Below are 54367 nucleotides of genomic sequence, written 5' to 3' on the forward strand. Positions count from 1 at the left end.
CGCGGACGTACGGGCCGCCCTCGGGGCCATCTGCCGGATCAGTCTGTGGCGGCCGCCCGCCGAGATGTTCGGCAGGCCGCTCGACTACGCGTCCCGGATCTCCCGCTACCACGAGCTGGGTCTGCTCACCGACCGGGATCTGGGGGATCTGCAGAAGCTGCTGCACGGTCTCGCGCAGACGGGCGGGAAGCAGGCGATGAGCCAGTTCTGCCACGGTGACGCGCTGCTCTCCAACATCCTCCTCTCCCCCGCCGGGCCGGTGCTGGTGGACTGGGAGCACGCGGGCTGGTACCTGCCGGGCTACGACCTGGCGACTCTGTGGGCCGTACTGGGCGACGCCCCGGTGGCGCGGCGCCAGATCAGCCAGCTGGCCCAGGCCGCCGGCCCGGCCGCAAGGGACGCGTTCCTGGTCAACCTGATGCTCGTACTGACCAAGGAGATCCGTACGTACGAGACGGCCGTGCAGCGCTCCCTGCGTGACACGGCCCCGGCGGCACCGGCTCCGGCGGGCCCCGTCGGTGTTCCGCCGTCGGGCGAGGAGCAGCGGCTGCTGCTGCGGCGGCTGCACGACGACTGCGCGCTGGCGCGCCGGGCCCTGCGTGCGGCGGTCGGCACGCGCTGACGGGAAAAGAGACGGCGGTCCGTGCGGTGCCCGAGGTTCGGGCGCCACACGGACCGCCGTCTCTTTTGCGGTGGGGTCAGCTGCGGTGGGGTCAGCCCTGCTGGAAGAGCTCGGCCGGCAGCGGCTTCAGCAGTGCGTACAGGTCGTCGGTGATCGGCCGGTCCCAGCTGGCGATGGTGACGAGCACGTTGTCGCTCCGGTCGAACTGCACACACGAGATACGGCTCTCGGAGAGCTTGACGCGCCGCACGATCAGGAGGTTGTCGCCCTGCATCACCGGCATGTCCTCGGTGCCGACGACCTCGATGTCCTCGTCGTTCTCCAGGGCGACCAGCAGCTGGGCCACCTCGAACGGCACCTGCTTGTCGGCGAGCTCGCGCGCCGGGGAGCCCTCGGGCAGGTTTCCGATGATCATCGCGGGGCCGCGGCCGCCGAACAGGTCGTAACGCAGGAAGACACCCTGGCAGCTTCCGTCGGGAGCGGGCAGCAGACCGGCTCCGAGGTTGCCCGGCCAGTCGCCCGGGTCCATGGCCAGGACGTCGAAATCCGGGCCCGCGGGTGAGGCGGCGCTGCGGCGGCGGAGGAAGGACATGCCGCCATGGTACGTGCCCGCGGCCGCCTGCCGGATCCGGGGGCGGGCCATCCGGATGGCCCGTGATCAGCCCTTCCCGTCCGGGTTCGGGGGCCCGTCGGGGGCCCCGGACCGCGCCGCCAGCGCCTCCAGCAGGCTCACCGCCTCGGCCGCTCGCTCGTACGGCACGAAGAGGTGATCGTGGTGGTAGCCGGCGACGACGTTGCAGCTCAGTCCGGCGTCGGCGAGTTCGCGGGCGACGGCGGCGGTGAGGCCGACTGCGTCGAGCGCGGAGTGCACGCGCAGCGTGATCCATCCGGCGACATAGTCATACGCCAGGCCCTCCGCGTCGGCCTGCTCCTGGCGCAAGACGAGAGTGAGCCCCTCGTCCTCGGTGACAGTGACGACGGGGGTGATCCCGCGCGCCATGGCACCGTCGGCCGAGGTGGCGGTCGTGGTGGCGGTCGTGGTGGTGAACACGTACCGGCCGGGGTTCAGCCGGGGCCGCATGCCGCTCAGCAGTTCTCGCAGATCACTCTCGCCGCTCATGCCCTCCACTCTAGGGCCGCACTACCTTGCGGTGCATGGCAATGGTCGACTACCTTGCACCACATGACAAAGGAGCTGCCGGCCGCCGCTGACCAACGGCGCAGTCAGCTGCTGCGCGGGGTGCTCGACCTGTGCCTGCTCGCCAAGATCGCCGAACGGCCGCGCTACGGCTACGAGTTCGTGGAAGCCCTGGCCGCCGACGGACTCGAGCTGGTCAGCGAGGGCAGCATCTATCCGCTGCTGGCCCGGATGGAGCGGGCGGGCCTGGTCGACACCTTCCGCGCCCCGTCGGCGAGCGGCGGGGCACCGCGCAAGTACTACCGGCTGACCGACGCGGGACGTGCCGAACTGACGGGCGGCCGCGTCGCCTGGCGGCACTTCACCGCTGCCGTCGGCCGGACTCTGGACACCGAACCGACGGGGGGAACCACATGATGACGGACGAGCGCATCCTTGCGGTCTGCAAGAGCAACTGGGAGTACCGGGGCATCGACGACGCCTCGATACGCGAGATGCTCGACGAGCTCGCCGCTCACCTTCAGGACGCCGCGGCCGACGGACGTGACGCCGAGACGGTGGTCGGCACGGACGTGAAGGCGTTCGCCGCCGCCTGGGCCCGGGCCCGTACACCGCTGCCCGCCCGGCTGCTGCGCGTGGCCGCCACGCTCGTCTTCATCACGGGCTGCATCCTTCTCGCCGGGCACCTCTTCCGCTGGACCACGGAACTGCCCGTCTCCACGGGCCGGATCGCCTTCTTCGCCGTACTCGCGATGGTCAGCGTCCCCTGGAACATGCGCCGCGGAAGCTCCGGACTCGGCAAGCGCTGGCTGGTCGCCCAACTCGCCGCCCTGGCTGCCGCCCTGCTGACCGTGTGGCTGGCCGACGACGCGGTGCTCTTCCGCATGCCGCTGTGGGGCTCTGTGCTGCTCCTGGTCCCGGGCCTGCCGTACGCCGTCGCCGACGCCCGCGCGCGGCGGCAGCGACAGCGCGGCAAGGACCGGGACGCGGCGGCCCCCGCGGTCAGGTGAGGTCGAACTCCCCGTCGCGCGCGCCCAGGACGAACGCACGCCACTCCGCCGGGGAGAAGATCAGCGACGGATTCTCGGGCTTGCCGCCATTGCGCATCGCGATGAACCCCTCGACGAACGCGATCTGGACATCACCCGCTCCCTGGCTGCTCGACCGCCAGTCCGCCCGGCTGAGATCGAGCTCCGGCTTGTCCCAACCTGCAAGGGGCTGCTGCGTCATGCTCTCGGTCACGTGCGTGCTCCTCCCGGTTCGTCGTCCGGGGCCCAGACTAGCCATCACCACCGGTGGCGCACAGGCCGCGGAACGTGCTCGCGGCCCGGCGCACGGCCGGCGGATCAGGAGGCAGGCGGATCAGGAGGCAGGCGGTTCGGAGCCGACCAGCCACATGGCGAAGAACTGCGCCCCGCCGCCGTAGGCGTGGCCGAGCGCCTTGCGGGCGCCGTCCACCTGGTGTTCGCCCGCCCGGCCGCGCACCTGAAGCGCCGCCTCGGCGAAGCGGATCATCCCGGAGGCCCCGATGGGGTTGGTGGAGAGCACCCCGCCCGACGGATTGACGGGCAGGTCGCCGTCGAGCTCGGTGACTCCCGACTCGGTGAGCTTCCAGCCCTCCCCCTCGGCGGCGAAGCCCAGGTTCTCCAGCCACATCGGTTCGTACCAGGAGAACGGCACGTACATCTCGACGGCGTCGATCTCCCGGCGCGGATCGGCGACACCGGCCTGGCGGTAGATGTCGGCGGCGCAGTCCTTGCCGGCCTGCGGGGAGACGAAGTCCTTGCCGGCGAAGAGGGTCGGCTCGCTGCGCATCGCGCCGCCGTGCACCCAGGCGGGCGGGTACGGCGAACGAGCCGCGCCCGCCCGGTCGGTGAGGACCATGGCGCAGGCACCGTCTGAGGACGGACAGGTCTCCGAGTAGCGGATCGGGTCCCACAGCATGGGGGACGCCTGGACCTTCTCCAGGGTGATGTCCTTCTCGTGCAGGTGCGCGTACGGGTTCTTCAGCGCGTTGCGCCGGTCCTTGTACGCGACGAGCGAGCCGACCGTGCCGGGCGCCCCGGTGCGCCGCATGTACGCCCGTATGTGCGGGGCGAAGAAGCCGCCGGCGCCGGCCAGCAGCGGCTGCTGGAACGGGACGGGCAGGGACAGGCCCCACATCGCGTTGGACTCGGACTGCTTCTCGAACGCCAGGGTCAGTACGGTCCGGTGGACGCGCGCGGCGACCAGGTTGGCGGCGACCAGCGCGGTGGAGCCGCCGACCGAGCCCGCCGTGTGCACCCGGAGCATCGGCTTGCCGACCGCGCCGAGCGCGTCGGCGAGGTAGAGCTCCGGCATCATCACGCCCTCGAAGAAGTCGGGGGCCTTGCCGATGACGACGGCGTCGACGTCCGCCCAGTCCAGTCCCGCGTCGTCCAGGGCCCGCCGGGCGGCCTCCCGGACCAGCCCGGCGAGGGAGACGTCGCGCCGGGCGGCGACATGCTTGGTCTGGCCGATGCCGACGACGGCCACGGGCTCCTTGCTCATGACTGCTCCCCCTCCAGGACGGCGACCAGGTTCTGCTGCAGGCACGGGCCCGACGTGGCGTGGGCGAGCGCGCGGTCGGACTCGCCCCGGTGGATACGGGCCGCCGCCTCCCCGAGCCGGATGAGGCCCGCCGCCATCATCGGGTTGGCGGCGAGCGCGCCGCCCGACGGGTTGACGTTCACCTCGGGGCCGAGCCGCAGCGCCTTGCGCAGTACGACCTCCTGGGAGGTGAAGGGGGCGTGCAGTTCGGCGGTGTCGACGGGCCGGTCGAAGGCGCCGGCCCGCTCGGCGGCCAGCCGGGTGGACGGTGAGTCGGTGAGGTCGCGGACGCCGAGGCTGTGCGCCTCGATCCGGTGGTCGATGCCGCGGATCCACGCGGGGCGCGGGCAGAGCCGGCGTGCCGTGTCGCCGGCGGCGAGGATCACGGCGGCGGCGCCGTCACCGAGGGGTGCGCAGTCCCCCGCGCGCAGCGGCTGGACGAGGTAGGGGGAGCCCGGCCTGGTCGGCTGGACACCCCCGCCGTCGCCGGCGGGCACCGGACCGCGCGGCTGGGCGTGGGGGTTGGCCTCGGCGGACGTACGGCTGCGGGCCGCGACGGCGGCGAACTCCCGCTCGTCCGCGTCACCCGCGTCGATGACCGCCCGGGCCTGGAGCGCGGCGAGTGCGACGGAGTCGGGCCACAGCGGTGCCAGGTAGTACGGGTCGAGCTGGCGGGTCAGTACGTCGCGCAGCTCGCCCGGAGAGGACTTGCCGTAGGAGTAGACGAGGGCGGTGTCGGCCTCGCCCGTCCGGATCTTGACCCAGGCCTCGTAGAGCGCCCAGGCGCCGTCCATCTCGACGTGCGATTCGGAGATCGGCGGCCAGGCGCCCACGCCGTCGAGGGTCATGGTGAAGGAGAAGGGGCGGCCGGCCAGGTAGTCGCTGGAGCCAGAGCAGGTGAAGCCGATGTCGCTCGCCTGGAGGCCGGTCTGCGCGAGGACGTCGTGGAGGACCGGCATGACCATCTCGACCTCCGACAGCTCGTCGGTGCGCCGCCGGTGGTCGCTCTGCCCGAAGGCGACGATCGCCACGTCCCTCATCAGAGCAGCTCCTTGTACGCGTCGTAGTCGGCGTCGGGTTCACCGGTGGGCCGGTAGTGGTCGGGGAAGCGGCCGCCGTCGGTCCACACCGGCTCGACCCTCAGGCCCATCCGCACCTGGTCGTAGGGGATGCCGCCGATCCGGCCGTGCAGGGCGAGGTCCGCGCCGTCGAGGGCAATGTGCGCGTAGACGTAGGGCACATCGATGTCGAGGTTCCTCGCTTTGATGTTGACGATGCAGTACGTGGTGACGGTGCCGCGCGGGCCGACCTCGACCTGCTCCTCGGTGGCCACCCCGCAGGTGGGGCAGGCGCCGCGGGGCGGGACGTACACCTTGCGGCAGGAGGGGCAGCGCTCGCCCACGGTCCTGCGGTCGGCGAGGGCGCGCAGGTACGCGGTCTGGGCCCGGCCGGGCGCGTACGTGTAGTCGAGCCGGGCGGGGGTGACGATGCCGGTGACCGGGTTCGCGAACGTGCCGCTGTGCGGGGCGCCGCGGCGGGAGCCGTCGTACGCGCCGTCGTGGGAGCCGTCGTGCGGCTCGAAGCAGGCGATGTCGGTGATGGCGCCGGAGCGTTCCCCGGCCCAGCGGATCCGCACGCGCATGCCGGTGCGTACGGCGTCCGGGCCCGGCACGTCGAGGACGTGCAGCAGCGCGGTGTCCGCGCCGTCGAGCCGGACGAGCACCCAGGCGAAGGGCGTCGGGAGCGGCTGCTGCGGGCGGGGGCGGGGGTTCCAGGCCCAGGTGGTGACGGTGCCGAGCTGGGCGACCTCGACGAGTTCGCCCAGCTCGGCGGCGGTGACCGGGTCGTACTCGACGGGTGGGACGAGTACCCGGTCGTCGCTCGTCCGCACGCCGAGGACGGTGCGTTCGCGCAGACCGGTGAGGAAGGCGCTCTGGACGGGACCGAGCGAGCGGGTGAACGGGAACTCGACGACCAGCGGCGCGCGGAGCACCTCCGGTGGCGGAGCGGCTGTCATGGGCGGGGCTCCTTCTTCTACGGCCTGGCGGGAAGCTCAAGCCCCGCCGGCGTTTGAGGCGCGGGGTCCGGGGCGGAGCCCCGGTTCGGGAAGGGGCGGGGCGGGGAGGGACAGGTTCACGCTCGGCGGTACACCGGCGGACGCTTCTCGGCGAAGGCCCGCGCACCCTCCTTGGCGTCGGCGGTGTCGAAGACAGGCCAGCCGCGGGCCAGTTCGGCCTTGAGACCGTCCGACTCGGTCATCTCGGCCGTCTCGTAGACGGACGCCTTGACCGCCTCGACGGCGAGCGGTCCGCACGCGTTGACCTGTTCGGCGAGGGCGAGCGCCGTCTCCAGGGCTGTGCCGTCCGGCACCACGCGGCCGACGAGTCCGATCCGAGCGGCCTCCTCCGCGCTGTACGGGCGGCCGGTGAGCAGCATTTCGAGTGCGTGCGTACGCGGGATCTGGCGCGGGAGGCGTACGGTCGAGCCGCCGATCGGGAAGAGGCCGCGCTTCACCTCGAACAGGCCGAAGGTGGCACTCGCCCCGGCCACCCGGATGTCGGTGCCCTGCAAGATCTCCGTACCCCCGGCGACGCAGTAGCCCTCGACGGCGGCGATGACGGGCTTGCGGGGGCGGTGGTGGCGGAGCATCGCCTTCCAGTGCAGGTCGGGATCGGCCTTCAGCCGGTCCCGGTACCGCTCGCCCTCCATGCCCTTGCCCGCCAGGGCCTTGAGGTCCATCCCGGCGCAGAAGTCGCCGCCCGCGCCGGTGAGTACCACGGAGCGGATCGCGTCGTCCGCGTCGGCCTCCAGCCAGCCGTCGTACAGCCCGACGAGCAGGGGCAGCGAGAGCGCGTTCTTCGCCTCGGGCCTGTTCAGGGTGAGGACCAGCGTGGCGCCTTCGCGTTGCACGGTGAGGTGTTCCGTACCAGCCATTGCCGTTCTCCCGTCTCAAGACTAGAACAGGTTGCAGGAGGTGGGGAGTCAGTTCAATAGTTTTCTGACAGTCAGTCAGGTTTCTTTGGCGGCTCCTCTTCCCACTTGGGGGGCGCGGCGCTCTAATGACCGCCGGGCCAGTTGGCTGCCGGCGTCAGGAGGAGCGGTGGAGTACAACCTTGCCGACCTGTTCGAGTCGGTCGTCGACGTGGTCCCGGACCGCGAGGCGCTCGTGTACGTCGACCATCCCGGCACGGGGGCGGAGCGGCGGCTCACCTACGCCCAGCTGGACGCGGCGGCCAACCGCGTCGCGCACCACTTGCTGGACAGCGGCATCGCACCGGGTGAACACCTCGGTCTGCATCTCTACAACGGCATCGAGTACCTGCAGACGGTGCTGGCCTGCCTCAAGGCGCGGATCGTCCCCGTCAACGTCAACTACCGCTATGTGGAGGAGGAGCTGGTCTACCTCTACCGGGACGCGGACCTGGCGGCGCTGGTCTTCGACGCCGAGTTCACCGAGCGGGTGGCGGCCGCCCTGCCGCAGACGGAGAAGCTGCGGCACCTGGTGCGGGTGGGGACCCCGCCGGAGGGCGCCCCCGCGTTGCGTACGACCGCCTTCGCCGACGCCGAGGCATCCGGATCACCCCACCGGGGGTTCGCACCACGCTCACCGGACGACCTGTTCATCATCTACACCGGCGGCACCACCGGTATGCCCAAGGGTGTGATGTGGCGGCAGGAGGACCTGTTCTTCTCCGGCCTCGGCGGCGGCGCGCCGACCGGCGAGCCGGTCAAGGCGCCTCAGGAGCTGGCCGAGCGGGTGGCGGCGGGCGGTGACGGCATCACCTTCTTCCCCACTCCCCCGCTGATGCACGGCACCTCCACCCTGACCGCGTTCATCGGCTTCAACTTCGGTCAGCGGATCGTCGTCCACCGCAAGTTCGTGCCCGAGGAGGTGCTCCGGACCATCGAGAAGGAGAAGGTCACCAGCGTGTCGCTGGTCGGCGACGCGATGCTGCGGCCACTCATCGACGCACTGAATGGGCCGCTCGGCGGAACGGACTGCTCCGCCCTGTTCAGCGTCTCCAGCTCCGGAGCGATCATGTCGGAGACGGTGCGCGCCCAGTTCCAGGAGCTGGTGCCGCACGTGATGCTGCTGAACAACTTCGGCTCCTCCGAGTCCGGCTTCAACGGCACGGCGACGGACGACTCGGGGCCCGAGAAGGGATTCCGGCTGCGGGTCAACGCCCGTACGGCAGTGGTCGACCCGGCCACCTACGAGCCGGTCGCGGCCGGCGAACCGGGCCGCATCGCGCAGCGCGGCCATGTCCCGCTCGGCTACTACAACGACCCGGCGAAGACGGCGGAGACCTTCTTCCGGCGGGGCGACGAGCGGTGGGTGCTGCTCGGCGACATGGCGACCGTCGACGAGGAGGGCATCGTCACCGTGCTGGGCCGCGGCTCGCAGTGCATCAACACCGGCGGTGAGAAGGTCTATCCCGAAGAGGTCGAGCAGGCCCTGAAGTCCCATCCGGACGTGTACGACGCACTGGTCGCGGGGGTACCGGACCCGAGGTGGGGCAGCCATGTGGCGGCGGTGGTGCAGGTACGCCGGGGCGCGCCGGAGCCGTCGCTCGAGGACATCAGGTCGCACTGCCGGTCCCGCCTCGCCGGGTACAAGATCCCGAGACAGCTGGTGATCACCCCGGAGATCCGCCGCTCCCCGAGCGGCAAGGCGGACTACCGCTGGGCCCGGAACATAGCCACCACACACGACACTCCGCAGACGTAACCCGTTCGGGCACGGGATGTATCCATCCGCTTACCCCGTGTGGCGAGCGGTGGTGATCGACCATAGCTTCGGCTCATGACGAAACGACAGATCAAGAGCCTCGTATGCGCCGCAGTCGTCGCGGCCGCCGGACTGGGCATGGCCGCCCCCTCCGCCGCCGACGACCGACACGTGGTGCGTGCGGGCGAATCGATCCAGGAAGCGGTGAACGCCGCGCAGCCGGGAGACACCATCGTGATCTCGCCGGGCATCTACCGTGAGAGCGTCCTGATCACGAAACGGGACCTGACCCTGCGGGGTGCCGGTCCCAGTACCGTGATCATGCCCGGCGCGGCCGAGCGGGCCGCGAACGCCTGTGCCCAGGCCGGCAACGGAATCTGCGTCATGGGCGAGGCGGGCCGGACCGTCGACAACGTACACATCCGCGCGCTGACCCTCTCGGGCTTCAAGAAGAACGGCATCTGGGCCACCCGCACCGACCGACTGACCGTCCGGCAGGTGACCGCCGAGAAGAACGGCGTCTGGGGCATCGCCCAGGAGCGGTCCACGCGGGGGATGTTCCGGAACAACGTCGTGCGGGACAACGGCGACGCCGGCATCTTCATCGCCAACACCATCGACGCCGAGGGCGGCGCCATCGACACACGTGGGACGGTGGTCCGTGGCAACGTCGTGACGGGGAACCGGATCGGCACCACGATCAGGCGGGTCAGAAACCTGTCCGTCCGGGACAACGCCCTCACCGGGAACTGCGGCGGGCTGTTCGTCGTGGGCGACGAGTCCAAGCCGTGGGCCGGGGCGATGACCATCCGCGGCAACGTGATCTCCAAGAACAACAAGTTCTGCCCCGCCACCAGTCGGCTCCCGGTCGTCCAGGGCACCGGCATCGTCCTCACCGGCGCCGAGGACACCGTCGTGCGCGCGAACGTGATCAGGGACAACGTGGGCTCCTCCCCGCTGTCCGGCGGCATCGTGCTGTTCAAGAGCTTCGTGGGCGCCGTCAACCAGAACAACGTGATCAGCGACAACGTGGTGCTCGGCAACAAGTCGGCCGACCTGGCCAACCGGGACACCGGAACGGGCAACATGTTCGCCCGCAACACCTGCCGGGCCTCCGAACCCGTGGGGATGTGCTGACCGGTGTTCCCCTTCACCTGGAGAATCGAGGCGGTATGACGATCGTCAGTCCGACCCCCACGACCACCACTGCCACGACGCCCCCCATCGCCACCCCCGCCCCCCAGTCCGCCATGCGGCTGAGGGAACTCGTCTTCGGGGCGGCGTGCGCGGCGGCCGTACGGGCGGGAGCCCGGCTGGGCGTGGCCGACGCACTGGGCGAGACGGCCACGGCCGCGGAGGACCTCGCGCCCGCCCTGAACTGCGAGGCGCGATCCCTGCGCCGGCTGATGCGCACGCTGTCCTGCTACGGGATCTTCGCGGAGACCGAGGACGGGAAGTTCGTCCACACCGACATGTCCCGGATGCTGCGCGAGGACGCCCCGAACAGCCTGCGCTACATCGCCCTGTGGTGCACGGAGCCCTGGACCTGGGACGTCTGGCCGCGGCTCGACGACGCGGTCCGTTCCGGCACGAGCGTCTTCCACGACGTGTTCGGCAAGGGCTTCTTCGAGCACCTGCACCAGGACGCGCACGAGTCGGCGCACGTCTTCAACCGGGCCATGACCACGTCCAGCATGCAGTCGGCGCTGGACGTCGCGGAACTCCTCGACCTCACCGGCGTTTCGGCGGTCGCGGACATCGGTGGCGGCCAGGGCCACGTGCTGGCGAGCCTGCTGGAGCGGCATCCGGCGATCCGCGGCACCCTGCTCGACCTCCCCGACGTCGTGGCCAAGGCCGATCCCCGGCTGCGCGACGGCGGCCCGCTCGCGGAGCGAGTGCACATCGTCCCCGGGGACTGCCGGCAGAGCATCCCGGTCAAGGCCGATCTCTACATCATCAAGAACATCCTGGAATGGGACGACGACAGCACCCGCAGGACGCTGCACAACGTCGTCGCGGCGGCCCGCCCGGGAGCGCGGGTCGTGGTCATCGAGAACCTCGTCGACGACACGCCCTCCATGAAGTTCACCACCGCCATGGACCTGCTTCTGCTGCTGAACGTCGGCGGCGCGAAGCACACCAAGGAGTCCCTGGTCACCCGGATCAGCGACGCCGGTCTGCGCATCGGCGAGATCCGGCCGGTCAACGCGTATCTGCACGCGTTCGAGTGCACCGTCCCCGGCTGAGCCGGCCGACTCCGTAAAACGCCCCGAGCCCGGCGCGATGCCGGGCTCGGGGCGAACTCATGGGCTCGCGAACTCGTGGGCTCACGCCGTACGGTCGCGCTCCCAGCGGTAGAACTGGTGGGCCATGGCGTCCTTCGGGCTCTTCCACGTCTTCGGGTCGTACGGGCTGACGAAGGCGGCCAGCTTGTCGCTGATGTCACGGAACGCGGGATGTTCCGTCACCTTCGCGATCTCGGGACCGGGCGGCCGCTCGGATTCGATGAGGTGCAGATACACGTCGCCGAACTGGAACAGGCTGCGCCGGCTGACTCCGACGAGGTGGGGCAGTTCGCCGCTGTCGGAGGCCGCGAACACTTCGGCGATGTCCGGAGCCGATTCCGGCGCCATCCGGGCGACGATCAGAGCGTGGTGCATCGGGCAGATCCCTTCGTGTGCCGCCGGAGGCCCGGCGGCACGTAGGCGGGGCGGGGCGTCAGTTCGGCGCGACCGGGGCGGGGGTGCGCCGGTCGCGGTCGTGCTGCTCAATCTTGTCCCGGATGAGTTCCATCTGGATCCGGGAGTTGCGGTTGATGTTGTCGGTCATCCACGCGTCGTCGACCGGAGCCTCGGGCTTCATCGCGAAGTCCTGCGTCCACTGCATCCGGATGCCGTCGGGGACCTCCTCGTACTCCCAGCGGATGTCCATGTGCTGGAACGGACCGGGCTCGACCCGGCGGGCACGGACGATGAGCCCCGCGCGGTCGGTCACCCGTTCCGAGACCCAGCTCCAGACTTTGCCGTTCTCGTCGGGGTGCATGGTCAGCCGGAAGGTCGTCTTGTCGCCCTCGCGGGCCAGGATCTCGACCGACGCGTACTCGCTGAACAGCCGCGGCCAGTTCTCGATGTCGTTGGTCACGTCCCAGACGAGGTCCAGGGGCGCGGCGATGGTGATGTCGTTCTCGGTGTGTCCGGGCACGTCAGGCTCCAGTCATCAGGGTGTGGTTGACGAGGTCGAGGAACTCGCGCGGGGTCTTGCACCGGTCCGCGTCGGGGGGCAGCGGCCGGCCGTGCCGGTTCTCCAGCTCGCCCACGATGCCCAGGAGGCCCAGTGAGTCGAGCCCGAACTCGTCGAACTTGGAGTCGGGCCGGCGCGCCATCTCGTTCGGATCGACGGTGAGCCCGGCGCCCTTCTTCATCAGCGCGGACAGTTCTTCCATGGTCAGTTGAGCGGACATGAGGGAGTCCTCCTTGTTACGAGGTGGTGTCGGTGGCGCGCCGCAGCACGAGGGCCGCGTTCGACCCCATGAGTCCACGGCTCAGCACGAGCGCCGTCCGCAGTTCGGCGGGACGGGCCCGGCCGGTGACCACATTGAGGTCGTGGCACACGTCGAAGACGTTGGGCGTGGGCGGTATGAGGCCGTGTTCCATGGCGAGGACCGCGGCGGCCGTGTCCAGGACGGGCGCTCCGCAGTAGGCCCTGCCGATGCCCGTCTTGGGAGCGGTGACCGGTACCCGCCGGCCGTGCACGCCCAGCACGTCGGCGATCGCCAGCGCCTCGGCGCGGTCCGCCGCCGGGACGCCGAGGGCGTCCGCGAAGACGACGTCGACCTCCTCCGGCGCGCAGCGGGCTTCCCGCAGCGCCCCGCGTATCGCCTGGGCCAGGCCCTCCCGTGACCGCTCCCAGCGGGCCGCCCCGCTGAAGGTCGCGGCGTGCCCGGCCAGTTCGGCCCGGACCCGGGCCCCGCGGCGGCGGGCGGACCGCTCCTCCTCGACGACGAGCATGGCGCCGCCCTCGGCGGGGACGAAGCCGCAGGCGTCGGCGGTGAAGGGACGGTAGGCGCGAGCCGGATCGTCGCAGGTGCTGAGGTCCTCGTAGCCGAGCTGGCAGACGACCGAGTACGGAGCCAGCGGGGCTTCGGCCGCACCGACGACGACCGCGTCGGTGCCCCGGCCGATCGCTCCGGCGGCGTGCGCGAGCGCGTCGAGGCCGCCGGCCTCGTCGCTGGCCACGACACCGCACGGTCCCTTGAAACCGCCACGGATGGATATCTGGCCGGTGCTGGCGGCGTAGAACCAGGCGATGGACTGGTACGGCCCGACATAGCGGGAGCCCTGTCCCCACAGCCGCTGGAGTTCACGCTGTCCGAACTCGCCACCGCCCGATCCGGCGGCGGTCACCACGCCGACGGCGAACGGCGCGCCGTCGTAGTCGGCGCGGCCGAGCCGGGCGTCGTCCAGGGCGAGGTCGGCCGCGGCCATCGCGAAGTGCGTGAACCGGTCGGTCTGGACGAGATAGCGCTCCTCGACGAGCGCCAGCGGGTCGAAGCCCCGTACCTCGCCGGCCACGCGCAGCGGCAGCTGCTCGCATCCCTCCCGGGTGACCCGGTCGAGCACGCTGATGCCTTCCTGCGTCGTCTTCCAGAAGACCTCGGTGGTCGCCCCGTTCGGGGCGACGACTCCGATGCCGGTGACGACCGAGCGCCGATCCTGCCGGAAGCTCATCGTGTCCTCCCATTTGGTCGGGTCATGACCACCGCGGACTGGAAGCCGCCGAACCCGCTGCCGACCGACAGCACGCTGCGCAGTTTCCGGGGGCGCGCGGTGCGTGGCACGTAGTCGAGGTCGCACTCCGGGTCGGGGGTCTCGTAGTTCGCCGTCGGGGGCACCACCTGGTTGGCCAGGGCCAGCACGCACGCCACTATCTCGATCGCCCCGATGGCGCCCAGCGAGTGGCCCACCATCGACTTGATCGAGCTCATGGGCACGTCGTAGGCGTGCGCGCCCAGCGAGCGCTTCACCGCGGCCGTCTCGTGCCGGTCGTTCTGCTGGGTGCCGGAGCCGTGCGCGTTGACGTAGTCGATCTGCGACCGGTCGAGCCGGGCGTGGTCGAGAGCGGTGTTGATGGCCTCGGCCATCTCCAGCCCCTCCGGGGTCAGCCCGGTCATGTGGTAGGCGTTGCCGAACGTGGCGTAGCCCTGTATCTCGCAGTAGACGGTCGCGCCACGGGCCCGCGCGTGTTCCAGCTCCTCCAGTACGAGCACGGCCCCGCCCTCGCCCATGACGAAGCCGTCGCGGTTGGCGTCGAACGGCCGGGAGGCGTGCTCCGGGTCGTCGTTGTTCGCCGAGGTGGCCTTGATCGCGTCGAAGCACGCGACCGTGATGGGGGAGATCGGTGAGTCCGACGCGCCCGCGATGCACACGTCGACCCGGCCCTCCTCGATGGAGTGGAAGGCGTACCCGATCGCATCCAGGCCCGAGGTGCAGCCCGTCGAGACGGTCTGTACGGGCCCGTGGGCGCCCACCTGTTCGGCCACCGCCGAGGCGAGGGAGCTCGGCGAGAACGCCCGGTGCAGATGGCGGCCCGCCGGCCGGTGGTCCACGTCCCAGCGGCTGCCGCTACTGCTGACGGCCACGTAGTCGTGTTCCAGGCGGGTGGTGCCGCCGACCGCGGTGCCCAGGGACACCCCGATGCGCCAGGGATCCTCCTTCTCCGGGTCGAGACCGGCGTCCCGTACGGCCTCGCCGGCGGCCACCATCGCGAACTGGATGTACCGGTCCGAGCGGGCGACCTGCTCGGTGTCGAGCCCGTGCGCCGCCGGGTCGAAATCACACTCGGCGGCGATGCGGGAGCGGAAGCCCTCCGGGTTGAAGAGGGTGATCCCCCTCGTCGCCGTACGGCCGTTCGAGAGCAGGTCCCAGAACGCCGGGGCGCCGACGCCGCCCGGGGCGACGACGCCGATCCCGGTGACCGCCACTCGCCGGGTCACGAAACCACCTCCTTGCGTTCTGGCGGCCAGCCCTGCTCGGCGCTGTCCGTGTGCTCGGTGTCGACATGTCCCAGCTCCGGGCGGGGGGCGAGCGGGCCCAGATGGAAGACCATGCGGGCCTCGACATCACCCACGTTGCGGAAGCGGTGGCGTACGTGAGGGGGGATCAGGAGGCCCTGGTCGGGCCGGATCGGGTGCGGTTCACCGTCCAGGTCCACCTCGAGCAGTCCGCTCACGACGTACACGAACTCCTCCGAGTACGGGTGATAGTGCTCGCCGATGCGGTCACCGGGCTGAACGATGGCCAGGCCCATGAAGCCGCTCGTGGCGCCCACCGCCGTCGGCGTGAGCATGGCGCGCAGGTCTCCTCCGCGCCTGCGGTTGGGCTGGGTCTCGCTGAGGTCCACGATGCGTGGGCGGTGCATGGTCATGGGTGCTTCCTCCAGGTGCGTTGTGCCGGCGGCGTTGAGCGGGTGCCCCTGTGGGCCTGGTGGCGGGTCAGGAGTCCTGGGCCCGGCGGTCGGTGATCAGCTGCATGTCGGAGCGCGCGAGGAACCGCGAGATCTCCTGGTCGGTCCTCGGCACGTCGTTCGCCCGGCCGTCGAGCAGCCGCGCCAGTACGGCCGCCTTGCGCGGTCCGGCGACACCGAACGCCAGGGCGGGCCTGGCCTCCATCGGACCGCTGATGTCGATGAGCCGGACGACGATCTCGTCACGCTGGAAGATCGTGCTGCCGCAGATGGGGCTCTTGCTGTCGTCGGCCGCCGCCACGTCCTGACCGGCGAGGAACCGGGCCAGCGCCATCCCGCAGCCCGGCTTGGCCTGGTACAGCAGCGCGTGCCGGTCGACCTCCGACGGATCGTGCTCACGCGCCGCCACATGGTGGACCGCCGGCAGCGCGGCCCGGGTGAAGAACACCCGGGCGGAGTCGGGATCGCTGAGGTCGCGGTCCTGCTCCAGGTAGGGGTTGATGGCCTCCTCGACCGCCCGGACCTCGGGCTGCCGGGCCACGTGCCGCAGGGCCGCGAGCAGGTCTCCCTGCACCTCGACCGCCCGCACGACGCGGTTGCCGTGCATGAAGAGCGAGGTGCGGCACAGCCGGGTCGTCTCGTCGACCACCGACTTCGGCGGGGTGTAGTCGGCCAGGATCTTGGCGACGATGTCCTCGCTGCCCGGCTTGACGGTGAAGGTCAGCGCGTGGCGGACCATGCCGTCCCCGAGGCGGGGCGAGGCCTGGAGGCGACGCTTGGCCGGCTCGGCCGCGCTCGTGAAGGCGTTCCCGGTCTCCCGCAGCACACTGAAGCGGAGCGACCTGGTATCACGTACGCAGCTGTGCAGCGGCTGCACCGTCTGGACGTGCTCCTCGCTGTTCACCCAGTCCAGGAAGGGCGGTGCGCTCTCCCATTCGCTGGTGATGAGCCACTGCGAGGGGTTCTCGATCGACTGGCACAACTGGTCACTGATGTGCCCGGGTACGGACGCGACCTGGTTGCGCAGGTGCTCGTACGCCTCGAGGAACTGCTTCTGGGCACCCTCGTGGAGGTCCAGCAGCAGAACGACCCGAAGCCTTGAGCCGTCGAAGGCCGACTGCGATATCCGTTCCGACAAGGTTGTCATCTTTCCACTCCTTCAATGGCGGATGCGGACGGTCCGCCCCCCAAGTCGCGGGCGGCTCTCCCGAGTCGATCGTGGGCCGCTGGTACGGGCGGCGCGAGATGTGTGAACCAAGCGGGTGAATGGGCGTCCGAAGCCGTCCCACCAGGGCATGCACACTGCATCCCGTAGGGCAGCTCGAGCTGGAGCGACTGATGAACGAAAACACCGACGACCGGGTGCCGGTCCTCATCGTGGGCGGCTCCCTGGTGGGCCTGTCCGCCTCACTGTTCCTGGGCCGGCTCGGCATCCGGCATCTGCTGGTCGAGAAGCACGAGGACACCTCGACGCATCCGCGCGGCCGCGGCAACAACGTGCGCACGATGGAGGTGTACCGGGCGGCCGGCGTCGAGTCGGCGATCCGGGAGGCCGCCTCGGTCCTCGCGGAGAACCACGGCATCCTCCAGGCCCCGTCGCTGACCGGCGACGACCAGGAGTGGCTGTTCAAGGAGATCGATCCGGGGGGCGGGCTCGCGCGCTTCACCCCCTCGGGCTGGTGCCTGTGCAGCCAGAACGATCTGGAACCGGTGCTGCTGGCCCGGACCCGCGAGCAGGGGGCCGACGTACGGTTCTCCACCGAGCTGATGTCGTTCGAGCAGGACGGCACGGGTGTGAGCGCGGTCCTGAAGAACCGGGAGACCGGGGAGCACAGCACGGTCCGCGCGGACTATCTCATCGCGGCCGACGGACCGCGCAGCCCCGTCCGGGAACGGCTGGGGATCGGCCAGACCGGGCCCGGCGACCTGTTCCACAACGTGAGCATCACCTTCCGCTCCAAGCGGCTGACGGACGTGCTGGGCACCCGTCGCTTCATCGTGTGCTACCTGACCGACCCCGCGGCGGACGGGGCCCTGCTGCCGGTGGACAACCTGGCGAAGTGGGTGTTCCACGCGCCCTGGCAGCCGGACCGGGGCGAGACCCTGGAGGACTTCACCGACGAGCGGTGCGCGAAGCACATCCGCACGGCGGTCGGCGCGCCCGAACTCGACGTCGAGATCACCGGCAAGGCTCCCTGGCACGCCGCCGAGCGGGTCGCGGAGCGGTACTCGGCCGGCCGGGTCTTCCTCGCCGGGGACTCCGCCCACGAGATGTCCCCCACCGGGGCGTTCGGCTCCAACACCGGTATCCAGGACGCGCACAACCTGGCCTGGAAACTCGCCGCCGTGGTGGAGGGCTGGGCCGGGCCCGGGCTGCTCCAGACGTACGAGACGGAGCGTCAGCCGGTGGCGCGGGCGACCAGCGCGCGGGCGTCGGCGCGGTCGAGCGAGCACAGCCACCCCGGATACGTGCCTGCGCCCGGCGTGGGTGGCGGGAAGCAGAGCGGGCTGCTCCCGGTGGCCCTGGGATACCGCTACGTCCGGGGCGCGGTCGTGGGCGTCGACCCCGAACTGCCCGTCGTACCCGAGCGGCTGGATCTGACCGGCGGGCCGGGCACGCGGGCGCCGCACATGTGGCTGCTCGACCGGGGCGAGCGGAAGTCCACCCTGGACCTCTACGAGCGGTCGTTCGTACTGCTCAGCGGTGCCGCGGGGGCGGCATGGCACGCCGCCGCGCAACGCGTCGCGGACCGGCTGTCGGTACGGCTCGACGCCTACCGGGTGGGCTCGGGACCGGACGCCGATCTGGCGCCGGAGAACGCCAACGGGCCGGACTGGGCCGAGGTCCACGGCACGACGCCCGAGGGCGCCGTACTCGTACGTCCGGACGGCTTCGTGGCCTGGCGGGCCATGGGACCGGCATCCGACCCGGAGGCGACCCTGCACGAGGTCATGGCCTCACTGCTCGACCTGACCTGAGGCCGGGCCGCCCCCTCCGGGCCGGACATTCTCGCAGCCCGCGGGTTCACCCGCTCGGCGGACCCGCGGGCTGCGAGCCGAGGCTGCTAGCCGGTTGCGGGCCGGGTTGCGGGGTTTCGGGACCCCACCCCCTTGCACGTGCGGGCGCATCCTGGATTACTGGTGCGCGGCACAGCGACCGAATGATCGGTCGTCCGGTTCGGGCGGGAGAATTCGTCATGGCGGCATGGTCGGACGCGTCGGAAGGCCTCACGAGCGAGGAGCTCGCGGCACTGCAGCTCGAACGGCTGCGCGCCACCCTGCGGCACGCGTACGCCCATGTGCGCTTCTACCGGGAGTCCTTCGACAAGGCCGGGGTGCGGCCCGAGGACTGCCGGTCGCTCGACGACCTCGCGCGCTTCCCGTTCACCACGAAGGCCGATCTGCGGGACAACTACCCCTTCGGGATGTTCGCCGTGCCCGAGTCGGATGTGCGCCGCATCCACGCCTCCAGCGGCACCACCGGACAGCCCACGGTCGTCGGCTATACCGAACGGGATCTGGACATGTGGGCCGACGTGGTGGCCCGGTCGATCCACGCGGCCGGTGGCCGGCCCGGCCACAAGGTCCATGTGGCCTATGGATACGGGCTGTTCACCGGCGGCCTGGGCGCCCACTACGGCGCCGAACGGCTCGGCTGTACGGTCGTCCCCGCCTCCGGCGGGATGACCGCACGTCAGGTGCGCCTGATCCAGGACTTCCGGCCCGAGATCATCATGGTGACGCCCTCCTACATGCTCACGCTGCTGGACGAGTTCGAACGGCAGGGCATCGATCCCCGTACCACCTCCCTGCGGACCGGCATCTTCGGAGCCGAGCCGTGGACGGAGGGGATGCGGCGCGAGATCGAGGAGCGCTTCGCCATCGACGCCGTCGACATATACGGGCTGTCCGAGGTGATAGGCCCCGGCGTGGCCCAGGAGTTCGCCGAGACCAAGGACGGCCTGCACATCTGGGAGGACCACTTCTTGCCGGAGGTCGTGGACCCGGTCACGGACGAGGTGCTGGCCGGCGGCGCGCACGGGGAGCTGGTCTTCACCTCGCTGACCAAGGAGGCCATGCCGGTGATCCGCTACCGCACCCGGGACCTGACCCGGCTGCTGCCCGGCACGGCCCGGCCCGCCTTCCGCCGGATGGAGAAGATCACCGGCCGCTGCGACGACATGATCATCCTGCGCGGGGTGAACCTCTTCCCCGCCCAGATCGCGGAGATCCTGCTGCGTACACCCGCCGTCGCCCCGCACTTCCAGCTGCGGCTGACCCGCGAGGGCCGGCTGGACGCCCTGACCGTACGGGCGGAGGCGCGCAGGGACGCCTCGGCCGCGGACCGCACCGCGGCCGCCGAGGCGGTCGGGCAGGCGGTGAAGGACGGCATCGGAGTGTCGGTCGCGGTCGAGATCGTCGACCCCGAGACGCTGGAACGGTCCGTCGGAAAGATCAGACGGATCGTGGACGACCGGCCGAAGTGAAACGGCCCCTCAGCTCCCGCTTGAGGATCCTCCCACTGGCGTTGCGCGGCAGCTCGCCCACCAGCAGGACCTGTTCTTCGAACATGCTGGCGGAAATGCACGGTCGGGTGCGAACCGCGGTCAGACCCGAGCGCGGACGATCAGCGTGCCGATGTGGCCGGGCTGCGGCGCGTCCAGCACAGCGGCTTGGGGAGTAGAGAATCCGGCACAAGTCAGCAGGCGCTGCCACACGGCGGGGCGGTAGCTGTAGCGGTAGGTGAACATCGCCTTCCCCGCGAACCCGCCCTTGTACATGCCCTGCGGGCCGTATGCGCCGGGGATGGCCGGCGGCTGGGAGAAGACGAACGCGCCTCCTGGGTTGAGCCGGGCGCGTACGAGGGGGAACAGCTTGCCGGGATCGGTGAACCAGGCCGCGCCGAAGATGGAGTAGATCGCGTCGTACGTCTCGGTAGCAGCGACCAGGTGCTCGAGCACCTCTCCGTGGTGGAAGACCGCTCCGGTGTCTCCCCACTTCTCGGTGGTCTTCTTCACCATGACCGGGGACAGATCGAGTCCGTGGGCGTCGATGCCCTGCTGGGCCAGGTGGGCGAGGGCTCGGCCCGTTCCGCATCCGATTTCCAGCACGCTTGCGGGGTCGGCGAGCAGCTCCGGCCCGGGTCCATGGCCGGCGTACTGAGTCCAGTTGAAGACGGGTTCGGCGTCGTTCTTGAAGGCCGACTCTGCGTAGGTGTCCCAGAGCTCGGTTTCCGCGGCGATGTCGTGATGCGCAGGCACAATGCTTCCTCTGTCGTGGCGGGATGCGCGGAGCCCCCGCCCTCGCAGAGAGGAGGACGGAGGCGACTGTAGCGCCTGCTCAGTGGCTGTCGGGCACTTTGTTGTCGCATGGCGAGCATTCAGCGCCGTCGATGGCCCACAGCTCCTGGTCGACGTCGAACCCGATGGAAGTCAGGAAGTCCGCGGTCCGCAGGCACAGGCCGTCGCTGCGGCGCTGGATGAACGGGGCGTGGTGCTTGTAGCAGCCCCCGTTGTAGACCTCGCAGAGCGCGAACCAAACGGGGGTGTCGAGGATGAGCTGGTGGACGCCGATGTCGACAAGCTTGCCGACGCCGAGGTGGACATCGGGGTGTTCGATCGAGGCGATGGTGTACATGACGGCGTTGCCGAGGATGCGTTCGGCCATGTCGCGAACCATGGTGTTGTCGCGCAGCAACAGGGCGACTTCGCGGTCCCAGAGGGACATGCCGCTGTCCAGCACGTTGACGCTCAGGTGCTGGATGTACGGCTGGACGGCGTTGAGCAGTTCCTTCGGGTTCCGTGTGCTTGTACTCACCGGGCGGTCGAGCATGACGGTCATGTGTTTCCCCTTCGTCGAGGTCTGCCACGTCTTGCTTCTGGGCCGCCCCTGCACTCGACCTGTCCAGGGTGGGGTGCAGGGGCAGTGTCTTACGAGCCCGCCCCGACCGGGTCTTCCGGGACTCCAGCCGGGGCGGGCGTTCATGGGATTGCGACCCTTAACCCGATGCGGTCGCCGTGGGTGTGGTGCTGATGGGCCCGATGCGAGGCGTTGCTCGTCGCGGTGGTGGCCCCGTCCGCGGCCGATCGGCGTTCCAACCGCGGACGGGAGTTCAGCGGCGGAGGTAGAGCCGGGCGATACGCGACTCGACCCGCCTCGGCAGGACGCACTCGGGGTCGTCGTCCTTGTGCTTGTACGCATCCGGCTTGGCACCGCTCGCCGAGAACCCGACTCCGACTCGGACCGATTCGCCGGTGATGACCCGGTCGCACACGCAGCAGATGTTCATCCGAAGTGCTCCGTCCTGGGGCCGAAGTGCTGATCAATCACCCGTTCCAGCGCCGCCCGCAACGACCCGATGTCCATGGCCGCACGGTCGGCGGTGGGAGGGACCACCCAGTGGAGGACGTGTTCGTCGGCGTTCAGCGGCGGTACCACCACGTAGGTGGCCGTGCCGCAGGGCACGGTCTCCCGCAGCTCCCAACCGGCGGTGCTTCCCGGCGGGGTGAGGAAATACAGGATGCGGGTCCACGGGTCGCAGATAACCGGCCCGCAAGCGCCGCCCAGATCATCGACAACCTGCTTGCCCAGCGTGCAGGGTACGCGGATCGCGTCCCAGTGCTCGCCGGCCTTCACGTGCCACACGGTGGCCGGAGGCAGCCAGGGCAGTGAGGCTCGGGCCATGGCGTTCATGACCGGCCTCCGCAGCCGCAGGTCACGATGGGCCAGATCTTGTCGTTGTCGGGGAAGGTGAAGTGGCCTGCGGCGTGCAGCGTCTTGGTGACGGCACCGCAGTGGAAGCACGCCTCGGCATGTAGTCGGGCGATGCTGACCGGGCCCTCAACGAGGGTCGGCGCAAGCGCCTCCGCCTCACTCATAGGGGTTCCCATCTGCCTGTTTCGGTGTGGACAGACAGATGATGGGCGCATACAACGGCTGCAAGTACTACACCGTGTATCCCTTTGTATCCCTCCTTCGAGGGGTCAGACCGCTCCGATCCACTGGGCGTAGTGGGTGAGGGATTCGGCGTCGGCTCTCTTGAGCCGGCGCAGTGTTCTGGCGACGTCGCGCGCCCAGGGGTGCTCGCGGGTGTGCTGGGGGGCGACGGCACGCGCGACCTTCAGCGACTCGAAGGCGTGGTCCATCAAGCCGGCCCACAGCTGGGCCTGGGCGAGCTCGATGTAGAAGCCGGAGCGGCGTTCCCGTGGCATGTCACTGGACGGCTTCCACTCGCTGGCGACGTCCAGGGCTCGCTTTACGTGGTCCTGTCCCAGGCTGATGGCGACGGACACCTCATGGATGCGGACGGAGTCGGGCCCGAAGGCGGTGCCCTGGTAGATGTCCTCGGGGATCCGGTCGCCGTGCTGGCGGGCTTCGACCAGGTGGAGGTCCGCGGCGTCGGCGTCACCAGCCCGGCCGGCGATAACGGCGGCCCGCATGTGGAGGGCGCCGCGAGCGGCCACTGCCTGCGGGTCGGCGACGGACGGGGCGGCATCCACGGCGTGCTCAAGCGCACGCAGGCCGGGGGCGTGGGCCTTCGCAGCGAAGAACGTCTCGGTCCGCACATACGCCACGGACGCCGTCAGCAGGGGATCGTCGGCCCGGACGGCGGCCCACCGCATGAGTTCGATGAGCCGTGCGGACAGATCGTGGGCGCCGAACTTGTACGCGACCGCGTCGGCCGAGCGGGCCGCGGACACGAGCAGGCGGGCTGCTTCCTGCTGCTCGGCGCCGCCGCTGGTATGGATCGCGCGGATCGTTTGTTCAAGGAGCTTCGGCACCCGGTCGGCGAGCCGTACGTACTGGGCTCCGAGACGCCACTTGACGGCTTCGTCGACGGCGGCCTGGAGGTCCGTGATGGAGGTTTCTGGGCCGTCGGCGGGGATGTCGTAGGCGGCGATCGCTGCGGACACGGCGGGGAGTGCGTCATGGACGCGGCCGTCGTTGCGGGCATGGCCGGTTAGGAGCCGTGTGGGGTCCATGGCGAGAGCCGCTGCGATGGCGTCGAGGGTGGTGTCGCTGGGCATGCGGGCGCCTCGCTCGATCGCCTTGACCGTGGCGAGGGAGATGAAGGCGGCCCGGGCGAGGTCAGCTTGTGTCATGCGGCGGGCACGTCGCGCAGTGGCGATGCGGTGCCCTACCTCAAGCAGAGGGTTGGAGGGCATACTTGCTCCGTTCGGGGCGTCACTCCGAACCGTACCCGCGCGCGGTGATGCGCTGGATACGTAACGGCCCCCGGCTGGCATTTGCCAGGCGGGCCGTCCTATTGCCGTCAGTCCGCGATGAGCGCAGTGAGTTCGGTGAGCGAGTCGATTCGCCAGTCCGCCGCCGCCATCACGTCAGGGTCTTCGGCCCACAGGTGCCCCCACGGCCCACGGCGCAGGTGGGCGGCCCGCAGGCCGGCGGTCTTCGCCGGGTACAGGTCGTTGACCGGGTGATCGCCGACGTAGACCGTCTCGTGCGGCGCGGCATGCGCCACGCCGAGGACCCGGGCGAAGAACTCGGTTGACGGCTTGGCGACACCCCACTCCCCCGACGTCACCACCAGGTCGGCCGGCAGGTTCAGAGTGCGCAGCAACTCCCCCGCCTTGACGGTCTGGTTGCCTGCGACGATCACACGGATGCCCAGTTTCCGCAGCCCCGACAGGGCTGGCCGGACATCCGGATAGAGGTCGTCCTCGTGGAGCTGCTCGCCGCGGCCGGCCGCCTCGCGCGCGGCGTACTCGGCATGAACGTCGATGCCGGGCCGGGCGAGGCGCAACGCGTCGGCGTTGTCGCGGCCTTGAGCGGTGACGGCTCCGACCAGCGCGGACAGCGTGTGTCTGGGGATGTCGAGCCAGTCGGCCCAGGCCCCCCAGTAACGGTCGTCGCGAGTGAGGGTTTCCCCGATGTCGAAGACGATGGTTTCAATCATCGGCGCCCAGCATAGGGCGCGGGCGGCGACCGGGCAGAACCGGCACAGGTCAAGGCACAGCTCCAGCCCGTCATCCGAACGCAGACCGCTCTGACCTGCGCCAGGGGAACAACAGTCGCCCTTCGTGTCACCGTAGCCGTATGACGGACTTCAAACACTCATACCGGCGATCCGAACTCCACACAGCGCCCCGTCGACGCTGCCCAGACTGCGGGACGACCGTCGCGGCGAAGAAAGACGAGCGGACGGTAGATCTCGAAGCAGAGATAGAGCCCGAGTATCTCGTCCACTGGCGATGCAGCACCAGCGACTGCGAGGGCGAACACGGCTTCTGACCTGAAAGGCCCCGTGTCGCCATGGTGAAGAAGCAACTCACGTTCTGAGGAGGCGGGAACAGCAGAAAGCCCCCGCTGCCCGAAGGCAGCGGGGGCTTCGCGTCACGCTAGCCGGTCAGGCCGAGAGCGGCGCGCACGGCCGGATCGAGGCTGGCGACGGTATCGACCGCCGCCCGTTGCTTGGCGGTTAGCCCGGCCATCGCCTGGGCTGCCGAAAGGGGCTCTGGGGCTGGGGGAGGCAGCGGTTGCGCCGCCTCCCCCACGCCCAGCTCCACCATGGACGTTAGGTCGTCGCTGGCCGGGTCGATACGGCGCTGCAACTGGCGTGGCATGAGCTGCTTCTTTACGACCCATTCGGTCATGACGCCTTCAAAGCCTTCGAGTTCACCGACTTCGCGGATCGCGGCTTCGAGGCGGGCGTACGCGGCTTTCAGGTCGGCGGACACGCTCACCTCCGCACAACGCGCGAAGGCCGGGCTCTTGGCCGGGCTCATGAGGCAGTACGTGCACCATGACTGATGATGTGTGGCAAATGATCTGTGCTCAAGCGGCCTTGCTGCGCAGGGCGGCGGCGAGGTGGGCCAGGTCCCACAGGGTGGGAGCCTGGCCGGCTGTTCCGGGGAGCCGCTGGTAGTCGGCGGCGGTGATGCCGTGGCGGCGGGCCCAGCTGCGGAAGCAGGCGGCCTTCATGCCGAGCGAGTAAGCGGCCATGGCGGTCGTAGCGAGGGGGGCCATCACGTCCCAGTGGTGAGCTCACTCCTCAAGTGTGGCGCACCGCCCAACGGCCACAATCATGGCGGCTGGAGGGTCATTGTTCGAGGTGGCTCTTGCGGCGTTGTTCGAAGAGGTGGAAGGCCTGCTCGAGCATCGTGACGGTGCGATCGGTCGCCCAGTAGAGGACCTTCGGGTCGCTGCTCAGCCGCGTGAGCGCTGTGCTGTCCTCGGTGCGGACGACCTCCCGTTCCAGGATGCTCAATGTGCCGTACACATCTCCGTGGGAAAGCGAGCTGCACGCGCTCCAAACGACCTGAGCCTGATCGGCCCCTATCTCGGTCAGCTCGCCTGCCGCCCTCACCATCTCGGTAGGCAGCGCTCCGTTGAGAAGTCGCTTCTTCACATCGGCCTCACCAGCGCCCGGGTCCGCACTTTGTACCAGCTTCACGAGCTGATCGATCCGCTCAGCGAGGGTTCTCGGGGATGCCTGCCCCAGAAGAGACCTCACGCGGTCCGACGCTTTGTGATCCTTGGCTTGGAGGGCGAGCCGACGCTCCACCCTCAAGAGACGGCTCGCCGGACCGATCATCCAAACCACACGCGCGCTGTTCTCGAAAGCACCGCGGAGCAGCGAGTACTGACCATGCGTGTGCAGGGTGAGGGCAATCTCGTTCCCTCCCACGTCTTCAGCGAGTGAGCGCCGGAAGCAGTGAAGGTGATCTACGGCAACGGCGAGCGCCTGCCATACGTTGTGCGACACCTGGTATGGACCGGACTTCGCGTCGTCTCCAGCCAGAGAACTACCGGGCTCAACAATCCAACCAGCCGAGTCTGACTGGGTTGATTCCTCGTACTTCCGTGCACTGTGCAGGCGCTCCAACGTGGCACGGAGATACTGCTCTTCACTCTTCTGAATTCTCACGCTGCGAGGCTATGGGCGACTAGCGTACCGATCCAGGGAAAACTCCTGGCCGGGCCGTTACTTAGACGTTATCTCATTTGGGCTACTCGGTACTCTGTAGATCACGGTGGGGATCCTCAAAGGTCCACTTGCTGACGAAGCGGACCGGTCTGCCTCTGTCAGTGGCCATCTCTGGAGCGAACCTCCACGACAGTCAGGCCCTGGTCCCCCTGATCCCCCTGGTCAAGGGCATCCCGCCCATCCGCTCCCGCCGCGGACCTCGTCGGCGCAGGCCGGCCAAGCTCCACACCGACAAGGGCTACGACTGCTCCCACCTGCGGCGATGGTTACGCCAGCGAGGCATCGCCCACCGCATTGGCCGCAAGGGGCTCGAGTCCTCACAGCGACTCGGCCGCCACCGGTGGACCATCGAACGCACCATGTCCTGGCTCGCCGACTGCCGACGTCTCCACCGACGCTACGAGCGCAAAGCCGAGCACTTCCTGCCCTTCACCAGCATCGCCTGCACGCTCATCTGCTTTCGCAGACTCGCCAAATGAGATGACTTCTGAGGGCTGTCCGTAACTGCTGATCACTGTCCCGTCAAAGCCAGAGGTGTCATGGACTACCCCACGAGGGTCGCGGCAGACTCGTCGCCATGGTGCACCTGCGGGTTCTCACGACAGGCGACTGGCCATTGTGGCGGGAGGTTCGCCTTGCTGCGCTGGGCGAGGCACCGCACGCCTTCAAGTCTCGGCTGGCGGACTGGCACAGCGGCGGGGAGGAGCGGTGGCGCGCACACTTCGCGATGCCCGCCACTTACAACATCGTCGCCTTGCTGGATGGCCGAACGGTCGGGATGGCCGCCGGCCTCCCTGGGGACAGCGGCACATGCGAGCTGAGGTCGGTGTGGGTCAGCCCCCAGGCGCGGGGCCGCGGCGTCGGAGACCAGCTGATAGCGGCAGTCGAGACGTGGGCCCGGCAGTCGGGTGCTACAACGCTGAAACTCGCGGTGATCCCGGACAACGAGCCCGCCGTCGCGCTGTATCAACGCAACGGTTTCGTCGTCACGGGAGAGCTCGGAGACCTGTTGCCCGACGGTGTGACCAGGGAACGCGTGATGGTTCTCAAGATCTCTCAGCCGAGACCTGCCTCACCCGTCCACAACCTCCGGGACAGAACACCTAGCGCGCCACGCGGTAGCGGAGGTAGACGACTCTTGAGCTGAAGGTGCGGGTCTCGACGAGTTCGAGATCCACCCGGCGCTCGCGCTGGGGAAAGAACGGGATGCCGCCGCCAACCAGCACCGGGTAGACCATGGCCCGGTACTCGTCGATCAGACCCAACGCGGCCGCCTCGGCGGCGAGAGTCGCGCCGCCGATCGCGATCTCGCCCTCCCCCGGCTCGGCTCGCAACCGCTCGATCTCCTCCGCCAGGCCGCCGGAGGCCAGGCGGGCATGGCCCTGCACCGCCGACAGTGTGGTGGAGAACACCACCTTTGGCAGCGGCTTCCAGAGCGCGGCCCACTCGAGCATGGAGTCGTCGAGCGATGGATCCTGGTCGGCGGTCTCCCAGTACAGCATCGTCTCGTACAGCCGTCGTCCCAACAGGTGGACGCCGACCTGTCGAATCTCGTCGATCCAGAAGCGAAAGACCTCCTCGTCGGGCGCTGTCCAGTCGAAGTCGCCGTCCGGCCCGACGATGTAGCCGTCAAGTGAGACGTTCATCGAGTAGGTCACGCTGCGCATCAGAAGTCCTCCTCGGTAATGGTTCGACAGTACGACCGCCGGACGCCGCAGGACTCATCACGGCTCGCGGGATCCCCTCACATCTCCCTGCGCCACGCGAAGATCATCACGAAGGACGGCGATCTGTCAGAACATGGCCTACGGGCGAGTCGCTTCAGCAGCGATGCCGGATCTCCGGAGCGTGCGGGCCAGGTGTTCCATCTCGGGAAGCGTTCCTGAGTAATCACCGTCCAACACACGGCGCAGCACAGCCTTGGCGTTCATCAGGTCAATGCCGAGCTCAGCGCGCAGCACGAGCATGATGGCGACGCTCTTCGCCGGCGGACTGCTCACCTGCAGGCGCGCGGGTCCGTGCTCGGAGAGCATCTGATCCCGCAGTTCGGCCGGCACGTCGCCACCGCACACGGCTACCGCAAATCCACAGGTGGAACAGGTTGACTCAACGTCCCATCGCAACCGGCCGTTCACCAGGGCCTGAACTCCCCAGCACTGCAGCTCCGCACTGCAGTCCTGGCACACAGCGGAGTACCTGACGGATTCGAAAACCGCCTGCTCCATCATCGACCCCGAGACGCTGGAACGGTCCGTCGGAACATCAGACGGACCGTGGACGAGCGGCCGACGTGAAGCGGTCCCTCAGCTCCCGCTTGAGGATCTTCCCGCTGGCGTTGCGCGGCAGCTCGTCCACCAGCAGCACCTGTTTGGGCGCCTTGAAGTGGGCGAGCCGCTCGCGCGCGTGCGCCGTCAGCTCCTCGGCGGTGACCGCGCCGCGCGGCACCACGACGGCCGTGACCGCCTCGATCCAGCGGTCGTCGGGCAGTCCGATGACGGCGACCTCCGCGACCAGCGGATGCTCGTACAGCACGTCCTCGACCTGGCGGGAGGCGACCAGCACGCCCCCGGAGTTGATGACGTCCTTCACCCGGTCAACGACCGTGAAGTACCCCTCCGCGTCGCGTACGGCGAGGTCGCCGGAGCGGAACCAGCCGTTACGGAAGGCCTCTCTGGTCTCGGCGGCCTTGTGCCAGTAGCCGAGGCACAGCTGCGGTGAGCGGTAGACGACCTCGCCGGGTGTGCCGTCGGGCACGTCCTTGCCGTGCTCGTCGACGACCTTGGCTTCGACGTATTTGACGGGGCGGCCGCAGGACTCCATCCGCCCCTCGTGCTCCTCGGGGCGCAGGACGGTGGCCAGCGGGCCGATCTCGCTTTGCCCGAAGCAGTTGTAGAAGCCGAGTCCGGGCAGCCGCTCGCGGAGCCGCTCCAGTACGGGCACGGGCATGATCGACGCGCCGTAGTACGCCTTGCGCAGCGCGCCGAGGTCGCGGGTGGCGAACTCGGGATGGCCCGCGAGGCCGATCCAGACGGTCGGCGGGGCGAACAGGCTGTCCGCCCGGCCCGCCTCGACCAGGTCGAAGATCTGTCCGGCGTCGGGTGCGTCGAGGATGGTGTTCTCCGCGCCCACCGCGAGGTAGGGCAGCAGGAAGACGTGCATCTGGGCGGAGTGGTAGAGCGGCAGCGAGTGGACCGGCCGGTCGCCCTCGTCCAGGTCGAGGGCTTCGATCGCGCTGACGTACTCGTGCATCAGCGCCCGGTGCGTCATCATCGCGCCCTTGGGCAGCGCGGTGGTCCCGGAGGTGTAGAGGAGCTGGACCACGTCCCGCTGGTCCCGGTCGATTTCGAACTCCTCGGGCTCGCGCAGGGCGGCGAGCAGCGAGTCGTCCGTGTCGCGCAGCGCTCGTACGGCGAAGCCGTCCGGCACATGGCCGGCCAGGTCCGGGTCGGCGAGCACGAGTGCGCAGGCGGAGTCCTCCAGGATGTACGTGAGGTCCTCGCCGGTGAGGTTCTGATTGACCGGCACATGCACCAGCCCGGCGCGCGCGCAGGCGAGGAAGGCGATCAGGTAGGCGTCCGAGTTGTGGCCGTAGGCGGCGACCCGGTCGCCCTGCTCCAGTCCGTGCCCGGTCAGGACTGCCGCCGCCGTCGAGACGGACTCGTCGAGCCGCGCATAGGTCCAGGTCCGGTCCTTGTACCGGACCGCGGTGCGCTCGGGCAGCCGCCTGGCGCTGATCCGCACGATCCCGTCGACAGTGCTGTTGCGTACTTCCCTCATGACGCGATCCTGTGCGCCGGGCCGGGGCGGGTCAAGGTCCCCCGCGCACACTCCGCGCACAGGAGATACCGAACGGGATGTTGACAGGTGCTCACCTTTGCTGCGTGAGTGGCCGGTGACACGTCCCTGTCATGCGCAACCACCTCTGTCCGTCGCCCACTTGGGAGGCATGTTGCACCTCCGTACCCGCATGAGACGTCTCGGCCTCACCTGCATAGCGCTGCTCACCGCCACCGCCTCGCTGCCGCCGGCCGCCGCCGCGGACGACCACGGCCGTGAGCGTCACCCGTCCGGCGGCGGTCTCTCCGCCGTCATCCGGTACACCGAGTACGGCATTCCGCACATCCTCGCCAAGGACTACGCGAACCTCGGCTTCGGCACCGGCTGGGCGCAGGCCGCGGACCAGGTCTGCACGCTCGCCGACGGCTTCGTCACCCTGCGCGGGGAGCGCTCGCGGTACTTCGGGGCCGACGCGGCGCCCGACGGGTCGCTCTCCTCGGCCGGGAAGAACCTCTCCAGCGACCTCTTCTTCCGCGGCGTACGGGACGCGGGCACGGTCGAGAAGTTGCTCGCTCAGCCCGCCCCGGCCGGGCCCGGCCGCGAGGTGCGGGAGCTGATGCGCGGCTGGGCGGCCGGCTACAACGCCTGGCTGAAGCAGAACCGGATCACCGACCCCGCGTGCCAGGGCGCCGCGTGGGTGCGGCCCGTCACCACCCTGGACGTGGCGGCGCGCGGCTTCGCGCTCGCCGTACTGGGCGGACAGGGCCGGGGCGTGGACGGCATCACGGCCGCGCAGCCACCGAGTGCCCCCACGGCTCGTACGGCGAAGGACCCCGAGCCCAGCGACGCGGCCCGGGCGGCCGGTGACCTGTTCGCCGCCGAGAGCGCGGACATGGGTTCCAACGCCGTCGCGTTCGGCGGCAGCACGACGGCGAACGGGCGCGGGCTGCTGCTCGGCAATCCGCACTACCCCTGGCAGGGCGGCCGCCGCTTCTGGCAGTCGCAGCAGACCATTCCCGGTGAGCTCAACGTCTCGGGCGGCTCGCTGCTGGGCTCCACCACCGTCTCGATCGGGCACAACGCCAAGGTCGCGTGGAGCCACACGGTCGCCACCGGTGTGACGCTCAATCTCCACCAGCTGAGCCTGGACCCGGCCGACCCGACGGCATATCTCGTGGACGGCAGGCCGGAGCGGATGATCCGGCGGACCGTCACCGTGCCGGTACGCGACGGCGCTCCGGTCACCCGTACGCAGTGGTGGACGCGGTACGGCCCGGTCGTCACCTCACTCGGCGCCGCACTGCCGCTGCCCTGGACAACGAGTACGGCGTACGCGCTGCACGACCCGAACGCGGTGAACCTGCGCGCCTCGGACACCGCGCTGGGCTTCGGCAAGGCCCGTAGCACGGACGGCGTACTGGACGCGCTGCGGCGCACCCAGGGCATTCCCTGGGTGAACACCGTCGCCGCGGACGCGGGCGGGCACTCGCTGTTCACGCAGTCGCAGGTGCTGCCCCGGATCACCGACGAACTGGCGCAGCGCTGCTCGACCGCGCTCGGCAGGGCCACGTATCCGGCCGCGGGGCTGGCGGTGCTGGACGGCTCGCGCGCCGACTGCGCGCTCGGCTTGGACCCGGACGCGCTCCAGCCCGGCGTCTTCGGACCGTCCGCGATGCCGACGCTGAAGGACGCGCCGTACGCGGAGAACTCCAACGACAGCGCCTGGCTGGCCAACGCCGATCAGCCGCTCACCGGCTACCCGCGCGTCTTCGGCACGATCGGCACCCCGCGCTCGCTGCGGACCCGGGGCGCGGTGGAGGACGTCGCGGCGATGGCCCGCAAGGGCCGGCTGACCGTCGCGGACCTCCAGCGGCAGCAGTTCGCGAACCGGGCGCCGGCCGGGGATCTGGCGGCCGCCGACGCGGCCGCGGCGTGTGCCGCGCTGCCGGGCGGCAGTGCGGTGGGCAGCGACGGCAAGACGGTCGACGTGTCGGATGCCTGTGCGGTGCTGAAGGGCTGGGACCGGACGGTGGACACCGGCAGCCGTGGGGCGCTGCTCTTCGACCGCTTCTGGCGCCGTCTCGTCGCGACCGTACCGGCGGCCGAGCTGTGGAAGGTCCCGTTCTCCCCCGCCGACCCGGTCCGGACGCCGAACACGCTCAACACCGCCTCGCCCGGGGTGGCCCGCGCGCTGGCCGACGCGGTCGGTGAGCTGCGGAAGGCGGGCATCGCGCTCGACTCCCCGCTGGGCGAGCACCAGTTCGTCGTACGCAACGGAAAGCGCGTCCCCATCCACGGCGGCACCGAGTCGCTCGGCATCTGGAACAAGATCGAGGCCGGGTGGAATCCGGCGGGCGGGGGCTATACGGAGGTGGCGCACGGCTCCAGTTACATCCAGGCGGTCGGCTGGGACGGCAGCCGGTGCCCGGTGGCCCGTACGCTGCTGACGTACGCCCAGTCCTCGAATCCGCAGTCGCCGTACTTCAGCGACCAGACCGGGCTCTACTCGGCCGAGCGCTGGGTGAAGTCCCGGTTCTGCGAGAAGGACATCCTCACCTCCCCCGGGCTCCGGGTGGTGTGGGCGCGCGAGCGGCGCTGACCGGGCGCTCTACGGGCTGATCGCGAGGAAGAGGAACGCGGCGAACAGCACCAGGTGTACGCCGCCCTGGAGGAGGGTCGCCCGGCCGGGTACAACCGTCAGCGTGCCCACCACCACGGTGAGGACCAGCAGCACCATATGGGTGGCCCCCAGCCCGAGCAGCAGGGGGCCACTCAGCCAGATGGTGGCGAGCGCGATCACCGGGATGGTCAGGCCGATGCTCGCCATCGCCGAGCCGAAGGCGAGATTGAAGCTGGTCTGCATCCGGTCCCGGCGGGCGGCCCGTACGGCCGCGAGGGTCTCGGGCAACAGCACCAGCAGGGCGATCACCACTCCGACCACCGCGTGCGGCAGGCCGGCGGCGGCCACGCCGGACTCGATCGTCGGGGAGACCGCCTTGGCGTCTCCCACCACCGCGACCAGCGCGACGACCAGCAGGACCAGGCTCAGCAGTGCCGCGCGCCGGCCGGGCGGCGGGGCGTGTTCGTCGGCCTCGTGCTGCGTGGGCCGGCCGACGGGCAGGAAGTAGTCGCGGTGCCGCACGGTCTGTACGGCGACGAACAGGCCGTACAGGGCCAGTGAGGCGACCGCGGCGAAGGTCAGTTGGGCGGCAGAGAACTCGGGCCCGGGCTTGCTGGTGGTGAAGGTCGGCAGGACCAGGCTCAGCGTGGCCAGGGTCGCCACGGTGGCGAGCGCCGCTCCGGAGCCTTCGGCGTGGAAGACGGCGACGCGGTTGCGCACCGAGCCGACCAGGATGGAGAGACCGACGATGCCGTTGCAGGTGATCATCACCGCGGCGAACACCGTGTCGCGGGCGAGCGAGGAGGTCTTGGCGCCGCCATCGACCATGAGGGTGACGATCAGGGCCACTTCGATGACCGTCACCGCCACGGCGAGGACGAGTGAGCCGAACGGTTCGCCCACCCGGTGGGCGACCACCTCGGCGTGGTGCACGGCGGCCAGCACCGCGCCGGCCAGGCAGAGCGCGACGACGACGACCGCGGCGGGCGCGAGGTCCCGGCCCCAGCTGAGTACCAGTGCGACGAGCGCGACGAGCGGGACCAGCACGGTCCAGTGGAGGGCTGCCGACCGGTTCAGCGTGCTCATGGACGACACGCTGCCAGAGACACCGGCCGCCCGCGCGGTGTACGCGCGGGCAGCATGGTGCGTTGCCGGGTACGAGGGACACCCCCTGCACGGCGTCCTACACGGCGCGCGCGTGGCCCTCCCAGTACGGGTCGCGCAGCCGGCGCTTGTACAGCTTTCCGTTGGGGTCGCGCGGCAGGGTGGCGATGAAGTCGACGGTCCGGGGCCGCTTGTAGCCCGCCAGTCGCCGGGCGCAGTGCGCCAGGATCTCGGCGGCCAGCGCGTCGTCCGGCTCGTACCCCTCGGCGGGCTCGATGACCGCCTTGACCTCCTCGCCCCAGTCGGAGTGCGGGATGCCGAACGCCGCGGCGTCCGCGACGGCCGGGTGGGACAGGAGCGCCGACTCGATCTCGGCGGGGTAGATGTTGACCCCGCCCGAGATGATCATGTCGATCTTGCGGTCACGGAGGAAGAGGTAGCCGTCCTCGTCGAGGAGGCCCAGGTCGCCGACGGTGAAGAAGTCGCCGATGCGGTTCTTCCTCGTCTTGTTCTCGTCCTTGTGATAGCTGAAGCCGCCGGTGCTCATCTTCATGTAGACGGTGCCGACTTCGCCGGTCGGCAGCCTGTTGCCGTCGTCGTCGAAGACGGCGAGTTCGCTGATCGGCCAGGCCCTGCCGACCGTGCCGGGCTTCTTCAGCCAGTCCTCGGCGGTGGCGAAGGCGCCGCCGCCCTCGCTGGCCGCGTAGTACTCCTCGACACACCGGCCCCACCAGTCGATCATCGCCCGTTTGACGTGGTCCGGGCACGGCGCCGCACCATGGATGGCGTGCCGCATCGAGCTCACGTCGTACGTGTCCCGGACCTCGGCCGGCAGCGCGAGCAGGCGATGGAACTGGGTCGGGACCATGTGGGTGTGGGTGCAGCGGTACCGGTCGATCAGCCGCAGCATCTCCTGGGGCGTCCACTTGTCCATGAGGACCAGCGGATGCCCGATGTGCAGGGACGCCGCGGCGAACTGGAGTACGGCGGTGTGGTAGAGCGGCGAGCAGACCAGATGGACGTTGCCGTCCAAGGGCCGGATGCCGAAGATGCCGAGGAAGCCGCCGAGGTAGCTCTCCTCGGGGAGCTTCCCGGACAGCGGCCGGCGGATGCCGCGCGGCCGGCCGGTGGTGCCCGAGGTGTAGTTCATGACCCAGCCGAGTGCGCGGTCGGCGGGCACGGCCGTGGGCCGGCCGTCGACGAGTTCGGCGTACGGGCGGAAGTCCCTGACCGCGCCCCTGACCTCGCCGACCGCGTAACGGTGGGTGGCGGGGAGCTTCGCCTCGTCGGCGGCCGCGGTGGCCGCTTCGGCGAACCGCTCGTGGGCGATCAGCACCTTCGCGCCCGAGTCGGCGACGATCCAGGCGATCTCGGGGCCGACGAGGTGGTGGTTGACCGGGACGAGGTAGAGCCCGGCCTGGGAGGCGGCGAGGTAAGCGGTGAGGAACTCGACGCCGTTGGGCAGCACGACCGCGAAGGCGTCGCCCTGCTCCAGCCCGGCGGCGCGCAGTCCGTGGACGAGCTGGTTGACGGCGGCGTGCAGCCGTCCGGCGGACCACTCCTCGCCGTCCGGCGCGACGAGGACCGTACGGCCGGGGTCGGCGGCCGCCTGGGCCCAGAAGCCGTTGGGTGGTGGGGACATGGAGCTCCTCTCGGCGGGATCACCGGGGTTGGTCAGGACCGGCCGGCGATGCGGTTGACGCGGTCGATGGCCCGCTCGAACCCGCTGGTCAGGTCGTCGAACACGGCTTGGACGCTGCGCTCGGAGTTCATCCGGCCGACGATCTGGCCGACGGGGGTGCCGAGCAGCGGCCCGACCTCGTACTTCTGGATACGGGAGACGGCCTCGGCGACGAGCAGGCCTTGCAGGGGCATCGGCAGGGCGCCGGGGCCGTCGGGGTCGTCCCAGGCGTCGGTCCATTCGGTGCGCAGCTGGCGGGCGGGTTTGCCGGTCAGCGCGCGGGAGCGGACGGTGTCGCCGGAGCCCGCGTCGAGCAGCTTCCGGGTCAGGGCGCGTGAGTGGAGGTCCGCCTCGGTCGTGGTGAGCCAGAGCGAGCCGAGCCAGACGCCCTGGGCGCCGAGCGCGAGTCCCGCGGCGATCTGCTCGCCGCTGCCGATGCCGCCGGCGGCGAGTACGGGGAGGGGGGACACGGCGTCGACGACCTCGGGGACGAGGACCATGGAGGCGATCTCCCCGGTGTGGCCGCCGGCTTCGTAGCCCTGGGCGACGACGATGTCGATGCCCGCCTCGGCGTGCCGGCGGGCGTGCTTGGCGCTGCCGGCCAGGGCCGCCACCAGGATGTCGTGGTCGTGGGCGCGCCGGATGACGTCGGCGGGCGGCGAGCCGAGCGCGTTGGCCAGGAGTTTGATGGGGTGGTCGAAGGCGACGTCGAGCTGGTTGCGGGCGACTTGTTCCATCCAGCCGGTGATACGCCAGCCGGAGGCCTCGCCGTCGGCGAGTTCGGGCACCCCGTGCTTGGCCAGGGTCTCCTGGACGAACCGACGGTGGCCGGCCGGGATCATCGCCTCGACGTCGGCCTCGGTCACCCCTTCGGCCTCCGTCACTCCTACGGCCTTCTGCGCCGGCATGACGACGTCGAGGCCGTACGGCTTGCCGTCGGTGTGCCGCTGCATCCAGTCGAGGTCGCGCGCGAGGTCGTCGGGCGCGGTGTAGCGGACGGCCCCGAGCACGCCGAATCCGCCGGCCCGGGTGATGGCCGCGGCGACCGCCGGGAAGGGCGTGAAGCCGAAGATCGCGTGCTCGACTCCCAGTTTCCTGCTCAGCTCCGTCTCCATGGGCGCAGGATGCCGCAGCCCGGCGGCCGAGGGAAGAGATTTTCTGATGCTGCGTCAGATTCTTGATGGTTGACAGTGAACAGCGAGCGGGAAGAAAGTTTCGCGTACTGGCCGTCATCCCGAAAGATACTTTCAGTACCGACAGCAGGGAGGCTGTTCCATGGGTGGGGACGCTGCGGGCGGGAGAATCAGCCGACGACAACTGGCCGGTGGGGCCATGGCTCTGGGAGGCGCACTGGTGGTGGGTTCGCTCCCCCTGGGCGCGGCATCGGCGGCCTCTCGCGGCGGCGGGGGCCGGCCGGTCCTGCGACGCGGTTCCGCGGAGCGGGCCGGTCTGCGGGCGGAGCACCTGAGCCGGCTCGTGGCCGACGCGAAGAAGTTCCTCGGCCCCTCACCCCAGCACCCCTGGTACGCGGGGGCCGTGCTGCTGGCGGGCCGGGGCGGCACCGTGGCGCTGCATCAGCCGATCGGCAAGGCGGTGCGCTACTCGGCGTACGACGAGAAGACGGGCACCGGTGTCGAGTTTCCGGCGGACCGGCAGATCGCGATGGCCGAGGACACGGTCTTCGATCTCGCGTCCGTCTCCAAGCTGTTCACCTCGATCCTGGCGGTGCAGCAGATCGAGCGGGGCGCTCTGGAGCTGGAGGCCCAAGTCGCCTCATACCTGCCGGAGTTCGCGGGCGGCGGCAAGCAGGACGTCACGATACGGCAGCTGCTCACCCACACCTCGGGCTTCCGGGCGTGGATTCCGCTGTACAAGGAGCCCACGCGGGAGGGGAAGCTGCGGCTGCTGTGGAACGAGAAGCCGGCCAGTGCACCCGGCACCCGCTACCTCTACTCCGACCTCAATCTGATCTCGCTTCAGCTCGTGCTGGAGAAGATCACCGGTCGCGGTCTGGATGTGCTGCTCCACGACGAGATCACCGCTCCGCTCGGGATGCACCGCACCCGTTTCAACCCGCCCGCCTCCTGGAAGCCGGCGATCGCCGCCACCGAGGACGCGCGGCTGCCCTGGTCCGGGCTCGACCGCGGGCTGGTGTGGGGCGAGGTGCACGACGAGAACGCGTACAGCCTCGGCGGCGTCGCCGGGCACGCCGGCGTCTTCTCCTGCGCCTGGGATCTCGCGGTGCTCGGCCGGACCCTGCTCAACGGCGGTGCGTACGGCCTCGCCCGCATCCTCGAACCCGAGTCGGTGAAGCTGATGTTCACCGACTTCAACACCGCCTTCCCCGGGGACGAGCACGGCCTCGGCTTCGAGCTCTACCAGCACTGGTACATGGGCGCGCTGGCCACTCCGCACACTGCGGGCCACACCGGTTTCACCGGCACCAGCCTGGTCCTGGACCCGTCCACCGACTCGTTCCTCGTCGTTCTCGGCAACTCGGTGCATCCCGTGCGCAGTTGGCGTTCGGGCAGTGCTCCGCGCGTCGCCGCCGCCAACCACCTCGCCCGCGCCGTCCCGGTCCGGCCCGCGCACGGCCGCACGGCCTGGTTCTCCGGGATGGCGGGCGCCACCACCGCCACCCTCACCCTGCCCGCACTCACCCTCACCGCCGACAGCGCGCGGCTGCGCTGCGCGCTGTGGTGGGACACCGAGCCCGGCTCCGACGCGCTCTTCCTCGAAGGCTCGGCCGACGACGGCGCGACCTGGCAGCCCGTGCCCTTCACCACCAGCGGCCGGGGGCAGCGGCCGGTGGGGCGCCCGGCCGGCTCGGTGACCGGGTACTCGGGGCGCGTCTGGCACCGCCTGGACACGGAACTGGCGGCGTGGCGCGGCGCACCCGTACGCCTGCGCTGGCGGTACACCACCGACACGCTCCACGTCGGGCGCGGGGTGTACGTGGACGGCATCCGGGTGACCGAGGGGCGCCGTACCGCCTTCGACGAGACCAGGTCCGCGGACGCCGCCCGTATCGAGGCGGCGGGCTGGACGGCGTCCGAGGACTGAACGGGCACGCGCGAGGGCCTCTCGTTTGGATCAGGCCGGATCAGGGAGCGGGGTCTGGTGCCGTGCGTCGCAAGGCGGAGGAAGGAGCCATGGCGGAGCCCTGGCGACTGACGACAACGCGGCGAGGTGCGGTGCCAGACCCCGCGAGCCCGGCAAGATCCAAACGAGAGGCCCTACGGCTCCTACTGACCCAGGGCCGCCATCGCCGCGTTGTGGCCGGGGATTCCGCTGACCCCGCCGCCACGGACCGCGCCCGCCCCGCACAGCAGGACGTTCGCGTGTGCCGTTTCCACGCCCCACCGGCCGGTGGTCTCGGCCGCGTACGGGAAGGCGAGGTCACGGTGGAAGATGTTGCCGCCGGGCAGCCGCAGGTCGCGTGCGAGGTCGAGTGGCGTTTTGGCCTCGATGCAGGGGCGGCCGTCCTCGTCGAGGGCGAGGCAGTCGGCGATCGGCTCGTCGAGATGGGCGTCCAGCTCCGCGAGCGTGGCCTTCAGCAGGTCGGCGCGGATCCCGTCGTTGTCACGCTCGAAGAGCCGGGCCGGCGTGTGCAGTCCGAACAGGGTGAGGGTCTGGTAGCCCCGCTCGACGAGTTCCGGGCCGAGGATCGAGGGGTCGGTCAGGGAGTGGCAGTAGATCTCCGAGGGCGGGGCGCCGGGCAGTTCACCGGCTGCCGCCTGCCGGTAGGCGCGGGCCAGTTGCCCGTACCCCTCGGCGATGTGGAAGGTGCCCGCGAAGGCCTCGCGCGGGTCGACCGATCTGTCGCGCAGCCGTGGCAGCCGGCGCAGCAGCATGTTGACCTTCAGCTGGGCGCCCTCGGCCGGCGCGGGCGGCTGCTCGCCCAGCAGGGTCGCGAGCGCGTCGGGCGAGGCGTTCACCAGGACCCGGCGGGCGGCGATGCTTCCTTCGCCGTCCGCGGTCCGGAAGGTGACCTCGGCGGCGGTTCCGTCGGTCGCGATCCGGGTCGCCTCGTGGCCGGTGGCGATCTCGGCGCCCGCCGACCGGGCGGCCGCGGCGAGCGCGTCGGTGAGCGCCCCCATCCCGCCGACCGGCACGTCCCAGTCACCGGTGCCGCCGCCGATCACGTGGTAGAGGAAGCAGCGGTTCTGCCGCAGTCCGGGGTCGTGGGCGTCGGCGAACGTTCCGATCAGGGCGTCGGTCAGGACGACGCCGCGCACCAGGTCGTCGGCGAAGTTCTGCTCGACGGCGACGCCGAGGGGTTCCTCGAACAGCATCCGCCAGGCGTCGTCGTGGCCGATCCGCGCGCGCAGCTCGCCCCGGCTGGGCAGCGGCTCGGTGAGCGTGGGGAAGACCCGCTCGGCCACGTGCCCGGTCATGCCGTAGAAGGCCTGCCAGCTCTCGTACTCCCGGTCCGAGCCGGTCAGCCGCAGGAACGACTCGCGGGTGCGGTCCGCCCCGCCGCCGACCAGCAGGCCGGTGGCCCGGCCCGACCGTTCCACCGGGGTGTACGAGGAGACGGTGCGCTTACGTACCGCGAAGCGCAGCCCCAGCTCGTCCACGATCTTCTGCGGCAGCAGGCTCACCAGGTAGGAGTAGCGCGAGAGCCGGGCGTCGACGCCGGCGAACGGGCGGGCGGAGACCGCGGCCCCGCCGGTGCGGCCGAGGCGCTCCAGGACCAGGACGGAGCGCCCGGCCCTGGCGAGGTAGGCGGCAGCGACGAGGCCGTTGTGGCCGCCGCCGACGATCACGGCGTCGTAAACGTCTTGGTGGAACGCAACAGGTACGGGCATGGCCCTTGGTAACACGCGCCGGTGACCGCTGACCAGGGATCAGCCGCCCGCGTCGCGCTGCCCGCGCGGCCCGTCGGCGGCCCCACCGGTGCGGCTGAGGGCCGGCTCGCCGGGCATCCCGGCCGCGGCGGCCGAAACGCCCGGGCCCGCGGGCGGCGGGGTCCACCAGCCGGTGAGCACGGCGGTGCCGTCCGGTACGGCGTCGGGGCTCCTGGTGCCGCCGGCCCTGGGGCCCGGGGTCATGCCGCGCGTCCAGGACGGCAGCCGGGGAGCGGGCGGGGACGGCTGCTCCGGGCGGCGCTGCGGCGGTACGGGCTTGGGGAACGCGCCCGGGACGCGTCCCCCGGCGATCCGGCGGCCCAGTTCCCAGGCGTCGGCCGGCCGCTCTTCCGGGGTCTTGGCCAGCAGGTCGAGGACGATCCGGTCGAAGAACTCCGGGAGGTCCGAGCGGTGGCCCCGGAGCGGCCGCGGCAGGGTGTCACGGTGTCCCACCAGCACGGCCCAGGTGTCGCCCAGGTCGAAGGGCGGTACGCCGGTGGCGATCTCGTACAGGACGCAGCCGAGCGAGTAGAGGTCGCTGCGGTGGTCGACCTCGTCACCGCCGATCTGCTCGGGCGACATGTAGTGCGGGGTGCCCATGGCGACTCCGGCTCCGGTGAGCTTGGCGGTGAAGCCGTCGTTGCCGGGGCGGGCGATGCCGAAGTCGCATATCTTCACCGTGCCCGTCGGTGAGCCGCATGATGTTCGCCGGCTTCAGGTCGCGGTGCACGATGCCCTGTTCGTGCGTGTAGGCGAGGGCGGCGGCGACCTGTTCCGCGATGTCCACGACGTCCGGCACCGGCAGCGGCCGGTCCGTGTTGTCCTCCAGCAGCTGGCTGAGGTTGCGCCCGTCCAGCAGTTCCATCACGAGATAGAGGGTTCCCTCGCACTCACCGAAGTCGTGGACGACGGTGACACCCCGGTGCTGGAGCGCCGCGGCCGTCCGGGCCTCCCGGCGGAAGCGTTCGCGCAGGACCCGGGTGAAGGACTCCTCGTGCAGAGGGGCCGGCGGCTTGAGGCACTTGACGGCGACCCGGCGGCCGAGCGCCTCGTCGCGTGCCCGCCACACCTCCCCCATTCCCCCGCGCCCGATCACGTCGAGCAGCCGGTACCGGCCCTGGATCAGCCTGGACTCCGCCATCTCCTACTGTCGCCCCCGTCGCGTGACTGCGCCTCCCCGGCCCGTCCAGTATGGCGGCCCGTCCGCGGAGCGGGAATGCGGCTACTTGCAGGGCGTGGTCGGCTCCGCCGCCGGTTCGAACACCAGCGGAGGCTGACCGGCGGTCTCGAACACCGCGACGCCCGCCGACTCCAGCTGCACGTATCCCGGCGTGTAGTTGCCTCCCCACTCCACCCGGTTCCCGGCCACGTGGGAGTCCAGGTCGGTGCGCAGGGTGGTGAGCCGCCACCACTGTCCCGAGAACTTCATGGTGGTGACGCCGCAGTGGGTGAACAGGTCGTACGGATACCACGTGCCGGCCTTGGCCTTCGCGGGGCCGGTGCGCGGCGTGTCGTCGTCGGCCGGTGCCAGGGAGGGCCGGGGCCGCGCCTCGGAGCCGTCGCCGGCCGAGCCACCGCCGTCCGAGCCCGCGGAGCAGCCGGCCAGCAGCAGGGCGGTGGCGAGCGCGGCGAGGGGCCGGGTGCTGGGCGTCATGGCGTGCCTTCCGGTCGGGAACGCCGGTGGGACGCGGGGTGCGCCCCACCGGTTCCCCGCACCGTGCCGCGCGCGGAGTCCCACACCGTGCCGCGGCGGAGTTCAGCGGCGTACGCGCGGCATGCCCAGGCCGATCCAGGAGATGATCTCCCGCTGGATCTCGTTGTTCCCGCCGCCGAAGGTGAAGATGACCGCGCTGCGGTAGCCGCGCTCCAGCTCGCCGTGCAGCACCGCGCCGGCGGAGGCCTCCTTCAACGGGCCCGCCGCGCCGACGACTTCCATCAGCCAGGCGTACGCCTCGCGCCGCGCCTCGGATCCGTACACCTTGACGGCGGAGGCGTCCTGCGGGGTGAGCGTGCCGTCCTGGACCGCGTTCACCATCCGCCAGTTGAGCAGCTTCATCGCGTCGAGCCTGGTGTGCGTCCGGGCGAGACGGCCGCGCACCCAGCCGAGGTCGATGACGCGGCGCCCGTCGGCGAGTTTGGTGCCGGCGGCCCAGCGCTGGACGTTGTGCAGGGCGCGGATGGCCATGGTGCCGTGCGCGGCGAGGGTGACGCGCTCGTGGTTGAGCTGGTTGGTGATCAGCCGCCAGCCCTTGTTCTCCTCGCCGACCCGGCGGGAGGCGGGCACCACGACGTTCTCGTAGTAGCTGGCCGTGGTGTCGTGCGAGGCGAGGGTGTTGATGAGGGTGCAGGAGTAGCCGGGGTCGGAGGTCGGCACGAGCAGCATGGTGATGCCCTTGTGGGGCGGGGCGTCCGGATCGGTGCGCACCGCGAGCCACACCCAGTCCGCCGTGTCGCCGTTGGTGGTCCAGATCTTCTGGCCGTTCACGGTGTAGTGGCCGGTGACCTCGTCGCCCTCCCTGACCGCGCGGGTCTTCAGGGCGGCGAGGTCGGTGCCGGCGTCGGGCTCGCTGTAGCCGATCGCGAAGTCGATCTCCCCGGAGAGGATCCCCGGCAGGAAGAAGGCCTTCTGCTCCTCGGTGCCGAACTGCATGATCGTCGGGCCGACGGTGTTGAGGGCCATGAGCGGCAGCGGCACGCCCGCCTGGGCGGCCTCGTCGAAGAAGATGAACTGCTCCATCGGCGAGAGCCCGCGACCGCCGTACTCCTTCGGCCAGCCGACGCCGAGCCACCCGTCCGTACCGAGGCGGCGGATCGTCTCGCGGTAGAACCGCTTCTGGGTGGCCGGGTCGCCGTACTGGGCGTAGACGTCGTCCGGCACCAGTTCGGCGAAGTACGCACGCAGCTCGGCGCGCAACTGCTGCTGCTCAGGCGTGTATGCGAGGTGCACGGCCCCTCCTCGGTGCGGGATCGGTCGAGGGGCACAGTAGAACGTGTTTCATTCTTTGTGAATGGCGATGACACGATGGCACGGCGAACGGCGCGGGTCCGGCTCAGCCGGTGTCCCCGCCCCGAGGACCCGGATGAGCCCGGTGACGGTGCGCGACATCGCCCGCCGGCCGACCGAGAGATACGTCCGCGAGTCGACCGCGTCGGGGTTCGCGGCCAGATACTCGCGAATGGCCGCGGTCACGCGACGTTCAGGGCCGTGCCGGTGTTCACCTTCGCCATACCGCCGGAGACGGCCGCCGTCAGCTGCTCGTCCGGCACACCGGAGGGACCGTGCAGCACGAGCGGCACGTCCAGCGCCCCGGCCAGCGCGGACGCGGTGACGAAGGCCCGCGCCTCCGCCGGGTCCTTACGGGCGCGGGGCGCGTGCGCGTCCAGCGGAGCTGCGCCGCCCTTGCTGCCGACCTCGCCCAACTCGGCCTCGATCCAGAGGCCGTGCGCGTGTGCCCAGTCGGCCGCGGCGCGGGTGGCGGCGAGGTTCTCCGCGTACTGCAGGTGCGCCGCGTCGCGTCGTACACCACGGAGCTGAAACCGGCAGCGGCGGCCTGGCGCAGCAGGTCATCGCTCTTGACGGGGTCGAGGTGGAGCGCGACCGGCACGGCGGCCTCGTGGGCCGCGGCGACGGCCGCTCGGGCCAGCGGCAGCACCCGGCCGTACCGGTACTTCACCGCGCTCTCGCTGATCTGGAGGACGCCGGGCGACCCGACGGCCTCCGCGCCCCCGATCAGCTCAGCCGACGCGGAACCGGCCCGGCGGGCAAAACCACGGGCGGCGCCGATCGGGCTCCCGCCAGGCTGCGCCCCGGCGGGAGCCCGCTGAGCCGGCCGCCCGGCGGCCTCAGCTTCGCGGGAGGCCGTCTGCGATCTCCGTGAGGGCATCGAGCACCGGGCGGATCAGTGGATGGTCCGCCGCGCCGCGGCGCACCGCGGCGAACACCCGGCGGGTCGCCGCCGGGCCCTCCACCGGGCGGACGACGGTGTCCTTCAGCTCCATACCGCGCAGCGCGGAGCGCGGCACCAGCGCGACCCCGGCACCCGCTCCGGCGAGCGCCACCACGGCACGGAAGTCGTCCGAGGTGTGCACCAGGCGCGGCTGGAACCCGGCCAGTTCGCAGGCGAGCACCATCACGTCGTGGCAGGGGTTGCCGGGGTACGGACTGATCCAGTCGCTGTCGGCCAGCTCGGCCAGGGACACGTGGGCGCCCTGCTCGAGCGGGTGGCCGGCGTGCAGGACGGCGTCGAAGGGCTCCGCGTACAGCGGGACCCGGGCGAGCCGGAGGTCGTCCTCATGCGGCGCGCCCCGGTACTCGACCGCCAGGGCGAGATCCGCCTCGCCGTCGAGCACCAGCGGCAGGCTCTCGTCACCCTCGGCGTCCCGTACCCGTACGCGGATGCCCGGGTTCCGGTCGGCGAGCAGGGCGATGACGGGGGCCAGTACCTCGGCGATGCCGGTCGCGAAGGCGGCGACCGTCACCTCGCCGGCCGCGCCGCCCGCGTAGGCGGCGAGCTCGGCCTCTGCGCGCTCCAGCTGGGCCACTACCTCGTGGGCGTGGACGAGCAGGATCTCCCCCGCCGCGGTCAGCCGCACTCCCCGGCCGCTGCGGGTCAGCAGGACGTGGCCGGTCTCCTGCTCAAGCGCGGCGAGCTGCTGGGAGACGGCCGAAGGGGTCAGGTACAGCGCGGCGGCCGCGGCGGTCACCGTACGGTGGTCCGCCACGGCCCGCAGGATGCGCAGCCGCCGAGGGTCGATCACCCGACCATTTTGCCAGCCGGCGGCAGCCGCTCGCGTGGGCGGCGTGCCCTCGTACGGCCCGGTCGGCAGGGCGCCCGGACGTCCCGGGTCCCTCGACCCGCCCAGGCAGCTCGACCGGCCGGGCCACGGCGGGGTGTGCGGTGCCACGTCGCCCGTCATGCCGGCCCATCGGTTCGCGCCCGCCGCCCGTCAGCCCGTCCTACCTGGGCGCCCGCCGGAGCAGCCCGGCCAGTTCGGCCCGGTCAGACCTGGCCCGGTCAGACCTGGCCCGGTCGGTGCAGCCCGACAGCTCGGTCCCGGCAGGCCCGCCTGCCGAAGAAGCACCCGCTGGCGCGGCCGCCGCCAGGGCGGCCAGGTCGGAGCCCCGCACGGCCCGCCGGGGCGGGCGGGCCGCCAGGCTGGCCCGTCAGACCTCCGCCCAGCCCTGGAGCGCCTCCCGCGCCTCGATGAACGCGGCGACAGCACGTTCGACGTCGGCCGTCGAGTGCGCCGCGGAGAGCTGGACGCGGATCCGGGCCTGGCCCATCGGGACGACGGGGTACGAGAAGCCGATCACGTACACGCCGCGCTCCAGCAGGAGGTCTGCCATCCGGGCCGCCTCCGCGGCGTCGCCGATCATCACGGGGGCGATCGCGTGGTCGCCGGGCAGGATCTCGAAGCCCGCCTCGGTCATCCTGGTCCGGAAGAGCGCGGTGTTGGCGTTCAGCCGCTCGCGCAGATCGCCCGCGGACTCCAGCAGGTCCAGGACCTTGAGGGACGCGGCGGCGATGACCGGGGCGAGGGAGTTGGAGAAGAGGTACGGGCGCGAGCGCTGGCGCAGCAGGCCGACGATCTCCGCGCGGGCGGCGACATAGCCGCCGGACGCGCCGCCGAGGGCCTTGCCCAGGGTGCCGGTGATGATGTCGACGCGGTCCATCACGCCGTGCAGCTCGGGGGTGCCGCGGCCGCCGGGGCCGACGAAGCCGACGGCGTGCGAGTCGTCGACCATGACCATCGCGTCGTAGCGGTCGGCCAGATCGCAGATCTCGTCGAGCGGGGCGACGTAGCCGTCCATGGAGAACACGCCGTCGGTGACGATGAGCCGGCGGCGGGCGCCGCCCGCGACGGCCTCCTTGAGCTGCTGCTCCAGGTCGGCGAGGTCGCGGTTGGCGTAACGGAAGCGGCGGGCCTTGGAGAGGCGGATGCCGTCGATGATGCTGGCGTGGTTGAGGGCGTCGGAGATGACCGCGTCCTCGGGGCCGAGCAGCGTCTCGAAGACACCACCGTTGGCGTCGAAACAGGAGGAGTACAGGATCGTGTCCTCCTGGCCGAGGAACGCGGACAGCCGCCGCTCCAGCTCCTTGTGGACGTCCTGGGTACCGCAGATGAACCGTACGGACGCCATGCCGTAGCCCCAGCGGTCGAGGGCGTCCTTGGCGGCGGAGACGACCTCGGGGTGGTCGGCGAGGCCGAGGTAGTTGTTGGCGCAGAAGTTGAGGACCTCACCGGGGCGTCCGCCGGCGGTGACGGAGACGGCCGCGCTCTGCGGGGTGCCGATGACGCGCTCGGGCTTGAAGAGGCCGGCGGAGCGGATCTCGTCGAGGGTGGCGCGGAGGTCGTCGCGGACGGACGCGTACATGGAGAGGGGCTCCTTGAGGGAGAGGGGACGGGCTGGGTGGCTCGGTCGGTCCGGACGGTCTCAGACGGTCCAGTCGAGGATGATCTTTCCGCTGCGGGCGGTGGCGGCCTCGTCGAAGGCGGCGTCGAAGTCCTGGTAGGCGTAGCTGCCGGTGATCACCGGGGACAGGTCGAGCCCGCCCTCCAGCAGCACGGTCATGGCGTACCACGTCTCGTACATCTCACGGCCGTAGATGCCCTTGACGGTGATCATCGAGGTCACGATCTTCGACCAGTCGACGGCGAACTCCTCGGCCGGCAGGCCCAGCATGGCGATCCGGCCGCCGTGCGTCATGTTGTCGATCATGTCGCGCACGGCCTCGGGCCGGCCGGACATCTCCAGGCCGATGTCGAAGCCCTCCTTCAGCCCCAACTGCCGCTGGGCGTCGGCGATCGACGACTCGGCGACGTTCAGCGCGAGGGTGGCGCCGACCTTGCGGGCCAGGGCAAGCCGGGATTCGCTCACATCGGTGATCACGACGTTGCGGGCGCCGGCGTGCCGGGCGACGGCCGCCGCCATGATGCCGATCGGGCCCGCACCGGTGATCAGGACGTCCTCGCCGACCAGGGGGAAGGAGAGCGCGGTGTGGACGGCGTTGCCGAACGGATCGAAGATCGCGGCGACGTCCAGGTCCACCTTGGTCCGGTGCACCCAGACGTTGGAGGCGGGCAGGGCCACGTACTCGGCGAAGGCGCCGTCGCGGCCGACTCCGAGGCCGATCGTGCTGCGGCACAGGTGCCGGCGGCCGGCCAGACAGTTGCGGCACTTGCCGCACACCAGGTGGCCCTCGCCGCTCACCAGGTCGCCGATCACGATGTCCTGTACGTCCGCGCCGACGGCGGCGACCTCGCCGACGAACTCGTGCCCGAGGACGAGCGGCGTCCGGACGGCCTGCTGGGCCCAGCCGTCCCAGGACCGGATGTGCAGGTCGGTACCGCAGATCCCGGTGCGCAGCACCTTGATCAGGACGTCGCCGGGGCCGGTCTCCGGCTCCGGCACGTCCATGAGCCACAGCCCGGGCTCGGCCTTGTGCTTGACGAGTGCCTTCATTGCTGCGGCTCCAGGGCTGGTGACGGGGCTGTGACGGGGCTGTGATGTGTGCAACACCAATCTGCCGAGCCCTGAACGTTAAGTCCATCGAGGATTTCTTAAGCGGGTCAACAGCCCAGCTTCACGGCGTGGCGGCTTCTCCCGCGGGAGCGCGTCATTCGGGAGCGCTTCACTCGGGAGCGCTTCACTCGGGAGCGCGTCACTGCAGGGCGTGCACGGCGGCCCGGAACGCGGACGGCACGCGGCAGGCCGCCGGGACGATCAGGCGCGCCGTAGCCGGCCGCCGGGCCGCGTACAGCAGGGCCTCGGTGAGCAGCCGGTGCCGTCGGGTCGTCCCGGCCCAGCGCGCCGGGTACGCCGCCGGGTCGTCGGCGGCCAGGCACCATACGGCCGCTCCGGCCGTCGCCAGGGCCAGCGCGATGCCCTCGCCGGTCAGGGCGTCCACATAGCCTGCCGCGTCGCCCACCAGCAGCACCCGGCCGGCCAGCGGGCTCCGGGCCCGCCGGCGCAGCGGTCCGGCGCCGCGCACCGGGCCCGCCTCGCCGCCCCGCAGCAACGGGGCCAGTTGTGGGAAGGCCGTGAGGTGCTCCTCGTACGAGCGGCGGTCGCGGCTCAGTACGGCGACGCCCACCAGGCCGTTCCCGAGCGGGGTCACGTACGCCTCGCCGTGGCGCGACCAGTGGACCTCGACGAAGTCCGACCACGGCGCGATCCGGTAGTGCCGGCGCAGGCCGAAGCGGCGCGGCGCGCGGACGGGCACATCGAGGCCGAGGCTGCGGCGGAGCGGGGAGTGCAGCCCGTCGGCGGCGACCAGCCAACGCGCCGTCAGGCCGGCCGCGGTCACCCGGTCGTCGCCCTGCCGGACCCCGTCCACCTTCCCCGGCACGATCCGGACCCCGAGGTCCAGCGCTCGCCGGTGCAGGGCGGCGTGCAGCGCGGTCCGCCGTACGCCCAGCCCGGGGCCCGGCCGCTCGCGGAACCTCGCCTCGGCCGTCCGGCCGCCGTCCCGGTAGCGGATGCCGCGCAGTTCATGACCGGTGACCGCGATGCCCAGCGCGCGCAGCGCCACCGCGCCGCTCGGCATGATGCCCTCGCCGCAGGCCTTGTCCACGGGGGCGGCGCGCGGCTCCACCACGACGGCCTCCATCCCCGCGAGGGCCGCGTGGACGGCTGTCGCGAGCCCGGCCGGTCCGCCGCCGGCCACCAGGACGTCGATCACGTCCGGGCCTGCGCGGTCATGGTCGCCAGGGCCGCCTCCTCGCAGCGGATCCGCACGGCCATGAGCACCGCGTTCAGCCCGGTGAAGACGGCGGCGGTCACCCAGGCCCCGTGGACCAGCGGGAGCGCCAGCCCCTCGGCGACGACGGCGACGTAGTTCGGGTGCCGCAGCCACCGGTAGGGGCCGCCCGACACCAGGGGCAGGCCGGGTACGACGATCACCCGGGTGTTCCACTGACGGCCCAGCGTACGGATGCACCACCAGCGCAGGGCCTGCGCGGCCACGACGACCGCCAGCATCGTCCAGCCGAGCAGGGGCAGGAACGGGCGTCCGGCCAGCCACACTTCGGCGAGGCAGCCGGCCAGCAGGGCGGTGTGCAGCGCGACCATCGCCGGATAGTGGCCGCGGCCGGCCTCGGTGCCGCCACGGGCCAAGCTCCAGCGCGCATTGCGCAGGGCCACGACGAGTTCGGCGATGCGTTCACCCGCGACGGCCAGCACGAGGGCGGTGTACCAGATCATGTGTCCCTACCTTCTCGACCGTTCTCGACCGGGACCCTCTCGACCCTTCTTGACCGGGCCGGCGGCCTACCAGCGCAGCAGCACGAGTTCACAGCAGAACCCCGGTCCCATGGCCAACAGCAGACCGGGCGTACCCGGTTCGGGCCGCCGCTGCTCCATCGTGTCCCGCAGCACGTGCAGGACCGAGGACGAGGACAGATTCCCCACGTCGGCCAGCGAGTTCCAGGTGACGTCGAGCGCGTCCTCGGGCAGCGACAGCGCCTCGGTCACGGCGTCGAGCACCTTGGGGCCGCCGGGGTGACACACCCAGTGGGCCACGTCCTTGGGTTTGAGGCCGTGCTCCGCCAGGAAGTCGCTGACGTCGTCGGCGAGATAGCGGCGGACCACGTCGGGTACGGACGGGTCGAGGACGACACGGAATCCGGTGCTCCTGATGTCCCAGCCCATGACGCGCTCGGTGTCGGGGTACATCCGGCTGCGGGTGGCCACCACTTCGGGCCCCGCTGCCGGTGCCCGCCGGCCGCCGACGGCGACCACGGCCGCGGCCCCGTCGCCGAACAGCCCGGTGGCGACCAGGTTGGCGAGCGAGGAGTCGCCCCGCTGGAAGGTGAGCGAGCAGAGCTCGACCGACAGGAGGACGGCCACCTGGTCGGGCCAGCCGCGCAGATAGTCGTGCAGCCGCGCGATGCCGGCCGCTCCGGCGACGCAGCCGAGACCGAAGACGGGCAGCCGTTTCACATCGGGCCGCAGGCCCAGCCGCCCGACCAGCCTGGCATCGACGGACGGCGCGGCGACCCCGGTGACGGAGGTGAACATCAGCAGGTCCACGTCCTCGGGCCGCAGCCCGGCAGCGCGCAGCGCGCCGCGTACCGCCTCGGTGCCCAGGTCGGTGGCGGCCCGGATGAAGACGTCGTTGGCGGCGCCGAAGCCGTCCAGTTCGGGGTAACGCTCCATCGGCAGCACCATGTTGCGCGTGCGCACCCCGGCGTTCTGGTGCAGCCGGTCGAGCACCCGGCGATCCGCCCCGGGGGACAGGCAGGTGCGGGCCACCATGTCGGTGATCTCACGCTGGGTACGGCGATGGGGGGCCAGGGCGCCGTGGACGGCTGCGATCCGGGTCATCTCGGGTCCCGCCTCGGGGGTCTCATGCTCCCCATCCCTGCCCGCGTACAGGCGTGCGACACCGGAAGTCGCCCGTCCGGCTGTCCCGGGGCCCTGCGGCGGCGTGACTACCATCGGCCGATGGACACTGCCGACCCGCCCCGGACGCGCGGCGCGACCGTGCGGCCGCCCCGCAGGCCCCGCGGACTCCGCGGGCCTCGCGCCGCGGTGGGGCTCGCGCTGCGCCGTGCCGTGGGGCTGGCGCTGTCCTGCCATCCGGGGCCGGTGGTCGCCGTCACCGTGCTCGCCACCGCACTGGCCGTCAGCGCCGGTCATGGCGGCGCCCGTTGTGCGCTCATCGGTGCCGCCGTGCTGGCCGGCCAGCTGTCGGTGGGCTGGTGCAACGACGCGTTCGACGCCGGCCGCGACGCCACGGTCGGCCGCCGCGGCAAACCGGTGGCCGACGGGGTGGTGAGCCGGACCGCGGTCTGGGCGGCGGCCGGCGCCGCGCTCGCGCTGTGTGTGCCGCTGTCGCTGGCCTGCGGGCTGCTCGCGGGTACGGCGCATCTGGCCGCGGTGGCGGGCGCGTGGGCGTACAACCTGTGGCTGAAGGCGACGGTGCTCTCCTGGCTTCCGTACGTACTCGGCTTCGCGAGCCTGCCCTCGCTGGTCGCGCTGAGCCTGCCCGGCCGTCCGTGGCCCGCCTGGTGGGCGGTGACGGCCGGGGCGCTGCTCGGGGTCGCGGCGCATCTGGGCGACGTACTCCCCGACATCCCGGCCGATCTGACGACCGGCGTGCGGGGACTGCCGCACCGGCTGGGCGTGACCGGCACGCGGCTGCTGCTGCCGGTCCCGCTGGTCGCGGCGACGGCGGTGCTGGTGCTCGGTCCCCCCGGGCCGGTCGGCGGGTGGGGGGCGGCGGCACTGGCGGCCGCCCCGCTGCTTGCCGTCACGGGTCTGGCACTGGGCCGGTACTGGCGCAAGGCGGCGTTCGCCGGGACGGTCGCCGTCGCCGCGGTGGACCTGGCTCTGCTCCTGGTTCAGGGCATCAGCCTGGCCTGATACCGCACGGCTCTTCGCCGGGGCGGCCGGGCGGCGGGCGCGGCGTCGGTGGCACACTGGCCGCCGATCAGCCGAAGGAGTTCCCCCGTGTCCATGATCCGCACCCTCCGCCGAGCGGTGAGCCGGGCGTACCGCCGCACCGTGGACCTCAGCCATCCCGCGCGGTCCCCTCTGGGCAGCGCGGTGGAGAACTGCGTGGTCTATCTCGACGGGTTGCGCCAGCCCGGGGACGGTCCGGCCGACGAGGCGCTCCAGCGGGTCCGCAAGTCGGGGGACGGCTTCGTCTGGGTGGGCCTGCACGAGCCCGGGCAGGCGGAGCTGGCGGGGACGGCGGAGCTGTTCGGCCTCCACCCGCTGGCTGTCGGCGACGCCGGGCGGCCCCATCCGCGGCCGAAGGTGGAGCGGTACGACGATGTGCTGTTCGCCGTGTTCAAGACGGTCTGCTACGTCGAGCACGAGGAACTGACCGCAACCAGCGAGGTGGTGGACACCGGGGAGCTGATGGTCTTCGTCGGCGCCGATTTCGTCATCACCGTCAGGCACGGCGGACACGGCTCACTGGGCCCGCTGCGCGAGGCCCTGGAGTCGGCCCCCGAGCAGCTGGCCAAGGGACCGTCCGCCGTGCTGCACGCGATCGCCGATCAGGTGGTCGACGACTACCTCGCGGTCGCCGACGCGGTGCAGGACGACATCGACGCGGTCGAGACCGCCGTCTTCAGCGAGCAGGCGAGCCGCGGCGACGCCGGCCGGATCTACCAGCTCAAGCGGGAGCTCCTCGAACTGAGGCGGGCCGTGGCGCCGTTGGACCGGCCGCTGCAGGCGCTGGCCACCCGGCCGATGCCGCTGATCGACACCACGTACCAGGCGTACTTCCGCGATGTCGCCGACCATCTGGCCCGGATCACCGACCAGATAGCGTCCTTCGACGCGCTGCTCGATTCGATCCTGCAGGCGCATCTGGCCCAGGTGACCGTCGCCCAGAACGAGGACATGCGGAAGATCACCGCGTGGGCGGCCGTCATCGCCGTCCCCACCATGGTGTGCGGGGTGTACGGCATGAACTTCGAGCACATGCCCGAACTCGGCTGGAAGTACGGCTATCCCCTCGTCCTGGGCGTGATCGCCGTCGCGTGTGTCGCCATCCACCGGGGCTTCCGCCGCAACGGCTGGCTGTGACGACGGCCGGCGCCGGTCACAGCCGTTCGATCGCGACGACGGCCGCATCGTCGCCGAGGTGGCCGCCGGCGTGGGCCAGCAGGTCCGCGCAGAGGTAGCGCAGGAGCCGGTCGGGGCCGTGGTCCGGCCAGGACTCCAGCCGTTCGGCCAGCGGGTAGAACGTGCCGGCCCGGTCGCGGGCCTCGACGACCCCGTCCGTGTACAGCAGGACGACGTCCCCCGGCTCGAACGCGAACGTCTCCATGGCGAAGGCGGAGCCGTCGAACGAGGTGAGGCCGAGGGGAGGCGCGGTCCGGCGTACTTGAAGCGGAGTCGCCCGGCCGCCGCGCAGCAGCAGGGGCGGCGGATGTCCGCAGTTGACCAGGTGGAGGACCGCTTCGGCGTCGGGGACGTCGAGCACGGCGGCGGTGATGAAGCTCTCGCCCCGGTCCTCGCTCCGGTCGCCGTCGGCCGCCGGATCATCCAGGTCCGAGGAGACGGTCCCCTCGAGGTCGGCCATGAGTACGGGCAGGTCGGCCTGCCGGTGCGCGGCTCCCCGGAACGCGCCCAGCAGCAGGGCCGCGTCGCCGATGGCCTCCAGGCCCTTGCCACGGACGTCACCGATGATCAGCCGGGTGCCCCGGGTCGTACGCGCGGCGGCGTACAGATCGCCGCCGATCTGGGCCTCGGCCTCGGCCGCCAGATAGACGGAGGCGATGCGCAGCGGGCCGATCCGCTGCGGAATGGGCCGCAGCACCACCCGTTGCGTGGCCTCCGCCACCCAGCGCAGCTGTGTCAGCTCCCTCTCGTGGCGCTCGCGCAAGTGGGCGAAGAAGGTCACGAACAGCGAGATCAGGATCAGCGCGATGATCTGGAAGGTGTGGTTCAGGTCGGTGAGGCTGGTGCGCACCATGGCGACCACCGCCTGGGCGAGCACGGCGACCGCGCCGATGAACGCGGTCATCCTGGGGCCGGCGAACGACGCCGTGACGGCGGGGGCGGCGACCAGGAAGGGGCCCAGGTGGACCTCGGGCGGGGCCAGGATGTCGACCACGGTGACGGCCACGATCAGCGCGATGGGCACCGCCACCAGCGCTTGGCTCGGCTGCCACGACCAGCGGTGATCCCGGTGGAGCCGCCGGAGATCCATGCCTCCTGGATACACCACGGGGGCTGCCCGCGCTCCGCACCCGATGGGGTGCGGAGCATCCGGGTGACTGCCGGGAACCGATCGGGGCGGACAACCGTTGCCCCGTTGGGCAAAGAAACCGTCAAGGGGCGTGGCCCGCGCCGGATTGAGCAGGGATTTTCATGGGTGTCAGCCTCTCCAAGGGCGGCAACGTCTCGC

55 protein-coding genes and 3 pseudogenes (2 of these 58 running past the window's edge) are annotated in these 54367 nt (G+C 71.1%); 16 read left to right on the plus strand and 42 right to left on the minus strand.

The features are described from left to right. A protein-coding gene (locus ACWV17_RS13225) for an aminoglycoside phosphotransferase family protein (RefSeq protein ID WP_455359830.1) crosses the window boundary here: on the plus strand, nt 1-622 show its 3' portion. Its footprint begins 521 nt before the window's first position; the window shows 622 of its 1143 coding nt (coding positions 522-1143); its start codon lies off the left edge, out of view; it ends in the stop codon at nt 620-622. Nucleotides 623-713: 91 nt separating this feature from the next. On the opposite strand, the gene ACWV17_RS13230 is transcribed toward ACWV17_RS13225, so the two are convergent. Beyond that, nucleotides 714-1214 (minus strand): hypothetical protein, encoded by a 501-nt coding sequence (locus ACWV17_RS13230; protein ID WP_366074773.1) that lies wholly within the window; start codon nt 1212-1214, stop codon nt 714-716. A 66-nt stretch (nt 1215-1280) separates the two neighbouring features. Beyond that, nucleotides 1281-1742, minus strand: coding sequence for an ACT domain-containing protein (locus tag ACWV17_RS13235; protein WP_455359831.1), 462 nt, complete (start codon nt 1740-1742; stop codon nt 1281-1283). Between the two features lie 63 nt (nt 1743-1805). Between ACWV17_RS13235 and ACWV17_RS13240 the strand changes: the two genes are divergently transcribed. After that, nucleotides 1806-2177 carry a PadR family transcriptional regulator gene (locus tag ACWV17_RS13240; RefSeq protein WP_455354855.1) on the plus strand — a complete coding sequence of 124 codons (372 nt, stop codon included), beginning with the start codon at nt 1806-1808 and terminating at the stop codon, nt 2175-2177. Beyond that, on the plus strand, nt 2174-2770 hold the full coding sequence (locus ACWV17_RS13245; RefSeq protein WP_455359832.1) for a hypothetical protein: 597 nt from the start codon (nt 2174-2176) through the stop codon (nt 2768-2770). Before ACWV17_RS13240 ends, ACWV17_RS13245 begins: the two co-directional genes overlap by 4 nt. Here the strand turns inward: ACWV17_RS13245 and ACWV17_RS13250 are convergent. The 5 genes from ACWV17_RS13250 to ACWV17_RS13270 all read right to left on the minus strand — a co-directional run bounded on the left by ACWV17_RS13250 (nt 2763) and on the right by ACWV17_RS13270 (nt 7262). Continuing rightward, the gene (locus ACWV17_RS13250) at nt 2763-2990 is read right to left on the minus strand and encodes a DUF397 domain-containing protein (RefSeq protein ID WP_455354932.1); all 228 of its coding nucleotides are present in this window, start codon (nt 2988-2990) and stop codon (nt 2763-2765) included. The two genes, ACWV17_RS13245 and ACWV17_RS13250, sit on opposite strands and share 8 nt — an antisense overlap. 132 nt (nt 2991-3122) lie before the next feature. Further along, nucleotides 3123-4289 carry a thiolase domain-containing protein gene (locus ACWV17_RS13255; protein ID WP_455359833.1) on the minus strand — a complete coding sequence of 389 codons (1167 nt, stop codon included), beginning with the start codon at nt 4287-4289 and terminating at the stop codon, nt 3123-3125. Further along, a complete protein-coding gene (locus tag ACWV17_RS13260) occupies nt 4286-5368 on the minus strand; it encodes a thiolase domain-containing protein (RefSeq protein WP_455359834.1) in 1083 nt (360 codons plus the stop codon). The genes ACWV17_RS13255 and ACWV17_RS13260 overlap by 4 nt, the downstream gene beginning before the upstream one ends. Continuing rightward, nucleotides 5368-6345: a Zn-ribbon domain-containing OB-fold protein gene (locus ACWV17_RS13265; RefSeq protein WP_455359835.1), complete on the minus strand. Its 978-nt coding sequence runs from the start codon at nt 6343-6345 to the stop codon at nt 5368-5370. Before ACWV17_RS13265 ends, ACWV17_RS13260 begins: the two co-directional genes overlap by 1 nt. A 116-nt stretch (nt 6346-6461) precedes the next feature. Beyond that, a complete protein-coding gene (locus tag ACWV17_RS13270) occupies nt 6462-7262 on the minus strand; it encodes a crotonase/enoyl-CoA hydratase family protein (protein WP_455359836.1) in 801 nt (266 codons plus the stop codon). A gap of 166 nt (nt 7263-7428) precedes the next feature. Between ACWV17_RS13270 and ACWV17_RS13275 the strand changes: the two genes are divergently transcribed. From ACWV17_RS13275 to ACWV17_RS13285, 3 genes are all read left to right on the plus strand, one after another. Continuing rightward, nucleotides 7429-9057 carry an acyl-CoA synthetase gene (locus ACWV17_RS13275; RefSeq protein WP_455359837.1) on the plus strand — a complete coding sequence of 543 codons (1629 nt, stop codon included), beginning with the start codon at nt 7429-7431 and terminating at the stop codon, nt 9055-9057. Nucleotides 9058-9132: 75 nt separating this feature from the next. After that, complete coding sequence (locus ACWV17_RS13280) at nt 9133-10194, plus strand: right-handed parallel beta-helix repeat-containing protein (RefSeq protein ID WP_455359838.1); 1062 nt, start codon at nt 9133-9135, stop codon at nt 10192-10194. Between the two features lie 35 nt (nt 10195-10229). Then, nucleotides 10230-11303, plus strand: a complete 1074-nt coding sequence (locus ACWV17_RS13285; RefSeq protein ID WP_455359839.1) for a methyltransferase — start codon at nt 10230-10232, stop codon at nt 11301-11303. A gap of 81 nt (nt 11304-11384) precedes the next feature. Here ACWV17_RS13285 and ACWV17_RS13290 read toward each other — a convergent pair whose 3' ends face one another. The 7 genes from ACWV17_RS13290 to ACWV17_RS13320 form a co-directional block, all read right to left on the minus strand. Beyond that, nucleotides 11385-11717 carry a TcmI family type II polyketide cyclase gene (locus tag ACWV17_RS13290; RefSeq protein ID WP_455354864.1) on the minus strand — a complete coding sequence of 111 codons (333 nt, stop codon included), beginning with the start codon at nt 11715-11717 and terminating at the stop codon, nt 11385-11387. A 58-nt stretch (nt 11718-11775) separates the two neighbouring features. Continuing rightward, nucleotides 11776-12258, minus strand: a complete 483-nt coding sequence (locus ACWV17_RS13295; protein ID WP_455359840.1) for an SRPBCC family protein — start codon at nt 12256-12258, stop codon at nt 11776-11778. 1 nt (nt 12259) lies between these two features. Next, on the minus strand, nt 12260-12517 hold the full coding sequence (locus ACWV17_RS13300) for an acyl carrier protein (RefSeq protein WP_455354866.1): 258 nt from the start codon (nt 12515-12517) through the stop codon (nt 12260-12262). Between the two features lie 16 nt (nt 12518-12533). Next, nucleotides 12534-13784 carry a beta-ketoacyl synthase N-terminal-like domain-containing protein gene (locus ACWV17_RS13305; RefSeq protein WP_455354867.1) on the minus strand — a complete coding sequence of 417 codons (1251 nt, stop codon included), beginning with the start codon at nt 13782-13784 and terminating at the stop codon, nt 12534-12536. Further along, nucleotides 13781-15049 carry a beta-ketoacyl-[acyl-carrier-protein] synthase family protein gene (locus ACWV17_RS13310; RefSeq protein WP_455359841.1) on the minus strand — a complete coding sequence of 423 codons (1269 nt, stop codon included), beginning with the start codon at nt 15047-15049 and terminating at the stop codon, nt 13781-13783. The genes ACWV17_RS13305 and ACWV17_RS13310 overlap by 4 nt, the downstream gene beginning before the upstream one ends. Then, a complete protein-coding gene (locus tag ACWV17_RS13315) occupies nt 15046-15480 on the minus strand; it encodes a cupin domain-containing protein (protein WP_455354869.1) in 435 nt (144 codons plus the stop codon). Before ACWV17_RS13315 ends, ACWV17_RS13310 begins: the two co-directional genes overlap by 4 nt. Before the next feature lie 67 nt (nt 15481-15547). Next, nucleotides 15548-16666 (minus strand): SchA/CurD-like domain-containing protein, encoded by a 1119-nt coding sequence (locus ACWV17_RS13320; protein ID WP_455354870.1) that lies wholly within the window; start codon nt 16664-16666, stop codon nt 15548-15550. 191 nt (nt 16667-16857) lie between these two features. Between ACWV17_RS13320 and ACWV17_RS13325 the strand changes: the two genes are divergently transcribed. Further along, nucleotides 16858-18498 carry an FAD-dependent oxidoreductase gene (locus ACWV17_RS13325; RefSeq protein WP_455359842.1) on the plus strand — a complete coding sequence of 547 codons (1641 nt, stop codon included), beginning with the start codon at nt 16858-16860 and terminating at the stop codon, nt 18496-18498. 218 nt (nt 18499-18716) lie between these two features. Beyond that, nucleotides 18717-20006, plus strand: coding sequence for a phenylacetate--CoA ligase PaaK (gene paaK / locus ACWV17_RS13330; protein ID WP_455359843.1), 1290 nt, complete (start codon nt 18717-18719; stop codon nt 20004-20006). 120 nt (nt 20007-20126) lie between these two features. Here paaK and ACWV17_RS13335 read toward each other — a convergent pair whose 3' ends face one another. The 7 genes from ACWV17_RS13335 to ACWV17_RS13365 all read right to left on the minus strand — a co-directional run bounded on the left by ACWV17_RS13335 (nt 20127) and on the right by ACWV17_RS13365 (nt 24433). Beyond that, nucleotides 20127-20780, minus strand: coding sequence for a class I SAM-dependent methyltransferase (locus tag ACWV17_RS13335; RefSeq protein WP_455354873.1), 654 nt, complete (start codon nt 20778-20780; stop codon nt 20127-20129). Nucleotides 20781-20859: 79 nt separating this feature from the next. Beyond that, nucleotides 20860-21360 (minus strand): hypothetical protein, encoded by a 501-nt coding sequence (locus ACWV17_RS13340; RefSeq protein ID WP_455359844.1) that lies wholly within the window; start codon nt 21358-21360, stop codon nt 20860-20862. A 271-nt stretch (nt 21361-21631) separates the two neighbouring features. Then, nucleotides 21632-21808, minus strand: a complete 177-nt coding sequence (locus tag ACWV17_RS13345; protein ID WP_455354875.1) for a hypothetical protein — start codon at nt 21806-21808, stop codon at nt 21632-21634. After that, complete coding sequence (locus tag ACWV17_RS13350; protein WP_455359845.1) at nt 21805-22212, minus strand: hypothetical protein; 408 nt, start codon at nt 22210-22212, stop codon at nt 21805-21807. Before ACWV17_RS13350 ends, ACWV17_RS13345 begins: the two co-directional genes overlap by 4 nt. After that, on the minus strand, nt 22209-22397 hold the full coding sequence (locus ACWV17_RS13355) for a hypothetical protein (RefSeq protein ID WP_455359846.1): 189 nt from the start codon (nt 22395-22397) through the stop codon (nt 22209-22211). The genes ACWV17_RS13350 and ACWV17_RS13355 overlap by 4 nt, the downstream gene beginning before the upstream one ends. Nucleotides 22398-22502: 105 nt before the next feature. After that, nucleotides 22503-23684 (minus strand): helix-turn-helix domain-containing protein, encoded by a 1182-nt coding sequence (locus ACWV17_RS13360; protein ID WP_455359847.1) that lies wholly within the window; start codon nt 23682-23684, stop codon nt 22503-22505. Between the two features lie 107 nt (nt 23685-23791). Further along, nucleotides 23792-24433, minus strand: coding sequence for an HAD family hydrolase (locus ACWV17_RS13365; protein ID WP_455359848.1), 642 nt, complete (start codon nt 24431-24433; stop codon nt 23792-23794). A gap of 140 nt (nt 24434-24573) precedes the next feature. Here ACWV17_RS13365 and ACWV17_RS13370 point away from each other — a divergent pair, with 140 nt between their 5' ends. Beyond that, a complete protein-coding gene (locus ACWV17_RS13370) occupies nt 24574-24768 on the plus strand; it encodes a hypothetical protein (protein ID WP_455359849.1) in 195 nt (64 codons plus the stop codon). 107 nt (nt 24769-24875) lie between these two features. On the opposite strand, the gene ACWV17_RS13375 is transcribed toward ACWV17_RS13370, so the two are convergent. The 3 genes from ACWV17_RS13375 to ACWV17_RS13385 form a co-directional block, all read right to left on the minus strand. Beyond that, entirely contained in the window at nt 24876-25214 is a 339-nt protein-coding gene (locus ACWV17_RS13375; RefSeq protein ID WP_455359850.1) for a hypothetical protein, read from the minus strand. A 97-nt stretch (nt 25215-25311) separates the two neighbouring features. Then, nucleotides 25312-25503 (minus strand): hypothetical protein, encoded by a 192-nt coding sequence (locus tag ACWV17_RS13380; protein WP_455359851.1) that lies wholly within the window; start codon nt 25501-25503, stop codon nt 25312-25314. A 73-nt stretch (nt 25504-25576) separates the two neighbouring features. Continuing rightward, nucleotides 25577-26404 (minus strand): hypothetical protein, encoded by an 828-nt coding sequence (locus ACWV17_RS13385; protein ID WP_455359852.1) that lies wholly within the window; start codon nt 26402-26404, stop codon nt 25577-25579. A 77-nt stretch (nt 26405-26481) separates the two neighbouring features. Here ACWV17_RS13385 and ACWV17_RS13390 point away from each other — a divergent pair, with 77 nt between their 5' ends. After that, a complete protein-coding gene (locus ACWV17_RS13390) occupies nt 26482-26943 on the plus strand; it encodes an IS5 family transposase (protein WP_455359853.1) in 462 nt (153 codons plus the stop codon). Nucleotides 26944-27041: 98 nt separating this feature from the next. Then, nucleotides 27042-27509, plus strand: a pseudogene (locus ACWV17_RS13395) (N-acetyltransferase family protein); the annotation flags it as partial. Between the two features lie 58 nt (nt 27510-27567). Here the strand turns inward: ACWV17_RS13395 and ACWV17_RS13400 are convergent. From ACWV17_RS13400 to ACWV17_RS13410, 3 genes are all read right to left on the minus strand, one after another. Beyond that, nucleotides 27568-28131 (minus strand): dihydrofolate reductase family protein, encoded by a 564-nt coding sequence (locus tag ACWV17_RS13400; protein WP_455359854.1) that lies wholly within the window; start codon nt 28129-28131, stop codon nt 27568-27570. 138 nt (nt 28132-28269) lie between these two features. Continuing rightward, the gene (locus tag ACWV17_RS13405) at nt 28270-28521 is read right to left on the minus strand and encodes a hypothetical protein (RefSeq protein ID WP_455359855.1); all 252 of its coding nucleotides are present in this window, start codon (nt 28519-28521) and stop codon (nt 28270-28272) included. A gap of 205 nt (nt 28522-28726) precedes the next feature. Beyond that, on the minus strand, nt 28727-30241 hold the full coding sequence (locus ACWV17_RS13410) for a fatty acyl-CoA synthetase (RefSeq protein WP_455359856.1): 1515 nt from the start codon (nt 30239-30241) through the stop codon (nt 28727-28729). 190 nt (nt 30242-30431) lie between these two features. Here ACWV17_RS13410 and ACWV17_RS13415 point away from each other — a divergent pair, with 190 nt between their 5' ends. Beyond that, complete coding sequence (locus tag ACWV17_RS13415) at nt 30432-32840, plus strand: penicillin acylase family protein (RefSeq protein ID WP_455359857.1); 2409 nt, start codon at nt 30432-30434, stop codon at nt 32838-32840. Nucleotides 32841-32849: 9 nt separating this feature from the next. Here the strand turns inward: ACWV17_RS13415 and ACWV17_RS13420 are convergent, their stop codons facing one another. The 3 genes from ACWV17_RS13420 to ACWV17_RS13430 all read right to left on the minus strand — a co-directional run bounded on the left by ACWV17_RS13420 (nt 32850) and on the right by ACWV17_RS13430 (nt 36761). Next, nucleotides 32850-33947: a calcium:proton antiporter gene (locus tag ACWV17_RS13420; protein WP_455354885.1), complete on the minus strand. Its 1098-nt coding sequence runs from the start codon at nt 33945-33947 to the stop codon at nt 32850-32852. Between the two features lie 97 nt (nt 33948-34044). After that, nucleotides 34045-35607 (minus strand): acyl-CoA synthetase, encoded by a 1563-nt coding sequence (locus ACWV17_RS13425; RefSeq protein WP_455359858.1) that lies wholly within the window; start codon nt 35605-35607, stop codon nt 34045-34047. 32 nt (nt 35608-35639) lie between these two features. Further along, entirely contained in the window at nt 35640-36761 is a 1122-nt protein-coding gene (locus ACWV17_RS13430) for an NAD(P)H-dependent flavin oxidoreductase (RefSeq protein WP_455359859.1), read from the minus strand. A gap of 160 nt (nt 36762-36921) precedes the next feature. Here ACWV17_RS13430 and ACWV17_RS13435 point away from each other — a divergent pair, with 160 nt between their 5' ends. Further along, nucleotides 36922-38709 carry a serine hydrolase gene (locus ACWV17_RS13435; protein WP_455359860.1) on the plus strand — a complete coding sequence of 596 codons (1788 nt, stop codon included), beginning with the start codon at nt 36922-36924 and terminating at the stop codon, nt 38707-38709. 182 nt (nt 38710-38891) lie between these two features. Here ACWV17_RS13435 and ACWV17_RS13440 read toward each other — a convergent pair whose 3' ends face one another. From ACWV17_RS13440 to ACWV17_RS13490, 11 genes and pseudogenes are all read right to left on the minus strand, one after another. Further along, entirely contained in the window at nt 38892-40457 is a 1566-nt protein-coding gene (locus ACWV17_RS13440; RefSeq protein WP_455359861.1) for a phytoene desaturase family protein, read from the minus strand. Nucleotides 40458-40559: 102 nt separating this feature from the next. Next, nucleotides 40560-41637, minus strand: a pseudogene (locus ACWV17_RS13445) (protein kinase domain-containing protein); the annotation flags it as partial. A gap of 81 nt (nt 41638-41718) precedes the next feature. Then, nucleotides 41719-42150: a hypothetical protein gene (locus ACWV17_RS13450; protein ID WP_455359862.1), complete on the minus strand. Its 432-nt coding sequence runs from the start codon at nt 42148-42150 to the stop codon at nt 41719-41721. 102 nt (nt 42151-42252) lie between these two features. Then, nucleotides 42253-43443, minus strand: a complete 1191-nt coding sequence (locus ACWV17_RS13455; protein WP_455359863.1) for an acyl-CoA dehydrogenase family protein — start codon at nt 43441-43443, stop codon at nt 42253-42255. A 48-nt stretch (nt 43444-43491) separates the two neighbouring features. After that, nucleotides 43492-44281 (minus strand): annotated as a pseudogene (locus ACWV17_RS13460) (class II fructose-bisphosphate aldolase). 58 nt (nt 44282-44339) lie between these two features. Next, nucleotides 44340-45254 carry a LysR family transcriptional regulator gene (locus ACWV17_RS13465; RefSeq protein ID WP_455359864.1) on the minus strand — a complete coding sequence of 305 codons (915 nt, stop codon included), beginning with the start codon at nt 45252-45254 and terminating at the stop codon, nt 44340-44342. Between the two features lie 406 nt (nt 45255-45660). Beyond that, the gene (locus tag ACWV17_RS13470) at nt 45661-46872 is read right to left on the minus strand and encodes a glycine C-acetyltransferase (RefSeq protein ID WP_455354893.1); all 1212 of its coding nucleotides are present in this window, start codon (nt 46870-46872) and stop codon (nt 45661-45663) included. A 60-nt stretch (nt 46873-46932) separates the two neighbouring features. After that, nucleotides 46933-47961, minus strand: a complete 1029-nt coding sequence (gene tdh, locus ACWV17_RS13475; protein ID WP_455359865.1) for an L-threonine 3-dehydrogenase — start codon at nt 47959-47961, stop codon at nt 46933-46935. Nucleotides 47962-48160: 199 nt separating this feature from the next. Next, nucleotides 48161-49180, minus strand: a complete 1020-nt coding sequence (locus tag ACWV17_RS13480) for an NAD(P)/FAD-dependent oxidoreductase (RefSeq protein WP_455359866.1) — start codon at nt 49178-49180, stop codon at nt 48161-48163. Further along, a complete protein-coding gene (locus tag ACWV17_RS13485; protein WP_455359867.1) occupies nt 49177-49701 on the minus strand; it encodes an isoprenylcysteine carboxyl methyltransferase family protein in 525 nt (174 codons plus the stop codon). The genes ACWV17_RS13480 and ACWV17_RS13485 overlap by 4 nt, the downstream gene beginning before the upstream one ends. Nucleotides 49702-49767: 66 nt before the next feature. Then, a complete protein-coding gene (locus tag ACWV17_RS13490) occupies nt 49768-50823 on the minus strand; it encodes a type III polyketide synthase (RefSeq protein WP_455359868.1) in 1056 nt (351 codons plus the stop codon). Between the two features lie 120 nt (nt 50824-50943). Here ACWV17_RS13490 and ACWV17_RS13495 point away from each other — a divergent pair, with 120 nt between their 5' ends. Both ACWV17_RS13495 and ACWV17_RS13500 read left to right on the plus strand, forming a co-directional pair. Beyond that, complete coding sequence (locus tag ACWV17_RS13495) at nt 50944-51864, plus strand: UbiA family prenyltransferase (protein ID WP_455359869.1); 921 nt, start codon at nt 50944-50946, stop codon at nt 51862-51864. 93 nt (nt 51865-51957) lie between these two features. Beyond that, nucleotides 51958-53040: a magnesium and cobalt transport protein CorA gene (locus ACWV17_RS13500; RefSeq protein ID WP_455359870.1), complete on the plus strand. Its 1083-nt coding sequence runs from the start codon at nt 51958-51960 to the stop codon at nt 53038-53040. Nucleotides 53041-53056: 16 nt separating this feature from the next. Here ACWV17_RS13500 and ACWV17_RS13505 read toward each other — a convergent pair whose 3' ends face one another. Beyond that, a complete protein-coding gene (locus tag ACWV17_RS13505; protein WP_455359871.1) occupies nt 53057-54169 on the minus strand; it encodes a PP2C family protein-serine/threonine phosphatase in 1113 nt (370 codons plus the stop codon). 161 nt (nt 54170-54330) lie between these two features. On the opposite strand from ACWV17_RS13505, the gene ACWV17_RS13510 reads away from it, so the two are divergent. After that, on the plus strand, nt 54331-54367 hold the 5' portion of the coding sequence (locus ACWV17_RS13510; protein WP_455354901.1) for a TerD family protein. Its footprint extends 539 nt past the window's final position; the window shows 37 of its 576 coding nt (coding positions 1-37); it begins with the start codon at nt 54331-54333; the stop codon falls past the right edge of the window.

It is taken from the genome of Streptomyces mabaensis (genome assembly GCF_053763515.1).

What these genes read in the sequence shown, in the direction of transcription:
- ACWV17_RS13485 (WP_455359867.1), bottom strand. Translation starts at nt 49,701, where the DNA reads ATGATCTGGTACACCGCCCTCGTGCTGGCCGTCGCGGGTGAACGCATC.
- ACWV17_RS13440 (WP_455359861.1), bottom strand. Translation starts at nt 40,457, where the DNA reads ATGCCCGTACCTGTTGCGTTCCACCAAGACGTTTACGACGCCGTGATC.
- ACWV17_RS13495 (WP_455359869.1), top strand. Translation starts at nt 50,944, where the DNA reads ATGGACACTGCCGACCCGCCCCGGACGCGCGGCGCGACCGTGCGGCCG.
- ACWV17_RS13435 (WP_455359860.1), top strand. Translation starts at nt 36,922, where the DNA reads ATGGGTGGGGACGCTGCGGGCGGGAGAATCAGCCGACGACAACTGGCC.
- ACWV17_RS13470 (WP_455354893.1), bottom strand. Translation starts at nt 46,872, where the DNA reads ATGTACGCGTCCGTCCGCGACGACCTCCGCGCCACCCTCGACGAGATC.
- ACWV17_RS13305 (WP_455354867.1), bottom strand. Translation starts at nt 13,784, where the DNA reads ATGAGCTTCCGGCAGGATCGGCGCTCGGTCGTCACCGGCATCGGAGTC.
- ACWV17_RS13260 (WP_455359834.1), bottom strand. Translation starts at nt 5,368, where the DNA reads ATGAGGGACGTGGCGATCGTCGCCTTCGGGCAGAGCGACCACCGGCGG.
- ACWV17_RS13320 (WP_455354870.1), bottom strand. Translation starts at nt 16,666, where the DNA reads ATGACAACCTTGTCGGAACGGATATCGCAGTCGGCCTTCGACGGCTCA.
- ACWV17_RS13400 (WP_455359854.1), bottom strand. Translation starts at nt 28,131, where the DNA reads ATGCGCAGCGTGACCTACTCGATGAACGTCTCACTTGACGGCTACATC.
- ACWV17_RS13410 (WP_455359856.1), bottom strand. Translation starts at nt 30,241, where the DNA reads ATGAGGGAAGTACGCAACAGCACTGTCGACGGGATCGTGCGGATCAGC.
- ACWV17_RS13280 (WP_455359838.1), top strand. Translation starts at nt 9,133, where the DNA reads ATGACGAAACGACAGATCAAGAGCCTCGTATGCGCCGCAGTCGTCGCG.
- ACWV17_RS13300 (WP_455354866.1), bottom strand. Translation starts at nt 12,517, where the DNA reads ATGTCCGCTCAACTGACCATGGAAGAACTGTCCGCGCTGATGAAGAAG.
- ACWV17_RS13350 (WP_455359845.1), bottom strand. Translation starts at nt 22,212, where the DNA reads ATGAACGCCATGGCCCGAGCCTCACTGCCCTGGCTGCCTCCGGCCACC.
- ACWV17_RS13380 (WP_455359851.1), bottom strand. Translation starts at nt 25,503, where the DNA reads ATGGCCCCCCTCGCTACGACCGCCATGGCCGCTTACTCGCTCGGCATG.
- ACWV17_RS13255 (WP_455359833.1), bottom strand. Translation starts at nt 4,289, where the DNA reads ATGAGCAAGGAGCCCGTGGCCGTCGTCGGCATCGGCCAGACCAAGCAT.
- ACWV17_RS13370 (WP_455359849.1), top strand. Translation starts at nt 24,574, where the DNA reads ATGACGGACTTCAAACACTCATACCGGCGATCCGAACTCCACACAGCG.
- ACWV17_RS13420 (WP_455354885.1), bottom strand. Translation starts at nt 33,947, where the DNA reads ATGAGCACGCTGAACCGGTCGGCAGCCCTCCACTGGACCGTGCTGGTC.
- ACWV17_RS13490 (WP_455359868.1), bottom strand. Translation starts at nt 50,823, where the DNA reads ATGACCCGGATCGCAGCCGTCCACGGCGCCCTGGCCCCCCATCGCCGT.
- ACWV17_RS13245 (WP_455359832.1), top strand. Translation starts at nt 2,174, where the DNA reads ATGATGACGGACGAGCGCATCCTTGCGGTCTGCAAGAGCAACTGGGAG.
- ACWV17_RS13450 (WP_455359862.1), bottom strand. Translation starts at nt 42,150, where the DNA reads ATGACGCCCAGCACCCGGCCCCTCGCCGCGCTCGCCACCGCCCTGCTG.
- ACWV17_RS13325 (WP_455359842.1), top strand. Translation starts at nt 16,858, where the DNA reads ATGAACGAAAACACCGACGACCGGGTGCCGGTCCTCATCGTGGGCGGC.
- ACWV17_RS13240 (WP_455354855.1), top strand. Translation starts at nt 1,806, where the DNA reads ATGACAAAGGAGCTGCCGGCCGCCGCTGACCAACGGCGCAGTCAGCTG.
- ACWV17_RS13285 (WP_455359839.1), top strand. Translation starts at nt 10,230, where the DNA reads ATGACGATCGTCAGTCCGACCCCCACGACCACCACTGCCACGACGCCC.
- ACWV17_RS13270 (WP_455359836.1), bottom strand. Translation starts at nt 7,262, where the DNA reads ATGGCTGGTACGGAACACCTCACCGTGCAACGCGAAGGCGCCACGCTG.
- ACWV17_RS13355 (WP_455359846.1), bottom strand. Translation starts at nt 22,397, where the DNA reads ATGAGTGAGGCGGAGGCGCTTGCGCCGACCCTCGTTGAGGGCCCGGTC.
- ACWV17_RS13230 (WP_366074773.1), bottom strand. Translation starts at nt 1,214, where the DNA reads ATGTCCTTCCTCCGCCGCCGCAGCGCCGCCTCACCCGCGGGCCCGGAT.
- paaK (WP_455359843.1), top strand. Translation starts at nt 18,717, where the DNA reads ATGGCGGCATGGTCGGACGCGTCGGAAGGCCTCACGAGCGAGGAGCTC.
- ACWV17_RS13315 (WP_455354869.1), bottom strand. Translation starts at nt 15,480, where the DNA reads ATGACCATGCACCGCCCACGCATCGTGGACCTCAGCGAGACCCAGCCC.
- ACWV17_RS13345 (WP_455354875.1), bottom strand. Translation starts at nt 21,808, where the DNA reads ATGAACATCTGCTGCGTGTGCGACCGGGTCATCACCGGCGAATCGGTC.
- tdh (WP_455359865.1), bottom strand. Translation starts at nt 47,961, where the DNA reads ATGAAGGCACTCGTCAAGCACAAGGCCGAGCCCGGGCTGTGGCTCATG.
- ACWV17_RS13250 (WP_455354932.1), bottom strand. Translation starts at nt 2,990, where the DNA reads ATGACGCAGCAGCCCCTTGCAGGTTGGGACAAGCCGGAGCTCGATCTC.
- ACWV17_RS13425 (WP_455359858.1), bottom strand. Translation starts at nt 35,607, where the DNA reads ATGTCCCCACCACCCAACGGCTTCTGGGCCCAGGCGGCCGCCGACCCC.
- ACWV17_RS13340 (WP_455359844.1), bottom strand. Translation starts at nt 21,360, where the DNA reads ATGACCGTCATGCTCGACCGCCCGGTGAGTACAAGCACACGGAACCCG.
- ACWV17_RS13365 (WP_455359848.1), bottom strand. Translation starts at nt 24,433, where the DNA reads ATGATTGAAACCATCGTCTTCGACATCGGGGAAACCCTCACTCGCGAC.
- ACWV17_RS13265 (WP_455359835.1), bottom strand. Translation starts at nt 6,345, where the DNA reads ATGACAGCCGCTCCGCCACCGGAGGTGCTCCGCGCGCCGCTGGTCGTC.
- ACWV17_RS13235 (WP_455359831.1), bottom strand. Translation starts at nt 1,742, where the DNA reads ATGAGCGGCGAGAGTGATCTGCGAGAACTGCTGAGCGGCATGCGGCCC.
- ACWV17_RS13415 (WP_455359857.1), top strand. Translation starts at nt 30,432, where the DNA reads ATGAGACGTCTCGGCCTCACCTGCATAGCGCTGCTCACCGCCACCGCC.
- ACWV17_RS13360 (WP_455359847.1), bottom strand. Translation starts at nt 23,684, where the DNA reads ATGCCCTCCAACCCTCTGCTTGAGGTAGGGCACCGCATCGCCACTGCG.
- ACWV17_RS13290 (WP_455354864.1), bottom strand. Translation starts at nt 11,717, where the DNA reads ATGCACCACGCTCTGATCGTCGCCCGGATGGCGCCGGAATCGGCTCCG.
- ACWV17_RS13500 (WP_455359870.1), top strand. Translation starts at nt 51,958, where the DNA reads ATGATCCGCACCCTCCGCCGAGCGGTGAGCCGGGCGTACCGCCGCACC.
- ACWV17_RS13430 (WP_455359859.1), bottom strand. Translation starts at nt 36,761, where the DNA reads ATGGAGACGGAGCTGAGCAGGAAACTGGGAGTCGAGCACGCGATCTTC.
- ACWV17_RS13505 (WP_455359871.1), bottom strand. Translation starts at nt 54,169, where the DNA reads ATGGATCTCCGGCGGCTCCACCGGGATCACCGCTGGTCGTGGCAGCCG.